Raw genomic sequence first — 54523 nt, 5'->3', positions numbered from 1 at the left:
GCGGCCGGGGTCTCGTCCCGGGTCCGCGCCGCGGGCAGGTCGCGCATCCGCCGCAGCGGCGAGAGCAGCAGCGGCAAGGGCACCAGCATGAAGCCCGCCGCACAGACCCACAGGGCGGTGCGCGGCCCGGACCAGTCGGCGACGAGTCCGCCGCCGAGGGCGCCGAGCGGCATGGTGCCCCAGACCAGGAAGCGCATGGTGGCGTTCATCCGCCCGAGCAGCTCGGGCGGGCAGACGCTCTGCCGGAAGCTGACCTGCGCGACGTTGTAGGCCACCGCACCGAACAGCACCACGCCCGAGGCGAGGCCGAACAACCACACCCCCGCGCCGTCCTGGGACAGCGGCCACAGCAGCGCGAACGGCGCGCTCACCAGGGTGGACAGCCAGATCAGCCGGGCCTGCCCGACCCAGCGGGCGAGTCGCCCCGCGCACAGCGCGCCCGCCAGCCCGCCGACGGCGGAGGCCGACAGCAGCGCGCCGATGGCGCCGGGCGGCAGGTCGAGCACCCGCACCCAGAACACCGTCTGCACGGCCATCAGTACGGCGGCGAACAGATTGGCGGTGGCGGTGGCGGTGGCAATCGCCCGCAGCAGCGGGTGTCCGAGGACGAAGCGCACGCCCTCGGCGACCTCGGCGCGCAGCGAGCGCCCGGGCTCGGGCTCGGGCCGCACCTCCTCGACCCGGATCCGGGCAAGCAGCAGGGCGGAGGCGAGGTAGCCGCAGGCGTCCGCCACGATGGCGAGCGGCGCGCCGAGCAGTTGGACCAGCCCTCCGCCGAGGCCCGGCCCGGCGATCTGCGCCGAGGACCGTACGGTTTCCAACGCCCCGTTGCCGCCGACCAGTTGCTCGCGGGGCAGGACGACGGGCAGGAAGGACTGGTGGGCCACGTCGAAGAAGACCGTGGCCACGCCGGTGACCAGCGCCACCAGGTAGAGCTGCGGCATGGTCAACACGCCGAGGGCCGCCGCCGGCGGGATCGAGCCGACAGCGATGCAGCGCACCACGTCCGCGCGGATCAGCACCGGGAGCTTGCGCATCCGGTCCAGCCAGGCGCCGGCCGGCAGGCCGACCAGCAGGAACGCCGCGGTCTCGGCGGCGGTCAGCAGGCCGACCTCGAACGGTGTGGCGTCGAGCGCCACCACCGCCACCAACGGCAGGGCGACCAGGGTGACCTGACTGCCCGTCTGGGCCACGGCGGCTCCGGTCAACAGCAGCCGGAAGTCACGGTGCCCGAGCAGGCGGGCTCGGCGTGGGCGAAGCGTCTCGTTCATTGATGCGACTCTCGGTCACCTCTTCGATACGCGGCAACCGCCGGAACCGTTTCCGGACGAACCGCGAATCGGCCGGATCCCGCCACTGTCGCGACCGGCCCTTGTGCCTCCCTTACGACCCCTTATGCCCCGGCGCCGATCCGCCGCGACGCCGCACCCACCCGTCGACCAAGGCAGCGCGGCCCGACGGGGGATCCGGGCCGCCTGCGAGCCCAGCGGTCCAGATCACCGTCCGATATCCGGACACCCTCTTTCCGGCCACCGGACCACCTCAGTCAACTTGGCCGGATTCCGTAGAACGCTTACCGTCCGCAACCTCTCCGTGATATAGGCGTGACCGGGCCGAACCATGGACCACAGGGCCGGCCGACCGCTCCTCCCCGTGCTCTCGCCTGCGCTCCGCCCGGCGCTCTAGCCGGCTCCACGGCGGGTCACCGCGAGCACCGCCATGTCGTCGTCGCGCGGCCCGCCGGTCCACCGCGCCACGTCCGCCACCAGCGCGTCCAGCGCCTCCCGGGGGCCCGCGAACGGGCCGAGCGGGGCCAGCCCGAGCACCGCGTCGTAGAACTCCCCGGCCGCGTTCCGCGCCTCGGTCACCCCGTCGGTCACCAGCAGCAGCGTGCACCCCGGCGGGAACGGCCGGGTCTCCGGCTCCGGCCGTTCCACCCCCAGCGCGCCCATCCCGAGCGGCAGCCCCGGGTCGGCCGCGTCCCACCGGCGCACCGGGGGATCACCGCCCAGCAGGTACGGCCCGGGGTGTCCGCAGTCCAGCGTGCGCGCGGTCCCCTCCCCCGGCGGGAACTCCACCAGCAGCGCCGTGATGAACCCCTCCAGCCGCAGTTCCTCGCTCAGCCGGGCGCTCTCCCTGGTCAACGAGCGCTCCAGCGCGTCCGCGAGCGCGGCGAGGTCCGGCGCGCGGTGCGCTTCCTCTCGGAACGCGCCCAGCAGCACCGACACCGCGCCCACCGCGTGCAGCCCCTTGCCCCGCACATCGCCGATCAGCACCCGCACCCCGTACGGAGTGACCTGCAGCGCGTACGCGTCCCCGCCGATCAGCGCCTCGTCCTGGGCGGCCCGGTAACAGGCCGCGACCTCCAGCTCCCCCACCCGCCCCGGCGGCTCCGGCAGCACCGCCCGCTGCGCCGCCTCCGCCACCGACCGCACCCGCGCCAGCCGCCGCCCGTGCCGCGCCACCACCCGGTTCACCCCGACCCCGAGCAGCGCCGCGAACGCCGTGTTCACCACCTCCAGGTAGCCGTCCTGGGTCCCGATCGAGCCGCCCAGCGCCGACAGCACCACGATGCCCGCCACGTTCGCCACCCCGACCGCCACCGTGTGCCGCAGCGCCAGCAGCGCCCCGGACAGCACGGCGGCGGCCGCCAGCAGTGGATCTCCCCAGTAGTCGGCCTGATCCAGCGAGTTCCACACCAGCCCGCCGACGATCAGCAACCACGGCGCGACCCGCACGTACGGCGGCCACTGCACGGACCTCTGGGCCATCGGCGACCTGGCTTCCGTCTCGCCCTGCACTCGGAAGGGGTGCTTTCCGATCGTAGGCACGGGTGTGCCGGGGCGCAGGTCCGGCGGCGGGAGGGGTCCGCGCCGTGAGGGGCTGGCGGAACTCGCGCGACGGGCCGCCGCCGGCGGCCGACACCCCCTACCCGCCCCACGCGAACCGCTCCGCCCCCTCCCCCGCCAGCAGCCCGCGCGGCACCCGCCGCCCGTACGCCACCAGCAGCAGGTGCTCCGCCCGGCCCTCCACCACCGACCGCCCCTGCCCGTAGGACCACTCCACATCCGTCGCCCGTAGCCGCACTCCGTCCAGCCGGGCGCCGAAGAAGCGCACGCTACGCACCGAGACAGCGCCCAGCAGGGCGGCGGCACGGGGCAGCGGGAGCCGCGGCGCCAGCCCGAGGGCCACGGTGATGTCGAGGCCGTGGACCGCGTCGTGGGCGAGGGCCGCGATCCGGCCGCCGACCGGGGGCCGCCAGGGGTGGTCGGCGTGGTCGGCCATGGCGGCGGACAGTTCACGGTCGGTGAGGGTGGCGGCGTCGCGGCGGGCGACGCGGTCGGCCATCCGGTGGATGCTGCCGCCGGAGCGGGCGAGCTCCCAGACCGTCCGGGCCGTCGAGTGCCGGAAGCCGGTGCTCTGGTGGGCGGCCACCTCGCGCACCCGCCAACCCTCGCACAGCGACGGCGATTCCCACTGCTCCGCCGTGAAGCCGGCGAACACCTCGGCGAGTTCCCGACGCTCCGCCGCGATCTGCTCGCGGATCCACTCCACACCCTGTTCCTGCCGCACGCTCTCCATGTCCCCAGCCTGCGGCCGGGACCGTCCGCACGTCCAAGACCAGGCGGTTCTGCCACCTATGATCAACAGTTATGGAACTCCGGCAGCTCCAGTACTTCGTCACCGTCGCCCAGCACGGCAGCTTCACCCGGGCGGCCGCGCTGCTGCACCTGAGCCAGCCCGGAGTGAGCGCCCAGATCCGGCAGCTGGAACGGGAGTTGGGTCACCCGTTGCTCGATCGATCGAGCCGCACCGTCCGACTGACCCGGGTCGGCGAGGCGGTGCTGCCGCACGCCCAGGCCGCCCTCGCCGCCGCCGCGGCGGCCCGGCAGACCGCGCAGGAGTTCGGCGGGCTGCGGCGCGGGCACGTCCGGCTCGGCATGGTCGCCGGGGCGGCGCTCACCCCACCGCCCGCCCTGGGCACCTTCCCCGGGCTCGCCACCACGCTCGCCGCCTTCCGCCAGGAGCACCCCGGCATCGACTTCTCGCTCGCCGAGGACACCACCGCACGGATGCTGGCCGCCCTGCGCGAAGGACGGCTGGACCTCGCCGTGATCGGCCTGCCCACCGCCGAAAGGGGGCGCGAGGGCGACGACGGCTGGACGGCGCTCGCCGGGCTCGCCCTGCACACCGTGCTGGAGGTCCCGCTGGTCGCGGTCTGCCCCGAGGACCATCCGCTGACGGCCGCCCCCGACGGTCCGCTGCCCGTCGCCGCGCTCGCCGGGCACGATCTGGTGGGCACGCCGCGTGGCACCGGTCTGCGGACGGCCCTGGAGCGCGCCCTCGCCGACGCGGGCGTGAGCGCGACCGTGGCCGTGGAGGCCGCCGCCCCACCCCAGTTGGCCGAACTCGCCGCACACGGCCTGGGCGTGGCGGTGCTGCCGGACCCGGGGCCTGCCCCCGGTCTGCGGATCCGGCGGCTGGCCGACCCCGTCCCGCGCGTACGGATCACCCTGGCCTGGCCCACCGGGCGGCGGCCGGCACCGCCGACCGCCGCCCTGCTGGACCACCTGCGCGCCACCTACCCGGGCCCCTGACCGGCGCCTACGCGGCGGCCGCCGCGCCGTCGCCGATGTGCAGCACCGCGGCCGCCCCGTCGAAGCCGGCCCGGTCGAAGAAGTAGCCCTGCTGCGGGGTCGTGTCCGTCCGGGCACGGGCTTCACCGGGCGTCGGCGTCGCCACCAACTCCCAGGCGGTGTCCGGCCGCTGCAGCAGGGCCTCGTACGTCCCCGGGGCCGGCTCACCGAGCCCCAGCGCCTCGCTTCGCCCGAGGCTCCCGGCCACGAAGACGTACCGCGCGCCCAGCAGCGGGCCGACGATCCGGCCCGCGCCGTTCCAGCGGCAGTCCAGCTCGCCACCGGCCCAGGTGCTCGGAGCCTGCTGGAGGTGCAGGTTGTGGGCGAACACCAGGGTCGGGCCGCGCTCGGCCTCGACGGCCCGGATGTCCAGCAGGTTCTGCGCCATCAGGGCGTCCCGCAGTCCGAGCAGCCCGGACACCCGCTCGCTCAACCCGAGGCCCTGGACCGCCGCCTGCGCGTGGTAGCGCAGCAGTCCGAGCCCGGCCCGCAGGTGCGTCCCGGCCCGGAACCACTCGGCACGCGAGCTCGATTCGATCAATTCTGGTGCCCGTAGATACAGTTGGGTCATCAGGTCGTCGGCGATGCGGCGCAGCGTCGTGGCCTCGGGCGTGGCGCCGGGCGAGCTCGCCGCGTCCAGCACCGCCTGCTCGCTGCTCCAGCACTCGTCCCCGCCCGTCAACGCGGCGATGTCGAGGTCGAGTCGGAGGTAGTCCCGGACGTGTTCGAGGTAGCCGCGCGGGCTGGGGGCCATGGTGTTCTCGGTCGGGATGTCGAAGCCGTGGAAGGCCAGGCGCTCCCCGGCCTCCCGATCGCGGTTGAACTCGCGCATCCAGGCGATGAGTTGGCGGTTGCCGGGCTGAGCGCCGAAGCCGTGGGTGAAACCTTCGGCCAGCACCGTTTCGAGGGTGCCAGCGCCGCCCCGGACGTAGTCGTCCGCGGCGAGCGCGGCCACCCGGTCCGTCTCCAGTGCGATCGAACGGTAGCCCCGCTCGACCAGTTGGGCGAAGAGTTGGTTGCGGACCCGGCCGAAGGCCGGCTCCTGGTGCGTCGGCTCGCCGAGCGCCAGGAGTTCGCAGGAGGGGGTGAGGAAGTCTCGGATGTCCTGACTCATGGACCTCAAGCGTATCCTTGAAAGCTCGGTTGAGACTTTCAGCAGCAGACTCGCTCAACCACCGGGACAAGTCTCAAAGGGAGTCCAACGCCATGCGCCCCGCCGACCTCGCGCGCGAGCACGGCCTCTCGACCCAGGCCGTACGCAACTACGAGCGCGACGGTTTCCTCCCGCCCGCCGACCGCACCCCCAGCGGCTACCGGATCTACACCGAACGGCACGCCGCCGCCCTGCGTGCCTACCTCGCCCTGGTCTCCGGGTACGGTCACGCCACCGGCGGCCGGATCATGACCGCCGTCCACGCCGACCGCCTCGACCAGGCACTGACCGCCATCGACCGCGGCCACGCCCAGCTGCTGCGCGACCGGGAGACCCTCGCCGCCGTCCGCGAGGCCGTCGACCACCTCACAGCCGGACCGGCCACCCCCGCCGAACCCACCGAGCGCCTCCTCCGCATCCCCGGCCCGCTCAGCATCGGCGACCTCGCCCACCGCCTCGGCCTCACCCCCGCCACCCTGCGCACCTGGGAGGCCGCCGGCATCCTCACCCCGCCCCGCGACCGCGCCACCGGCCACCGCCGCTACCGCCCCGACGACGTCCGCGACGCCGAACTCGCCCACCTGCTGCGCCGCGGCGGCTACCCCCTGGCCCACATCGCCACCGTGGTCCGACAGATCCGCACGGCGGGCGGTACGGACACCCTGGCCGAGGCCCTCGACGCCTGGCACCACCGCCTCACCACCCGGGGCCGCACGATGCTCACCGCGGCCACCCGGCTCGACGCCTACCTCGCCCTCGGGACCGGTGGGTGATCAGTACGGGTTCGGGGCCGTCCGCGACCAGCCCGATCACCTCGGCCTCACCGTCCCCGAGGACGATCCGCCGGCTCCCGCCCCGGCAGCCGCCCGCCCGGGCGGGGTCCGGGTGAGCGTCTCCGACGCCGAGGAGTCGGGCACCCACCCTCCGGGTCGCCCTCTCCCTGGCACCCGGCTGGGTGGAGGAACAGCGGGCCCTGCTCAAGCTGATCCGGGACGCCTTCGCGTCCGAGGTGGTCGAGGTCGGCTCCGGCGTCCACGCCTGGCGCGGGCAGCGGCTCGCCATGCACTGACGATCCGTCAGTTCGCTTTCACGACGACGGTTCCCATCCGGCCGAGCGAGCGGTCAGGGAGGACGGCGAGGAAGAGCAGGGTCGCACCGCCGAGCATGAACAGCGCGAGGTGGTGCAACCCACCCGTGGTGGCGCCGTGCGGGAAGAATGCCGCGTTCGCCGCCGAGGCGGCCATCGCGCCGAGGTACATGAAGGTGCGCAGCAGCCCGGCCGCGGAGGCGATGGCGGCCGGGTCGGCCTGGTGGTACAGAGCGGTCTGGTTGCCGAGCCCGATCAGCCCCTGCGGGACTCCCGCCAGCAGGCCGACGGCGATGAGCACGGTGACCGCACTGGTCGAGCCCAGCAGCAACAGGGCGGCGCTGGCGGCCATTTGGAAGACCGATCCGACCACCAGCTTGCCGCGTACGGCCGCACTGCGGCCGGTGATGACGGAGACCGCGAGGCCGGTGAGCGAGAGCGGCAGCAGGACCAGCCCGGCGGAGGCCGCACCCAGGCCGCGCCCCTCCTCCAGCCACTGGGTGTAGCCGTAGAGGAAGGCGTAGGTGCCCGTGTTGCCGAGGACCTGGCGCGAATAGGTGGCGATCAACGGACGGTTGCGGGCGAGCGCCCGCAGGTCGATGAAGGGGTCGCCGGTCCGCGTCTCGCGCACGGCGAAGCCGACGGCGGCCAGGACGGTGAGCACCGGCAGGTACCAGAGCGCGGTGCCGGGCTTCATCACGAACAGCATCAGCGTCAGCAGGAGGACGGCGAACAGTGCGATCCCGGCGTGGTCGAGCCGGTCCTCCCGGTTCCGGCGCGGCGGGGTGGCGGGCAGGCGGGAGAGCCCGAGGGCCAGGCAGGTCAGCGACAGCGGGACGTTGACGGCGAAGACCGTCCGCCAGCCGCCGAGCCCGATCAGCAGGCCGCCGAGGGTCGGTCCGACCACGGCGACGGTCTGGCCGGCGACGGCGAGCGCGGTCAGCACGCCGGTGGGGCTGCTCTGCCCGGTCCGCTCGGCTTCGCTGCGCGTGAGGTGTATCGCGGCGGGGTACGCGGCGGAGGTGCCGAGGCCGAGCAGCACCCGGGCGACGACCAGCAGCCCGAGCGAGGGCGCCAGCGCACCGAGCAGTCCGGCGAGGCCGACCAGAGCCGTTCCGGCCAGGTAGAGCCGGCGCGGTCCGTAGTCGTCCACCAACCGCCCGATCACCGGCTGGCCGACGGCGGTGGCGAGGTAGAGCGCGGTGACCAGCCAGGCGGTCTCGGCGGGCGGCGCGCCGAAGGCGGTGCCGACGGGGACCAGGGCCACCGCGATCATCGAGGAGTTGATCGGGTTGAGCACCGAGCCGAGCACCATCGGGGCGAGCAGTCGGCGGTTGAACTCGCCGCTGTGGGTGGGCTGTTCATCGGGGCGCCCGGACCGTTGACCGCTCGGCGACTGGCGGCGGACGCGGAGTCGGGCCAGCAGGGTCGACGGGCCGCTCATCGCCGGTTCAGCCGATCGATCAACGGCAGCGCCGCCAGCACGGTGGCGCGCTCGGCCTCGGTGAACTCCTCCTTCAGGGCGCGGGCCAGCCACTCCTCGCGCGCCCGGCGGCTGTCCGCGATCCACGCGAGCCCCGCCTCGGTGAGGCTGACCAGCTGGCGGCGCCCGTCCTCGGGGTCGGGCCGGCGCCCGACCAGGCCGTGTTCCTCCAACGCGGCGAGGGTGGCGGCCATGGACTGCGGGCGGACCCGCTCCGCGGCGGCCAGCACGCTGGCGGAGGCCGGGCCGTCGCCGATCAACCGACTGAGGACGGCGGTCTGGGAGGGGGTGAGATCGCTGGCGCCCTGGATCTTCTCCTGGAGGGTCCGGCGCAGGCGGCTGAAGACGGCGCGCAGCTCCCGGGCCGCAAGTGCGGCGGAGTCAGCCGGGCCGGCGGGATCGGCCGGCTCTGCTGGGGCTTCGAGGGCGGCTGGGGCGGTTCGCTTCTCGGTCACGACTCCACGGTAATTTCATCAGTCTGGACTGTCCAGTCTAGCTGTACATTTTTCGCCGGCGCCCGGCTCCCGTGCGCTCAACGACCGTCGCGGCCCGCGACAATGGCCTCGTGATCGACAAGCAGCTCCGCGCCGTCCTCGCCGAGGACCCGGTGATCCTTCGGGACGGGATGGTCGAGCGGCGGCACCGCGCTCGACCCGGAGATCGTCAACGGGCCGAGCTGGACCGGTCGACGGACGGACGGGCCGCCTTCCCGCGGTACCCGCGCGGCGAGGGCCCCGAAGTCCCGTTCCCCGGCGGCGGCCACGTCCACGACCACCTCGGCGGCCTCCCGTCCTTCCCGAGCGGCAAGGCCTTAGTCGACGCACCCTGGCGGTACCTCTTCGCCCACTCGGACGCCCGGGACGAGGGCGATCCGTACGTCCTCGACTTCGGTTACGACGACGGCTTCGGCTTCCTCAGCCCGGACGGTTCGGAAGGCCGCTTCTTCTGGGACATCGGGTAACCGCCCCCAACCCCCTTCTCACTCAAAGGAGTCACCATGCCCACCACCCCCCTCACCGTCGCCGTCCTCGGACCGGGCGGCGTCGGCGGCCTGATCGGCGGCCTGCTGGCGCGCGACGGCCACCGGGTCGTCTGCCTGGCCGGCGAGGAGACCGCCGCCGTCCTCAACCGGGACGGACTGCGCGTCGACAGCGGCGCGTTCGGCGAGTTCACCGCCCGGGTCGAGGCCGCGACCGAGCTGCGCGAGCCGGTCGACGCCGTCTTCGTGACGGTGAAGGAGACGGCGCTGGCCGCCGCGCTCGACCGGCTCCTGCCGCAGGCCGTCGGCGGCGCGATCGTCGTCCCGCTGCTCAACGGCCTCGACCACATGGCGCTGCTGCGCGAGCGCTTCCCCGCCGCGCGGGTCGTGGCCGGCACGATCCGGGTCGAGGCCACCCGTACGGCACCCGGCCGGATCGAGCACACCAGCCCGTTCGCCACTGTCGAACTCGCCGCCCCGGTCGAGGAGTTCGCCGAGCAACTGCGGCACGCCGGTCTGGACGTCACCCTGCGCGAGGACGAGACGGCGATGCTCTGGAGCAAGCTCTCCTTCCTCGCCCCCTTCGCCCTGCTGACCACCCGGCACGCCGACGGGATCGGCGTCGTGCGCACCGAGCACCGGGCCGAACTCCTCGCCGTGCTGGACGAGATCACCGCCGTCACCAAGGCGGTCGGCGCACCGGCCGACCCGCGGGCGCTGCTCGCCGCCTTCGACCGCATCCCCGCGACGATGAAGTCCTCGATGCAGCGCGACGTGGAGGCCGGCCGCCCGACCGAGCTGGACGCGATCGGCGGCGCCGTGCTGCGGGCCGCCGAGGCGCACGGCGTCGACACCCCGACCATCGCCCGGCTGGTTCGCGAACTGTCCTGACGAAGTCGCCCGGCAGACCCGGCGATTCCGGTTGCGGGACGGCTGACTCCACGAGTAGAACTCCTCAGGTGACGTCAGCCGACCACCGCAGCGCTCCCGCGTGGAGCCACATCGAGGACTTCCTCCGCGCCCACGAGGCCGACCGGATCCCGCATCCGGGCGGCACCCTGCTGGAGCACCTGGCCCGGGTGGCGGCCCGGTTGGCGGAGTGGGGCACCGACTCCGCCGTCCAGGCCGCCGGGCTCTGCCACGCCGCGTACGGGACCGACGGGTTCGACGGCGCCCTGCTCGGGCTGGACGAGCGGGACACCCTAGTCGAACTCGTCGGCCACCGCGCCGAGGCGCTCGTCTACCTGTACGCGAGCTGCGGCCGAGCCGCCGTCTACCCGCGTCTGGGGCGGGACGAACGGCCGCTGTTCCACGACCGGTTCAGCGGGGACGACCACATCCCGCCGGAGGAGGACCTGCGCGCCTTCCTGGCCATCACGGTCGCCAACGAGCTCGACGTACTCGCCCACAACGCCGAACTGGCCGACCGTTACGGACCGAGCCTGTACCAACTCTTCGCTGGTGTACGGGACTTGCTGCCGACCGCCGCCTGGCAGGCCTGCGCGGCGCAGCTCGGACCGTAGGTCGACCCGTAGACCGGCGGGCAAACCAGCGAACCGACGGATCATCACCATCCTTCATCGCCTCAGACATCGCCGACCGTTCACCCGCCCCTTCCGGAACCGCCCCACGGCGGCCGGGCGTTCTTGAGAACGGGAGGGATACAGACATGACACTGAAGCCGTACCGCCTCGCCGTCGCCGCAGTCGCACTGCTCGCGGCGGCCCCCTTGTTCACCGCGTGCAACAACGCCGACCAGGCACTCGACTGCGGAAAGCGGGCGATCAGCCTCACCGGCGATGTCCAGGACCTCACCGACTCGGCCCTCAACGTCGGCCAGATCACCGACGACAGTCGGCGCAAGCACACCGTCACGGCCCTCAAGAAGATCGCCGACGATGCCCAGAGGATCCGGCACGACGGCGGCGGCAAGGTCGACGCGGCCGCCGACAAGCTGTCCAAGGCCGCCAGCGATGCCGAAGACGCCGTCTCCAAGGGCAGGCAGCCCGACTTCGGGCCGATCGGCGACGCCGCCGGCGACCTGACCAAGGCCTGCGCCGGCGCCTGACCACGGCCTCCGTCGCGCAGCCGGCCCAGCCCGCGCGCCGGAGCCCGACCACCACGCCCAACGAGCCCGGGAACGCCGGCCGTCCGACGCTCCCGGCCTGTCGCCGCCGCCCGGGCGGCGCCAGGCGGTAGGAATGGGCACCGGACCGAACCGCACCCCGGAGGCACCGGTGAACCACCCGATCCTCGACCAGATAGAGCAGCTGCGCGCCGATCTGGCCCCCGGCGACACCACCCCCGCGTTGGTCGCGGCGCTCACCGAGGGCACCGCCCCACTCACGGCGGTGGGCGAACTCGCCGCCCAGCAGCACCGGATCATCGCCTCCGACCGGCGCAGCCTGCTACTGCTCGCCACCCGTTGCGCCGACCGGCCGCTCGGGGCGTGGTTCGCCACCCTGGCGGAGGGCGAGAGCACCGCGCTGCGGACCCTGCCCGCCCTGGCCGCCGCCTGCGGCCTCGACCGGCAGGCGGTGGCGGCCCGTCCGCCGCTGCCCGGCTGCCAGGCCTACCCCGGCTACCTCGCCTGGCTCGCCCTGAACAGCCTCCCGGCCGCCGCGGCCGCCGCCCTGGTGGCCAATTTCGCGGCCTGGGGCGGCTACTGCGCCACCGTCGCCCACGCCCTTCGCCACCGCTACGGGTTCTCGGACGACGCCTGCGCGTTCTTCGACTTCTTCGCCCAGCCCGCGGCCGAACTGGAGCAGCAGGCCGCCGACGCCCTCGGGCCCGACCCGCTGGACGGGCGGGCCCTGGCCACCGCCCGGGAGTACGGTCTGCTGCTCCAGGCCTACGAGCACCTGTTCTGGGACACCCTCAGCCGGTAGGGCCCGTAGAAGACAGCCGTCGGCTCACGCCTGCCAGTGCGGCTTGCCGCTGACCATCCGGCAGGAGATCACCCGCCCGCCGGCGTCGTGGGTGCTCTTGCCCAGGTCGTCGTTGCGGCAGAACTGCCCGGCCGCGTAGCAGTTGCCCGCGTTGGAGCGGAGCTCGCACTGTGCACCGCCCGCCGCCGCGGTGTGCTGCGGCTCCGGGTCGGTCGGCGGCTGCGCGGTGGTCACCTTCGGCTGCGGCGCCTTGGGCGGAGCCGACTGTGGATGGGTGGGCGGGGCCGCGGGCGGGGCGACGGTCGAGGTGGGCGCAGGGTCGGGTGCGGCCGGGGTGGTGGCCGCCGGCGGCGCCGGAGCCGCGGCCGCGGCCGAGGTCGGCGTGGCCGCGACGCTCGGCGCGGACGAGGCCTTGGCCCCGCCGTCGGCCGCCGAAGGGTCGCAACCGGTCAGCGTCAGACCGACGGTGAGGACGAGTCCGGCGAATCCGGCCAGGCCGGCCGCCCGGCGACGGCCGGGTATCCGTGAAGGCATGGGAGGAGAACGCTCCGTTCCGTTTGGATGAGGCGTGCGATTCAAGCAGACCCCGGACACGCCGCACGCACGGTTTCCCCACTCGTTGGCAGATCGAGACATTCCGACTACCGAGCGCAATCACCCCCGAGCGCGACCAGGCCCAGGGCGTGACCTCGGGCGGCTCCGCCGGCTGCACCTCGGGCGGTGAGACCTACTTCCAGCCGGTCAACCCGATCCTCAGCACCTACGGCCTGACCGTGGCCGCCGGCTGACGAGAGAGCCCACCGGTCGTCAGCGCAGCCCCGCCGTCCGGCGCTCGAACACCTCGGGGCGGGCGGTCTCCAGCGCCGTGGAGACCGCGCCGAGGAGCACCGCCTCCTCCCCCAGGAGGCTCGGTGTGAGCGTCGGACGCATCGGGGCGAGCTTGTGCAGGGCCTGCTCCAGCGGCTCCAGGAGGAGGTCCGCACTGCTGCCGATGCCGCCGCCGAGCACCACCAGGTCCGGGTCCAGGATCGCGGACAGCACGGCGACGGCGTAGGCGAGCCGCTCCGCCTCCCGCTCCACCGCGCGGACCGCCGCGCCCTCGCCCGCCCGGGCCCGCTCGAAGACCTGCTTGGCGGTCAGCCGCTTCCCGCCCTGACCGGTCAGCCCGAAGTCCCGGGCGGCGCGCACCACGGCGTCGGCCGCGGCCTCCTGCTCGATGGTCGCGGCCGGCTCGCCCGGGCGGGCGGGCAGCGGCACCAAACCGATCTCGCCCAGCGCGCCGTGCGCGCCGAGCAGCAGTTCGCCGTCCTTGACCACGCCGACCCCGAGCCCGGTGCCGACAAGCAGGTAGGCGAACATCCGGCTGCCGCGCCCGGCGCCGAGGGTGTATTCGCCGAGCGCGGCGAGGTTGGCGTCGTTGGCCACCGTGACGGCCGTGCCCAGGCCCTCCCCGATCCGGTCGAACAGCCCCGGCCGGCCCCAGCCGGGCAGGCTGGAGGCGTAACGGACGTCGCGCCGCTCCTCGTCCCACACGCCCGGGGTGCCGATCACCGCGTGCACGATGTCCGAGGCGGACAGCCCCGCCTCGGTGGTCGCCTCCCACGCGGCGGCGACCACCGCGTCCGCGACGGCGTCGGCGCTCCGACCGCGGTTGGCCACGTCCCGCCGGGCGACGACGGTACCGGCGAGGTCCGCGACGGCCACCCGCAGCCGGGCCCGGCCGACGTCCACCCCGAGCACGTGACCGGCCGTCGGGTCGACCTCGTACAGCACGGCGGTGCGGCCCCGCTCGGGGGCCAGCAGCCCGGCCTCGCGGACCAGCCCGGCCTCCTCCAGCTCGGCCAGCGCGGCCGAGACGGTGGGCTTGGACAGCCCGGTGTCCCGGGCGAGTTGGGCGCGCGAGGAGCCGCCGCCGGTGCGCAGCAGCTCCAGCAGCAGCCACTCGTTGTTGCTGCGCTGCCGCTGCCGGTTCCACGGCACCCCGGGTGCCCCGGCCGCCGGGCGACTGGTCGGCTGGTGGGGGCTCATCCGGTTCCTCCGGTCTGCTGCTGACGGTCCGGTGCGGGCGGCCAGGCGCCGAGGGTCCGGTGCGGGCGGCCTGGTGCTGGCAGCCCGGCGCAACCGGCGTCGGTCGGGCGGGCCTGGCACGACCCGCAGCGTCCGGGTGCCGGACGCCGCCGCCCAAGTATGACCGGTGATCATCCGGCGACCACCGCGCGGACCCGCCCTCGCGCCGACGCGGCGTCAGGCAATGTCAGGCGCCGTGGGCCGCCAACCAGCCGCCCGTCATCGCCTGCACCGCCGAGCCGTCCGCGTCCGCCAGCTTGGCGCCCACGAAGGCCCGGGCCGCCTCGGAGGTCTGCACCCGGAACGGCGGCCGCTCCGCGGTGAGCGCGGCGACGATCGGCGCGGCCGCCTCCTCGGGGGTCTGGGCGCCGCCGAAGGCCTTCAGCGTCCGGTCGACGTACGCCCGCAGGGCCGGGCCGTACGGGCCGGCGGCGGCGATCAGCGCGGGCACGTCGAGGTCCTGGTTGCCGATGAACTCGCTGGCCACCGCGCCCGGTTCGACGACGGTGACGGCGACGCCGACGGTGGCCGCGACGGGCGCCAGCGACTCCATGAAGCCCTCGACGGCGAACTTGGCCGCGCAGTAGGCCTCGTTGAAGGGCTGTCCGACCACGCCGCCGACGCTGGTCACGGTGACCACCCGGCCGCCGCTGGCCCGCAGGTGCGGCATCGCGGCCCGGGTCACCTCGACCACGCCGAAGTAGTTGACCTCCATGGCGGCGCGCACCGGCGCGAGCCCGTCCTGCTCCACGGTGCCGACGAAGCCCGCGCCCGCGTTGTTGACCACCGCGTCCAGCCGCCCGTGCCGGTCGAGGACGGTCGCCAGGCAGTCGGCGACGGAGGCCGGGTCGGTGACGTCCAGCCGCTCGACCTCGACCCGCCCGGCGACGCCCGCCTCCTCCGCCGCGCGGAGCAGGTTCCCGGCCCGTCCGGTGTCGCGCATGGTGGCGACCACCCGGCACCCGGCGCGGGCGGCGGCCACGGCGGCGGCGAGGCCGATCCCGGAGGAGGTGCCGGTGATCAGGACGATCCGGGTGCTTTCCATGCGGTCTCTCCTTCTGGCTTCCGGGCAGTGCCCGGATTCGGGTCAACTGTGTGCGTGTGCACGCACTCTACAAGTGCGTGTGCGTGCACGCAACTGGTCCGCCCCGGCTGCAACACCGTCTCCGACCAAAATCAAGGTTTCACCCCGTTGTGGGCGTGCCGCGCCACGGCACGTGATCATGGGCCTACGCGCTTCCGGCACGGCAAGCGAGCAGAGGGATCCCGCCCGCGAGGCCGGACCCCTCCGGCAGCGCCAGCGTCGTCGGCGGCGACTGGTACGAGACGGCCCGGCTGCCCTTCGGCCACACCCTGCTCGGCGCGGTCGCCGCACCGGCGGCCGTCGACCGGCGCCCCTCACAGCTTCGCCAGCGCCTGTTCCACGTCCACCCACAGGTCCTCCGGGTGTTCGATGCCCACCGAGACGCGTACCGTCCCCGCTCCGATGCCCGCCGCCGCCAACTCGTCGTCGGAGAGCTGCCGATGCGAGGTGCTGGCCGGGTGCAGCACCAGGGTGTGGACACCGCCGAGGGAGGGCGCCAGGGAGGCCAGCCGCACCGACTCGGTGAAGGTGCGGGCCGCCTCCCGGCCGCCGGACAGGTCGAAGGCGAGGACGCCGCCGTGGCCGGCCGGGAGGAGGCGGCGGGCGAGGTCGTGATCGGGGTGGGTGGGCAGGCCCGGGTAGTGGACGGCGGAGACCGCCGGGTGGGCGGCCAGCCGGGTGGCCAGGTCGAGGGCGGTGTCGCAGTGACGGCGGACCCGCAGGGCGAGGGTCTGCAGGCCGCGCAGGGTCAGCCAGGCGGCGAACGGGTCGACGCTGGCACCGAGTTCGGTCGCGAACTGCCAGACCTTCCGGTGCAGTTCGGCGTCGGCGAAGACGGCGATCCCGACCAGGACGTCCGAGTGCCCACCCAGGTACTTGGTGGCCGAGTGGATCACCACGTCCGCGCCGTGCTCGATCGGCCGGCACAGCAGCGGGGTCGCGAAGGTGTTGTCCACCACACTCACCACCCCCGTCCGCTTGGCGACTCCGATCAGCCCCGGCAGGTCCGTGACCCGGGTGGTCGGGTTGGAGACCGTCTCCAGATGCAGCAGCCGGGTGTCGGGCCGCAGGGCGGCCTCGACCTCGCCCGGGTCGTCGCCCGCCACGTGGGTCACCTCGACGCCCCACCGCTGGGCGAGGTCGGCCAGCATCGCGAAGGTGCCGCCGTACAGGCTCCGCTGGGCGACCACGTGGTCACCGGAGCGCAGCAGGGCGAGCAGCACGGTGTTGATCGCGCCCATGCCGGAGGCGGTGGCGACGGCGGCGGCGCCGCCTTCGAGGTCGGCGACGGCCGTCTCCAGCGAGCGGACGGTCGGGTTGCCGAAGCGGTTGTAGAAGAACGCCTCGCCCGGTCCGGCGAAGGCCCGCACGAGCTCGTCGCTGGTGTCGAAGGCGAACAGGTGGCTCTGGTGCAGCGGGATGCCCATCGGGCGGCTGCCGACGGACTCGGCGAGCGGCGGGTGGACGATCCGGCTCTCGGGGCGCAGCGCGTCGGGGTTCAGGTGGAAGTCGCTCATGCCGCCATCCTGGGCCGCTCCGGCCCGGCCGGGACAGGGCCAATCACGGCCGAGTGGCCCGGCCCGGGCGCCGGAACGGTCGCCCGGACCGGGCCACTTGCGCTCAGCGGGTCACCGGCGGCGGCGGAAGATCCGCTTCACCAGGTGGATGACGCCCCAGATCAGCAGGATGACGAACAGGATGATCAAGATGATCACGACCAGCACGAACTTGCCGAGCTTGGCGAAGAATCCCGACTTCTTCTTCTCCTGCTTGGCCGCGAGGTGGGCGGCGGAGGCGGGCGCGGCCGCCTCGGACCGGACGCCCTGGACGGCGCCCGCGGAAACCGGTCCTCCCGCGACGGACGCGGCGCCCGCCGCGACGGTTCGGGGTGCGGCCACCGCCGTCGCGCTCGACGCCGCGGCGCTCAGGCCCACGGCCGCCAGCAGTGCCACCAGGGCACCGGCTATCGAACGTGCGATCCGGTGTGTCATCGTGCTCCTCGTACGGTCCGGAGCAGCGGGATGAGTCACAGCCGACCAGCTCTCACGGTCTGACCAGTGATTTTCTCATCTACGCTTAGTATGCTCCCCTGAAGTTCTACAGCGGTGTAAAAGTTTAGCGACGGGCCTGCCCGGATCGGCTCCGACCCCGGGCCACGCGAATTCCACCGCTTCGACGGGGGTTCCGTGGCAACTGTGGAGGATGACGCCGTGTCGGGTCGCAGGGGTTCCCCCGAAGCCGAGAATTCACCGCACCGCCCCGGCGGACGTCGGGCCGCAGGCCGAAAAACCGTACCGGACAAGGACATATCGGGCGACCGGCCCGCGAGCCGGGCCAAGCGCAAGCCGAAACGCAGCACCAAGCAGAAGGTGCTCTGGGTGACCGCCGGCTTCACCTCTCTCCTCCTGATCGGCGGCGGCGCCCTCTACTACCGCCTGAACAGCAACATCACCACCTTCGACGGCGACGCCCTCAGCAAGGACCGCCCGGAGGCCGCCGCCCCGGACTCCCAGGGCCGTACCCCGGTGAACGTCCTGATGATCGGCTCGGACAGCCGCGGCAACGGCAACAACGACCTGGGCGGCGGCGGGGACGCCGGAGCCCGCTCGGACACCGCGATCCTGCTGCACGTCTACGCCGACCACAAGCACGCCGTCGGCATCTCGATCCCCCGCGACTCCCTGGTCGACATCCCGCCGTGCAAGCTCCCCAACGGCAAGTGGACCAAGGAGCAGACCAATGTGATGTTCAACAGCGCCTTCTCGGTGGGCGACACCGAGCAGGGCAACCCCGCCTGCACCCAGAACGCCGTCGAGAAGCTCACCAACCTGCGCGTCGACCACACCATCGTGGTGGACTTCAACGGCTTCGCCACCATGACCAAGGCGGTCGGCGGCGTCGACGTCTGCCTGCCGAACGACATCCACGAGGGCGACCTCAACCCCAACCTCGGCCACAAGGGCAAGCTGATCTTCGCCAAGGGCAAGCAGAAGGTCGAGGGCCAGTCCGCGCTGGACTTCGTCCGGGTCCGCCACGGCATCGGCGACGGCTCCGACATCGGCCGCACCAAGCGCCAGCAGGCCTTCCTCTCCTCCCTCATCAAGCAGGTCAAGTCGCAGGGCATGGACCCGACCACCCTGCTGCCGCTGGCCGACGCGGCGACCAAGTCACTGACCGTCGACCCCGACCTCGGCTCGGCCGCCAAGCTGATGTCCTTCGCCATGTCACTCAAGGACGTGGACCTGCACGACATCAAGTTCATCACCGCGCCGTGGCGCTACGAGGGCCCGCGGGTCGCCCTGGTCCACCCCGACGTCGACCAGCTCTGGGCGGCGCTCAAGGCCGACCGCACCATCGACGGCCAGGACGCCAGCGCCCAGCGCCCGGACGCCCCCGACACCGCCGCCCCCAGCACCCCGGCCGCCGAGGCGACCCCGACCGCCACCGCGAACCCCAAGAACGCCGACATCAAGGTCGCCGTGCTCAACGGCACCGGGGAGTCCGGCCTCGGCGGCAAGGCGGCCGAGACCGTCAAGGGCGCCGGCTACACCGTGACCACCGTCGGCAACGCCGCCGGAAAGGCCCGCAGCACCACCGTGGTCGAGTACGGCACCGGCGAGCGCACCGCCGCCGAGGCGGTCGCCAAGCTCTTCCCGGGCGCGACCGTCCAGCCCGGCGGCAAGGGCCTGAACGTGGTGCTCGGCCACGACTTCGCCGCCGCCAACCCGGCCGCCGCCCCTGCGCCCGGCGCGAACCCCAGCGCCCCGGCCCCGCTGCCCAGCAGCGTCAGCGGCACCGCCCGCTCGGCGGACGACGACCCCTGCGCCAACATCTCCTACGGCTGAGCCGCGACGGCCGGAAGCCAACGACGGCGGGGCGCCCGCGGACCTCAAGTCCGCTGGCGCCCCGCCCGTTTCAGCCGGGGGTCGCCCCGCCCGTCGCACTCGGGGAGGACTCAGCGCCTGGTCCCGCAGGACGGGCAGAACGCGGCGCCCTCCGGCACGTCCTTGTGACACTGCGCGCACTGGACGGGCTGCGCCAGCTTGAACCCGCAGCCCGGACAGAACGCCGTACCGTGCGTCTCGGTCTGGCACTGCGGGCAGACCAACTGCCGCGGCGTCCGCACGTCGAACTCCGACCCGGACTGCTGCCCGGCCTGGTACGCCCGGTCCGACACCATGTCGTTGAGGCCGCGCCGCTGCGCCGCCAACGCCTCGGCCGCGGTGTCCGGGGCGCAGTTGAAGCACAGGCCCTGAGCCGGGTCGAAGCAGCGGCCGCAGACGTAGTGGGTGCACCGGCCGCAACGGTTGAAGTGCGTCTGGGCGTTGTCGATCGCGCGTTGGAAGGCGGCGTCGCGCGAGGTGCCCCAGGTCTGACCGGCCAGGCCGTCGGCGGCGTTGCTGATGGTGTTGGCGTTGCCGCCGATGAGGTTCCAGGCCGCGCTGACGCCCTTGCCTATCCAGCCCGCCACCTGGCCGGTGGTGAACCGTTCGAACGGCGAGCGCCAGGTGTCGGAGCAGCGGTAGCAGTAGAACTCGAACTGGAAGCCCGCGCCCGTCCCGTACTGCTCGCACAGGTCGCGGTAGTTGCTGCTGAAGTAGATCTCGGAACTCACGTCGTCCCCGGTTGCTGAAAGTGGCCTGTTCGGCGGTCGATGCCAGGGACGACAGGGATCCTCGAACGGTTCCGCCAAGAACTCCCCACCGAAACCTCACAACCCGGAGACCGGCAGCAGCAGCATCCGCTCGGGCTCGAACAGCCGCCAACCGGCCGGCTGCCCGCTGCGGCTGACCCGCAGTCGGCACCACCGCCGCCCGGTCGGGTCCCGCCACCAGCCGCTGATCCGGCCGGGCGCCCAGGCGCCGTCGCCGAGGTCGACCTCAACCGGCTGGTACACCCACCGGACCTCGGCGTCGGCCGGTTCGACGGCCGGTGCGGGGCTTCGCCGACTCTCCACCACGGTTCCGCCTCCCGACCCGGTCCGCCCCGGCCGCGGCCGCGACCGGGGCGGCGGCCCATCGCCGGAACTCTACAGCCGCGTAGAGCACCGCGGGTGGAGTTCCGGCGAAGCCCGTACGTCGCCTCAGCGGGCGGCCCGTCGCGACCGCCGGCGCCGCCACAACGCGATCGGGACGACACCCGCGAAGGCGAGCGCGGCCGGCGCCGGAGGCGCCTCCACCGGGGCGGCCGCGGCCCCGGAGGGCACCTTGGCGAAGGTGTCCGGGACGGGCAGGGTGGACCAGTTGGAGATCGGCCACGCCACCACGAAGGCCCGGCCGACGACGTTGCCCACCGGCACGAAACCGTCCCCGGTCTCGTTGTGGTGCGGACGGGAGTCCCGCGAGTTGTCGCGGTGGTCACCCATCACCCAGAGCTTGCCCTTGGGCACGGTGACGGTGCCGACCGGGTCGTTGTCGCAGGGCGTCGCACCGGGGAACAGGTACGGCTCGTCCAGCGCGACGCCGTTCACCTTCACCGGGCTGCCCGCGTTGCACTCGACGGTGTCCCCGCCGACCGCGATGACCCGCTTGATCAGGTCCTTCTCGTCCGCCGAGGGCATCAGGCCGACGGTGCTCAGCGCCTGCTGAACGGTGCCCATGAAGCCGTCGTCCCGCGTCGACGTGCCCTCCAGCCAGCCGCCCGGATCGCGGAAGACCACCACCTCTCCGCGCTCCGGCTCGGCACCGAACCACGGGGTGAGCTTGTCGACCAGCACCCGGTCCCCGATGTGCAGGGTGTTCTCCATCGAACCGGAGGGGATGGAGAAGGCCTGCACGAAGAAGGTCTTGATGCCGAGCGAGAGCAGCAGGGCGATCACCAGCAGGATGGGCAGCTCCTGCCAGAACGGGCGCTTCTTGCGCGCGGGCTTCGCGCCCTGTTCCGCGTCGTCCGTCCCGGCCTCCGCCGCCTCGCCGGCCCCGGCCTGCCCGGCCCCATTCTCCGGCTCCGCCCGTTCCTTCGTCCCACCGCTCTCGCCGGACTCCGTGCTCTGCTGCACACTCATTTCCTCGGCCCCTCCCGACGGCCTGGCGGGAGCCCGAAGCGGGAACCCCCTGTCAGGGAACGAACCTACCGAACTGAGGTTCCCGGGCGCGCCCTGACATGGATGCGCTCACCCTGCGGACCGAACAGGCTGAGGAACTCCACCGGCTGCGAACCGGCGTTGCCGAAGGCGTGCGGGGTGCGGGTGTCGAACTCGGCAGCCTCACCGGCCGTCAGGACCAGGTCGTGCGGGCCGAGCACCAGCCGCAGCCGCCCGGACAGCACGTACAGCCACTCGTAGCCCTCGTGGACCTTCAACTCCAGCCCGGGCCCGGTGTTCCGCCCCGGCGGCACGATGTGCTTGTACGCGTGCAGACCGCCGAGGTGGCGGGTGAGCGGGACGATCGTCTGGCCGTTCCTGGTCACCGGGCGCGGATGGATCCGGGGGTCGCCGGTGACCGGGGCGCCGACCAGTTCGTCCAGCGGCACCCGGTACTCCCGGGCCAGCGGCAGCAGAAGCTCCAGGGTCGGCTTGCGCTGCCCGGACTCCAGCCGGGACAGCGTGCTGAGCGAAATGCCGGTCGCGGCGGCCAGCTTGGCGAGCGTGGTGCCGCGCTCCCGGCGCAGGGCCCGTAGCCGGGGGCCCACCGTGGTCAGGACGTTCTCGAACTCTTCGTCGGCCATGCCTGCCATTCGCCGGGACGGCAAGGGTGTTTGTCAATCCGGCACACCGTGGCACGCCCTCGCGGCTTCCGGACGCCCTGCCTGTGCGTAGCGCAGCAGGGCCCGGTGACGATCCGCCGATCGCCATCGGGCCCTGCGCTCCGGATCAGCGGTACTCGCGCAGCCGGGGCCGCACCCCCAGCGCGGTGAGGCCCAGCGCCACCGCCAGCGCGCCGCCGGCCAGGGCCGCCGTGGTGCCGTCGAGGTCGCTGTCGGTCTCGGCGACCGCCGTCTCCATCGCCCGCCGGTTGATCGCGATGGTGTCCCCCATGGCCGTGCTCAACTGCTCGAACTCGTAGTTGGACTGGCCCTTGGCGAGCCCGGTGTTGAGCGTGATCGCGTCCTTGAGCTTGCCCTCGTCGCGCAGGTCACGGATCTTGTGGTCGGTCAGCTGGTACTCCTGGTAGGCGCCCAGCACCCGCTCCGCGGCGTCCCGCTCGCCGGCGAAGGTGAGGTTGTTCAGCTCGCTGCCCAGGTACCCGCCGAAGGGGACCTTCCCGTGGTTCGACCGGTACCGGGTCGCGGCCTCCTGCAGCCGGTCGTTGTAGTTCGCCAGGGTCGCGCCGTCCAGGTGCACGATCGCCTGGCTCTGGTCGAGGTAGGCCTGCTCGTACGTCGTCGCGCGGGTCGGGTCGGTGAGGTACCGGCTCTCGTCGGCGTTCATGTCGTACGCGACGGCGCGGGCCCGGCTGAGCGCTATCACCGAGTCGTAGGCGTCGCTCTTCGCGGTCACCAGGTGGTCGTCGGCGCGGCCCACCAGGTACAGTCCGGCGACCATGACGATGCCGGTCAGCAGGGTGACGGCGGCCAGCGCCGGATTGAACACCCGGTGGTAGCGCACGAACAGGGCGCGCTGCAGCCCGACCAGTGCGGCGAGGGCGAGCAGGCCGACCGCGAACACCCACCACCAGCCGGAGCCCAGGGCGTCGCGCTGCTCGCCGTACACCCGGTCGACGGTGGCCTGGTTGGCGGCGGTGACCTGGTCCGCGGCGGGCAGCAGCTGCTGGCGCAGCAGGTCGGTGGCCTGCCGGTAGGCGTCCAGGGCGGCGGCCGAGGGCTGGCCGGCCGGGGCCTTGGCCTGCTCCTCCAGCAGCTGGGCGCGGGCCACCAGGACCTCGTAGCTGCCGAGCTTGCCCAGTACCAGCTGGACGGCGCGCTGCCCGGCCGGGTCGGCGGAGGCGGCCTGGGCGGCCTGCTGGAGGTCGTCGTCGGCCTGGTCGCGGCGCTGCTCGTAGGTGTCCAGGGTCTGCTTGCGCAGCGTCGCGTAGTCCGGGTCCGCGCCGACCAGCAGCAGGTTCGCGGCCTGGGCGTCCATGTCGCTGAGCGCGAAGTAGAGGTCGGCGGCTCGGGTGGCCTGCGGGGCGGCCCGGTGGCCGATGGTGTCGGTGCCGTCACGGACGCCGCCGAGCACGGTGGTGGCGGTGGCGCCGAGGCCGATCAGGGTGGCCAGGCTCAGCGCGGTGAGGCCTCGGACCAGGCGCGGGGTGGTCCAGTAGGACCGGCTGCCGACCGTCCGGAGGCCCTGGCCGAGTCGGGCCAGGGTGCCGGACAGGCCGCTCGGTCCGGCCGGTTCGGGGCTGTCACCCCCTTCGTCGGCCGTCCCCCCCGAGGTGGTCTCCCGGTGCGCTGTCGAGGTGGTCATGACGGTACGTCCCTTTCCCCCGTTGCACGGTCTGCCAGGGGGTTTCCCACTGAAACCGAACGCAGAACCGCTTCTCTCCGCCGGGCGAGGCTAGTGCCGCGCCGCCTACGATGAGACGCCTCCTGACGCCTCCTTGACACCGCCGGGCGCCGATCTTGACGCTTCCTTGGCGCCGTCGCGGCGCCCGGCGGGGTCGGTCCTGCGAGAGGTGCCGGTGGAGCGGTCAGCCCTGGCCGGCCCTGCGACCGTGGTTCGCCTTCTTCTTCCGACGGGACCTCTTCTTGCGTGCGCGCTTGGACATCGTGTTCCTCGTGTTCCTCGTGTCTCTCGTGGCTCTCGGCTCGGTCCTCGGTTCGCGGTGGTTCAGGCGGCCTGGCCGACCAGCTGGTCGGCGAGCCGGGCCAGCCGCTTCACCGAGCGCTCCTCCTGGGCGGCCGGGGCGGTCTGCGCGAGAGCGCCACCGTCGTAGTACGCGCCGTTGACCAGCTCGACGTCCGGCAGGCAGAGCCGCACCACGGCCGCCGCGCCGTCCGCCGCCGGCGCGCCGGTACGCCCGTACAGCGGCAGCAGCGCGGTGGCGCACTGGCCCGGGTTGAGGGAGACGGCGGTGATGCCGGAGCCCACCGGGGCCATGTCGGCGGTTGCCATGGTGAGCGCGAGCTGCGACTGGGCGTACGCGGCGACCCGCGAGTACTTCTTCACCCGGTGCGGGTCCGACCAGTTCATCGAGGCGGTGCGGTGCAGCGAGGAGGAGACGTTGACGATCCGGGCGTCGCCGGCCGCCGAGAGCGGGGCGCGCAGCAGCTTCGCCAGCAGGTGCGCGGCCAGGAAGTTGACCTGCAGCGAGACCTCGTTGCCGTCGTCGGTGAGGGTGCAGCGCTCGGGCGCCATCACGGCGGCGTTGTTCACCAGCAGGTCCAGCGCCGGGTAGTGCTTGACCACCGTACCGGCCAGCACCGCGACCTCCGACAGCTTGGTGAAGTCCGCGGCCAGCTCGACGAGTTGGTCCCGCCGAGCGCCCGCGTCAACCAGCCGGGCGACAGCCGACCCGGCCTCGGCGGCGGTCCGGGCGTGCACCAGCACGGTGGCGCCCAGCCCGGCGAGCAGCCGGGCGCTCTCCCAGCCGATACCGGAGGAGGCGCCGGTGACCAGGGCGGTCCGGGCGGACAGGACGGAGGAGGTGGACAGGGCGGATTCGGACATGACCGTTCCAGGGTGTGTGGCATCGCCGGCCCTGTTCGGGGCCGGTGGTGCGGGTTCAAGGGATCTGCCGGGATGCGGAATTCACGCGGGGTACACGGATCCGCGGTGTTCGCGGATCGGCGGCCGCCCGGCCCCGCCCGGGCCAAGACGGCGGTAGGGCGGGGCGCGGCGCGGGCTGTGCCTACGGCGGGGAGGCGCGGAATCAGCGCACGGCGATGACGGCCACGGCGGCGCGAACCGGCGGCCGCTTATGCGGCGGACGGTCGTGATGGCGTACCGGGCGGTTCATGCAGCTCATCAAACCCACTCCGGCCCGCCGGGGCAAGCGCCGCGCCGACGCCCTGACGGAACCCTGACGCACCCGGAACACCCGTGAGTCCAACCGGCGAACGCCGCGCGACGACCGGGGGCGGGGCCGACTTCGACCCGCACTACCGCGCTCCACGGCTCCCGCCGCCCCGATGCGGCCTCAACGGGCCGACCGGGGCAGCACGTTCGTCCAGGTGAAGCGGCTACGGACCGCCTCGGACACCACTACGCTACGTGTCATGAGTTCTTCGGAGACGGCCCCCGAGCGGGGCACTGCGGTGGTGATCGGCGGCGGTCTGGCCGGGGTGGTGGCGGCCTGGGCGCTGCGGGGCAGCGCCGAGCGGATCGTCGTGGTGGAGCGGGACCGCTACCCGGACGAGCCGACGTTCCGGGCCGGGGTGCCGCAGGGGCGGCACGCCCACCTGGTGCTGGAGGCGGGGCACCGGGCGATGGAGGAGATGATGCCCGGCATCAAACAGGAGCTGTCGGCCGCGGGCGCGCACCGGGTCGCCGTCTCGGGCGATCTGAAGTGGCTCAGCTCGGCCGGGTGGATGGCCGACTACCCCGCCGAGTTGGGCTTCCTCTCCTGCACCCGGCCGGTGCTGGACAAGCTGATCCTGGACCGGGTCCGCACCGAGCCCTCGATCGAGTTCCTGGAGGGCACCGACGTGGTCGGGCTGTTGGGCTCGGCAGGGGCGGTGACCGGGGTGAAGGTCCGTCAGCGCGGCTCGGAGCGCGACGCGGGGCAGAGCTCTGGTCTCGGTGAAGTCCGGGACATCCCGGCCGAGTTGGTGGTCGACGCGTCCGGCCGCTCGACCTCGGTGCCGAAGTGGCTCGCCGAACTGGGCTGCCGCCCGGTGCCCGAGGAGCGGGTGGACGCCGGTGTGGCTTACTCCTCCCGGCTGTTCCACCGCCCGCCCGGGGTCGACCTCGGCTACCAGGCGATCTACCTGCAGACCAAGGCGCCGGACAAGGCGCGGATGGGCGTGCTGCTGCCGGTCGAGGGCGACCGCTGGATCGTCAGCCTGGCCGGGATGCGCGGCGCCGAACCCGAGCCCGGCGAGGAGGGCTTCACCAAGCACCTGGCCCAACTCCGCGACCCGGGCCTGCGCGACGCGCTGCGGGACGCCGAACCGGCGGGCGAGGTGCGCGGCTTCCTGCCCGGCCCGGGCGTACGGCGCCACTACGAGCGCGGCGGCCCGGAGGGCCTGGTGGTGGTCGGCGACGCCGCGAGCACCTTCAACCCGGTGTACGGCCAGGGGGTCACGGTCTCGCTGTTCTGCGCGCAGGCACTGCGCCGCACCGCACTGCGGCACGGCGGCATCGGCCACGCCACCGCGCGCGACGCGCAGCGGGAGATCGCGGCGGTGTCCAAGAACGCCTGGATGATGTCCTGCGCCGAGGACGTCCGCTTCGCCGCCACCACCGGCGGGCCCTCCGGCGCCCTGATCAGGATCCAGCACCGCTTCCTGGACCGGGTGCTGGCCGGCGCGACCCGCAACCCGGAGGTCACCGCGGCCTTCCACGAGGTGCTCTCCCTGGTGGCACCGCCCTCGCTGTTCTTCCGCCCGTCGGTGCTGGCCGCCGTGCTGCGGAGCTGACGGCCGCGAGGCCGACGGTCACGGAGCCGCTGCCGCTCACGGGGCGAGGTGCGCGGCGACGTACGGCAGCGCGACCTGCTCCAGGGCGCGCTGCCCGAAGGCCGGGTGGACGTTGACCTCGAAGACCACCCCGCCGCTCTCGGCGGCGAGGTCGACGCCCGACAGCTCCAGGCCGAGCGAGTCGGCTGCGGCGATCGCCACCTCTCCAAGACCGTCCGGAAGTTCACCGATATCAAGCGTGGTCGAGACGGCGCCGCGGCACTCGTTGCAGGGCGCGTCCGGGTCCGTCTGGACGTGCTCGGCCACCCGGACCACCCGACCGTGCAGCACCACCACGCGGTACTGGTGGCGGCGGCCGTCCGGCAGGAAGTTCCGGGCATCGGCGGCGATCAGCCAGTCCATCCCGGCCGCGGCATAGTACTGTGCGGCGGCGGCGAGTTGGGCCCGGGTGGTGACGTGGAAGACGTCCTCGCCGCCCATTCCGACGCAGGGCCGGGCCCACACGTCACCACCGAGCCGCTCGAACGCCTCGGCGGCGGCCTCCGGGCTCGACCGGGAGAGCACGACGCTGGGCATCTGCGGCACCCCGTCCCGGGCGAAGCGGGCGACGGTGCGGTCCTTCTCGGTGGCCGCCCGCCACGCCTCGGAGTCGATGCCGAGCGAGCGGGCGCCGTATGCGCGCAGCCGCCGCTGGCAGTCGGCGAAGGCGCGGCGCCGGTGCGGCGGGATCTCGTAGACGACCACCGCCTCGGCGGTGACGGTCCGTCCGTCCGCCGTGAGCCGGAGCCCGCCCGGGCCGTCGGCTTCGATCCGGCCGTTGCCACCGTCCATGAAGTGCCGGGCGTCGAGGTGGACGGGCGCGCGGCCGGTCAGCGTCCGCACGGCGGTGGCCAGGATGTCGCGGCTTCCTTCGGTCGAGCTGTGGTCGGTCAGGAGAACGAGTTCGGATCGGCCCATGCGGCCATGGAAGAGGCCCCGGCCCAGCCCGGCAAGACGGCCTCGCGCGCCACGGTGGCCGAAACCGCAGCGAAGGAACGGGCGGATGGCCCGGGTACGGCCGGTGAATCCGCAGTCCGGGCGGCCCGTTCGCTTAGCCGGACGGAATGCGGCCGGTTAATTCGGATGCGGCCGTTCCGACGAACAGCTAGCCTGGCCGCATGTCTACGCCCCGAATTTCCTAGCTGACGGACCCGCCTCCACGCCACCCGTGTGTCCGTTAGCTGTTTCGGAGCGTTATCCCATGATCACCACCCGTGGTGTCGACGTGCGCGTCGGCGCCCGTCTGCTGCTGTCCGACGTCACCCTGCACATCGCCCCCGGCGACCGGATCGGCCTGGTCGGCCGCAACGGCGCCGGCAAGAGCACCCTGCTCGCCACCCTCGCCGGCCAGTTGTCGCCCGCCGCCGGGACGGTCACCCGCACCGGGCCGGTCGGCTACCTCCCGCAGGACTCCCGCGCCGCCGACCCGGCCGTCACCGTCACCGACCGCATCCTGTCCGCCCGCGGCCTGGACACCGCCGTCCGCGCGCTACGCGAGGCCGAGGAGGCGATGGCGCTGGCCTGCTCCCCGGCGGAGGAACGCCGGGCGATGGACGCCTACACCCGGGCCGAGGCCCGGTTCCAGTCGCGGGGCGGCTACGCGGCCGAGGCCGAGGCCGCCCGGGTCGCGGCCGGGCTCGGGCTGCCCGCCCGGGTGGTGGAAGCCCCCGTCGGCACGCTCTCCGGCGGCCAGCGGCGCCGGGTCGAGCTGGCCCGCATCCTGTTCGCCGAGCACGGCACCCTGCTGCTGGACGAGCCCACCAACCACCTGGACGCCGACTCGACCGCCTGGCTGCGCGGCTTCCTCGCCACCCACCAGGGCGGGCTGGTTCTGATCAGCCACGACCTCGGGCTGGTGGAGGAGACCGTCAACCGGGTCTTCCACCTGGACCCGGGCCGCGCCACCATCGACATCCACAACACCGGCTGGCGGGCCTACCTCACCCAGCGCGCGGCCGATGAGCGCCGCCGCGCCCGGGAGCGGGCCAACGCCGAACGCAAGGCCGCCGCCCTGCACGCCCAGGCCGACCGGATGCGCGCCAATGTCGCCACCGCGACCACCGCCCGCAGCATGGCCCGTCGCGCCGACCGGATGCTCGCCGATCTGGAACCCGCCCGGCAGGCCGAGCGCACCGCCCGCATCCGGCTGCCCGAGCCCGCGCCCTGCGGCCGGATGCCGCTCGGCGCGATCAGCCTGGCCAAGGCGTACGGCGGCCGGCCGGTGCTGACCGGCCTGGACCTCGCCGTCGACCGCGGCAGCCGGCTGGTCGTGCTCGGCCTCAACGGCGCGGGCAAGACCACCCTGCTGCGGATCCTGGCCGGCCACGAGACCCCGGACTCCGGCCGCGTCGTCCCCGGGACGGGCCTGCGGCTCGGCTACTTCGCCCAGGAGCACGACACCCTGGACCCGGCGCTCAGCGTCCGCGACAACCTCGCCGAGGCCGCGCCCGACCTGACCGACGGCGAACTGCGGCACGTGCTCGGCGCGTTCCTCTTCCGCGGCGACGACGCCGACAAGCCGGCCGGCGTCCTGTCCGGCGGTGAGAAGACCCGCCTCGCCCTGGCCGCCCTGGTCCACTCCGGCGCCAACGTGCTGCTCCTGGACGAGCCGACCAACAACCTCGACCCCGCCTCCCGGGCGGAGGTCCTGGCGGCGGTCGGCACCTACCCGGGCGCGATCGTGATGGTCACGCACGACCCGGGCGCCATCGAGGCCCTGCGGCCCGACCGCGTCCTGCTGCTGCCGGACGGGGACGAGGACCTGTGGCACGACTCCTACCTGGAACTGGTCACGCAGGCCTGACGCCCGTTCCCCGAGTCCCGTCTCGGCCCGCCGGCTTCCCCGGCGGGCCGAGCGTCAACGAAAGCCGTTCTACGGTTTGCGAACCGCTCTACGGCACCCGGGCGAGCACCTCGCCGCCGCCGGTCCGGATGTCCAGGGCGGCCGTCGCCGCCCCCAACCGCCCAGCAGGCCGATCAGTGCTGGTTGTCGTTGTCCTCGTACAGCGCGCGCGGGTCGATCGACCAGATGCCGCGCCCGAAGGTGGCGGCGTAGAGGCGGCCGTCCGGGCCGGTCTTCAGCTGCTGCACCGAGGTGGTGGGCAGGTTGCGGCCGAGCACCGAGAAGTCGGTCTCGCCCGGCGCGCGGTAGAAGGCGGCCAGGTCGGTGCCCAGCGCCAGCCCACCGTCCGGCAGGATCTTGACCGAAGTCGCCGGGACGTCGGGCAGGTTGGCCGAGACGTCGGTCCAGGTGGCGCCGCCGTCGCGGGTCTCGAAGAGGTGGCCGTTGCCCGCGCCGGGGCCCTCGGTCCAGGTCCGCGAGAAGCCGTTGAAGGCGACGAACACGTGCTGGGCGTCGTTCTCGTCCACGGCGAACGAGGAGATGTAGCGGTTCGGCAGGGCGCCGTCGACCGGCAGGTTCAGCTGGTGCCAGCCGGTGCCGTCAGTCTTGCCGACCGCGATGCCGCGGCTGAAGCCCTGGTTGTTGCACGGGCCGCACCAGCCCGCGTACACCGTGCCGTCGACCGTCGCGACCGCCGTGGCGACGTGGCCGGCGCCCAGGTCGTACGCGCTGGTCCACTCGCTGCCGCTGCGGATCGCGTAGCCCTTGTGCTGGACCCAGACGTGCCGGCCGCCCGCGATCCAGGTGTTGGCGTCCTTCGGGTCGCTGGTGATCGGCGCGATGAAGCGGGCCGCGCTGGTGTCCTTGTCCGGCGGGGCGACCTCGAAGGAGGTGGCCTTGCTCGGGTCCTTCGTCCAGCTGCCGTCGTTCACCGCGCAGTTCTGGGTGACCCACATGTCGAGGTAGACGTACTCCTCGGCGATGTTGCAGCCGTTGTTCGGGTCGACCAGGGTGTCGCCGCCGTCGCCACCGAAGTTGGAACCCATCACCTTGTCGTGGGCGCGCAGGATCGACTCGCCGTTGTCCTGAAGGCCGCCGCTGACGATGACGCCCTTGCCGGAGCGGTCCGCCGGGTCCTTGCCGACGCCGACCGAGTAGTACTGCAGGGTGTCCATGGTGCCGTCGTTGAGCGGCGTCCAGTCCTTGCCGTGGCCCCAGGCGTCCAACTGCCCGTTGCCCGGGCGCCTGTAGATGCCGCCGTCGTTGCCGACGTAGACGTTGACCTTGCCCTGGTAACTGCCGAAGGCGACGGCGTGCTGGTCGGAGTGGGGGGTCGGCGAGCAGTCACCGGTCTGCTTGGCCGGGTCGATGCTCCAGCACGGGAAGCCGTTGTTCCAGTACGGCCCCACGGTGGCCCACTTGGCGCCGCCGTCGGTGGTCTCGAAGACCTCCTCCAGGCCCGCGTAGACGTGGTCCGGGTTGGCCGGGTCCACCTGGAGGGACTGGTTGTACCAGGACTGGATGCCCGGCTGGTAGCCCGGGTCCTGGAGGGCGGAGCCCGACCCCTTGAGCTTGTCCTTGTCCGCGATCAGAGTCCACGGACCGGACGGCGAACCGGACTTGGAGACGTAGATGCCCTTCAGGCCGGTGTCCGGGTTGTGCGCCGCGACGTCCGGCGACTGGTCGATCGCGTAGTACCGCGAGCCGTCCGCCGACCGCGCGAAGGTCACGTTGCCGACGTTCGCCGCGTCCGTCGGCAGATCACCGAGCGACGAGACCCGCTGCCAACTGCCGTCCGCCGCCTTGCTGTAGAAACCGTTGTAGGTGTCGCCGCCACGCCAGCCGACCGCCAGGACCACCTTGGACGGGTCCTTGGGATCGATCGCGATGTCATTGGCGATGTTCTTGTACGGCGCGCTCGGGTCACCGGCCTTCGAACCACCGGGCAGGTAGTCGGGGTTGGGTGCGAACTCCAGCGTCCACGGCCCCGACAGGTCCGTGGTCGAGTGGCTCCACACACCCCGGCTGGTCGCCGCCCACACCCTCCCGCCGCCGAAACGCAGCGCGTGGATGATCGTCGACTCCAGCTCGGCCCCGCCGACCCGGTTCCCGGGCTGGAACTTGCCGCGCTTCGGGTCGGACAGCAGGTACACGCCGGTGCCGACGTACGAGGTGGCGCCGGTGTTCGACTCGCCGGTGGCGTACCAGAGCCGCCCGCCCTCGTCCAGGTTCAACGTGCCCGTCGACAGCGTCGGCAGCTTGTCCGCGATCGGCTCCCAGTTCCCGCCGCCCGTCCGGGAGCGGAACACCCCGCCGTTGGCACCACCGGCGTAGACGTAACCGTCGCTGTCCGCCGCGATGCCGGTGATCCGGCCGGTCACCAGCCCGGCGCCACCGCTGGAGTTGGAGTTGACGTCGCGGTAGCGCGGGTCGTCCGAGTTGTACGGCTTGGAGGTGACGTGATCCCAGTGCCCGTCCGTGTGCGGCATGGACTGCAGCTGTGACCAGGCCGCACCGTACGCGCCCGGCGCGACCACGCCGGGGGCGGTGCGGGCCTCGGTGTACTGGGCGACGCCCTCGGCGGAGTTCTCCGCCTCGTCGCCGCCGTCCCCGGCCGCCGTCTCGGCCTTGGGGCTGAAGGTCGAGAGGGCGTTCTTGCCCCGGACCTTCTGGGCGTGCTGCTTTCCGATGTCCGCCTGGTGCCGCACCTGCCAGGGCTGCGGTGTCGGCGGCGCGGACGGCGCGGCGAGCGCCTGGGTGGTGGTCAGTCCGACGGCGGTGAGCGTGACGGCGCTCAGCAGCAGCCGTCGTCGTTGCCTGATGGGCACGAGTGCGGTCCTCCCCTGTGGCCGGCCGCGCGGTCGCGCGGCCCCGGCGAAACAGGGGGTAAGCCTGGCCGGTCAGCTCGGCCTGGGGAAGATCCAGACGGTAAGAAACGGTTAAGAGCCCTACCGATTCCAACAGTTGGCATTCACCGAATTCCTTGGGGCCGACCGCCCCTGATGACCGCTCACTTCCTACGGATCCGCCGCCGGAACACCCGCACCGAGGCGACCGGATCGAAGACCCCCGGCCGGTCGCGGGTCATCGGATAGCAGGCGAGCCCGATCAGCACCGCGCTCAGGTGCCCGACGCTGGTGTAATCCCGGCTCTGGTACGCACCCACGCCGTAGACGATGAGCACCCCGGCCAGGTAGAGGCACCGCCAGGGCCACCCGATCAGATAGGTGAGCACCCCGATCACCCCGGCGAGCGCGTAGCTGACGCCGTAGTCGAGCGTGTAGACGGCCTTCGGTGCGGCGAGGCCGCGGTGGATCGCCCACCCGAGGACGCCCTCGCTGAGGTACGTCGCCCCGACGTGCGCCAGCATCGCCACCGAGATCCAGCGCAGCGTGCCGAGCCAGCGTTCGGCGGGCACGTGGAAGACGTTGTAGAGCGCGAAGTAGCTCAGCCAACCGCCGCCCGCGATCCACAGCGCACTGGTCGCCAGCACCCGGACCGGCGAGACCCGAAGGTGGTGCAGGTTGGTCGAGCGCCGCTCCAGGATGCGGTCGGCGGTCGCGGTGTCGACATGGCGGATCACCTGGGTGGTGATCAGCAGGATCGCCAGCCAGATGTAGGTACCGGGAGCGCGCCGTACATAGGCGCACGCCGCATGGGCCGCGCGAGCCCACCAGCGCCGCCGGTGCGTCTGGGGCACCTCGGTGGTGCTGCCGGACATCGGCGCCTCCTCGACAGTCCCTCCCCACCCTCGCCCGTCCGCACCACCGCCCGCCGCTGCGGCGACCCGTTCGGGTGATCCGGCCCAGGCCCGCACCGGCCCACACCGGCCCTCCCCGTTCCGCCGGCCTGCCATCGGCACGGCCGCCACCCCCGACTCACGTAGGCTGGGCCTCCGGCCTCCCGGGGGTGGCTGCCGGTACCTGAGGAACGAGACAGCAAGGGCGCCAGGCACGATGAGGGACCGCCTCGGATCGACGAGACCGACCGACACCGCCACCGCCCGACGCCCGGCACTCAGAGCCGCCCTCCGCCTGCGGCTCACCACGGTCTACGTCATGCTGCTGACCGTCACCGCCGCCTGGCTGGCCAACCAGAGCCACGCCGAGCGGGCCCGGTTCGTCCGGCACAACAGCAGCAACGTCCACCACATGGAGGTGGGCAAGTGGTGGACGCTGTTCACCAGCGGCCTGGTGGTCGACGGGGTCCCGGCCTGGGCGGGCATCGCCGCCGTCGCCGTCGTCCTGGGCCTCGCCGAGTGGCGCTGGGGCCCGGCCCGCGCGGGCGCCGTCTTCGCCTTCGGGCACCTGGGTGCCACCCTGGTCACCGAGGGCGCCATGTGGGTCATGGTGACCGCCCGGATCCCCGGCGCGCTCTCCCGGGCCCGGGACGTCGGGATCAGCTACGGACTGGTCGCCACCGCCGCCTGTCTGCTCGCCCTCGGCCCGCGCCCGCTGCGCCGCTACGGCCTGTCGGCCCTCGCCTTGACGCTGGCCACCGCCTGGGCGCTGAACCAGCAACTGGCCGACGCCGGGCACCTGGTCGCCCTCGGGCTCGGCGTGCTCGCCTCCCGCACGGCCTGGGTTCGCGCCCGCGCCTTCCGAACGCCGAACAGCGGACCCGGCGGAGACCCCGACCGCGAACCGGCCCACAACAGCGGCCACAAACCCTGACCTCCCCGCCGCCCCGACCACGACGGGCCGGTCTCCCACCTGCGGGAGTCCGGCCCGCCTCCGTCTCCCGACGCCCCTCCCCGCACCGCCCTCAGAACCACCCGGCCGGTCCCGACGACCCCGAGCCACGGCTGCCCCAAAAAATCCACCCCACCTCCCGAGCCACCCCTCGGCGCCCTCCCCGGCCACCAGCGCACCTCAACCACCACCCCCGCCAACCTAGTTGCCCAGATCAGCAACCGACGGGAAGCGGCACGGCAAGCAGCCACCCCGGCCCACGCTCCGTATTCTCTTGCGCTACTCTGCAAACCTATGCCAGAGTGCGGGCATCGGATCGAATACGCCGAATTCCCTCACACGTCGCTAAATCAGGAGCCCGCGCCGCGCGGGTGGGTCAAGGGTGCAAGCATGTCGAAGGTCTTGAGCAAGCTGCCGGCCGGTGAACGGATCGGCATCGCATTCTCCGGCGGGTTGGACACCTCCGTCGCCGTCGCGTGGATGCGCGAGCACGGCGCCGTCCCGTACGCCTACACGGCCGACATCGGCCAGTACGACGAGCCGAACCTCGCCGACGTCCCGGCCCGTGGCCGCGCGTACGGCGCCGAGCAGGCCCGGCTGGTCGACTGCCGGGCCCCGCTGGTCGAGGAGGGCCTGGCCGCCCTCGCCTGCGGCGCCTTCCACATCCGCTCCGCCGGGCAGACCTACTTCAACACCACGCCGCTCGGCCGCGCCGTGACCGGCACCCTGCTGGTGCGCGCCATGCAGGAGGACGGGGTGTCCATCTGGGGCGACGGCTCCACCTACAAGGGCAACGACATCGAGCGGTTCTACCGCTACGGTCTGCTCGCCAACCCCAACCTGCGGATCTACAAGCCGTGGCTGGACCAGGCGTTCGTCACCGAGCTCGGCGGCCGCAAGGAGATGTCCGAGTGGCTCGCCGAGCGTGACCTGCCGTACCGGGACTCCGCCGAGAAGGCCTACTCGACCGACGCCAACATCTGGGGCGCCACCCACGAGGCCAAGCGCCTGGAGTACCTGGACGCCTCGATGGAGATCGTCGCCCCGATCATGGGCGTCGCCTTCTGGGACCCGGCCGTGGAGATCCAGACCGAGGACGTCACCGTCGACTTCGAGTTCGGCCGTCCGGTCCGGATCAACGGCCGTGAGTTCGGCACCGCCGTCGAGCTGGTGCACGAGGCCAACCTCATCGGCGGGCGGCACGGCCTGGGCATGTCGGACCAGATCGAGAACCGCATCATCGAGGCCAAGAGCCGCGGCATCTACGAGGCCCCGGGCATGGCGCTGCTGCACACCGCCTACGAGCGCCTCCTGAACGCGATCCACAACGAGGACACCCTCGCCACCTACCACACTCAGGGCCGTCGGCTCGGCCGACTGCTGTACGAGGGCCGCTGGTTCGACCCGCAGGCGCTGATGCTGCGCGACAGCCTGCAGAAGTGGGTCGGCCAGGCCGTCACCGGCAGCGTGACCCTGCGGCTGCGGCGCGGCCAGGACTACTCGGTGATCGACACCCAGGGCCCGAACTTCAGCTACCACCCCGAGAAGCTGTCGATGGAGCGCAGCGTCGACGCCGCCTTCGTCCCGGACGACCGGATCGGCCAGCTGACCATGCGCAACCTCGACATCGCCGACTCCCGCAGCAAGCTGGAGCAGTACGCGGGCCACGGCCAGCTGGCCCCGTGGAGCGGCCTGATCGGCGAGCTCGCCCCGGGCGGCGCGGCGCCGATCGCCGCCGGCACCGGCGACGAGGCGGCGTCCACCGCACTCGACCACGCGGCGATCGAGTCCGGCACCGACTGATCCTGCCGACGGTGTCAGCCGGGTGACCCAGCCGACGGACGCGCCCTGCGCAGGGCCGCCGCACCACACCGGTGCGGCGGCCCTGCTCCGTCCGCCGCGCCTCACCCGAACGGCCGAACCGGCCGTGCGCGCCGCCGCCGGCGGTAGCTGAATGGCGACGGCGCCCGGCGACGGGAAGGCAGGTCCTGGGATGGGTGAGGCGATCGGCCCGATGCTGGCCTCGGCGGTGGCGGTCGCGCTCAGCCCGCTGCCGTTGATCGCCGTGCTCCTGATCCTCGCCTCGCCGCGCGGCCGGACCAACGGGCTCGCCTTCACCGCCGGGTGGGTGCTCGGTCTGGCGGCGGTCGAGACCGTGGTCCTGACGGTGGGCGGCGCGCTGAACCCGGACGCCGGCAGGCCGACCTGGTCGTCCTGGCTGAAGCTGGCCCTCGGCGCCCTGCTCCTCCTCCTCGCCGCGAAGCAGTGGCGCGACCGTCCGAGACCGGGGCACGTGACCGCGCCGCCGACCTGGCTCCTGGGGATCGACCGGCTCACCGCCGCCCGGTCCGCCGGCCTCGCCGTGGCCCTGGTGGTGGCCCACCCGAAGACCCTGATCCCCGCCGTCGGCGGCGCCGCCTCGATCGCCGCCAGTCCGAGCGGCACCGGGGCGAAGGCGGTAGCCGCCGCCCTGATGGTGCTGCTGGGCTCGCTAGGCACCCTGCTGCCGCTCACCGTCCACCGGCGCGGCAACGACCGCTCGATCCGCGCCCTCGGCGAGTGGCGCGCCTGGACGGCCGCGCACAACGCGGCGATCATGACCGCCGTTCCGGTGGTGCTCGGCGCCGCCTACCTGGGCGACGCCCTCTCCGGGCTCACCTGAACACGACCCCGCGCCAGCAGCCGGACCCCGGATCCGACACCTCGCCGTCCGCGCCCTCGTCGCCCGAACCCTCGTCGCCCGAACCCTGGTCGCCGACAGCGCCCCGGCGCCGTCACCGGATCCGCACCACTCCCCGCCCCCGCACCGTCCGCACACCCAGCCGCCCACCGCCGGCGCCCGCGTCGCCGCCGGCACTCGCCCCCGCCGCCACCGCGTCCCGTAAGGTCAGCAGGATCTCCCCGTCGTACCTTTCCGCCAGCCGCCGCGCCAGCTCGGCCGCGCCGCTCGGCCGGACCTCCGGGGCCAGCTCCGGCAGTCGCCCTGGGCCGCTGAGGTCCTCGGCCTCGGCGGCCCAGCGCGCCGCGGCGCCCCGCTCGCCCTCGGCGGCGTAGTGCACGGCCAGGCAGTGGACGGCCAGCTGGTCACCGTACTGGACGGCGATCCGCCACCAGAAGACCCCGTCCGCCGTGCGGCCCATGCCGTAGAGCAGGCAGCCGAGCGTGCGCAGGGCCGTCTTCTCGGCGAGTTCGAGGTCCAGGGCCAGCTCCGCCGGCTCCACCGCTCCCGCCACACCCGCGCACAGGTGCCGAAGATCGCGCCGTAGGTCCCGACGCAGTTCGGACCGCCCTCCGGCCCAGGGGTGCTCCCTCGAAGCCGGGACGTGCGGTGGCCGGGCGGCTGCGGGCGGGCGGGCCGGGCGCTCGCGCACGGTCGGGGCGGGGCGTCGGGCGGCTGCCAGCCGCTCGGCCAGCCGACGGGTGAAGGCCGCCGGGTCGTGGTCGCGGAACTCCCGCTCCAGCTCGGCGGCGTGCGCGCGCAGCAGCTCGATGATCCTCATGTCGCCTGCCCGTCGTCCGGGTGCTCCAGCAGGTACTCCAGGTGACGCCGCCCGAGGCTGTAGTAGGTGCGAGCGGTGGTGTGCGCGATGCCGAGCGCCCGGCCGATGTCGTGGTAGGACAGGCCCGCCTGGCGCAGCCGGACCACGTCGGACTGGACCGGCGCGGCCCGCGCGAGCTCCTCCATGGCCCAGTCCAGGGCGTCCAGTTCGGCGAGCTCCTCCAGCTCGTCCTGGCTGGTGTCGGGGCGGCGCTGGGCGATCACCCGCTGCCGTTTGCGCTCGGTGCGGCGGCGCTCGCGCATGACGTCGACCACCGCATCCTTGACGATCTTGAAGGCGAAGGCCTGCGGGTCCTCACTGGCCAGCGCCCTGCGCCAGTTCCGGTAGAGCGTGGTACCGGCGTTCTGCACGGCGTCCTGGGCGTCCTCGCGGTGGCGCAGTCGCTGCTGGGCGTAGCGGAGGTACCCGGAGTTCTCGCGGGTGAAGAAGGCCTCGAAGTCGGTCGGCAGGTCGTCGAGCGGGTCCGCCCGCAGGCTCCGCTCCTCGCCCGGCCCGGGAGTGTTCACACGCGCCCCCTCTTCCTCGGTCAGCTGGCCGGCCCACCCGGTGGCACGCCGACGGCCCCTTGGGGGCTCGTGGTGTAACCGTCCGGGAGGCCCAGGTTGTTGACCGGATCGGGCGGACAATTGGCGACCGTTTCCGTTCACTTCCGAACAGTGCCGCTGACCTGCCCTTTCGAGCGCCCGAGCGACCGCGCGACGGTCGCGACGTGACCCAGATCACATACCGCCGAAGCCCGGCTTGACAAGCCCCCCGGCGGCCCCGCACCAAGCCCGCGTCACAGCTCCGCGACACCAGCGCCGAGACCAGCACCGACACTGGCGCCGGCGCTGACGCCGACACCCGCACCGATACGGCAGCCCTACGGCGCGGGCTCCACCACCGCCGAGTCCAGCGCGCCGGTCACCCGCTCCAGCAGCTCATGCAGCGCGGCCAGGTCCTCGACCGGCAGCCCGGTCGCCGCGAGCAGCCGACGCGGCACCTGCCCGGCCCGCTCGCGCAGCGCGGATCCCTCGGGCGTGAGACTGACGGTCACCGAGCGCTCGTCCTCCGGGCTGCGCTCGCGGCGCACCAGTCCGGCCGCCTCCAGCCGCTTGAGCAGCGGGGAGAGCGTGCCGGAGTCGAGCCGCAGGCGCTCACCGATCCGCTTGACGGGCAGCTGGCCGTCCTCCCAGAGCACCAGCATCACCAGGTACTGCGGATAGGTGAGCCCGAGGTCCCGGAGCAGGACCCGGTAGACGCCGCCGAAGGCGCGCGAGGCGGCATTGAGCGAGTAGCAGATCTGCTGGTCGAGGCGGAGCAGTTCCTCGTCCGCCATGCCCGGGAGCGTGGTCATGGACCCATGGTACCGATCACAATCGCGCCATTAAGTTGTGCGCAATTGAATCGCGTGCTCTACTTATCGAGCGGACAGCGGGCCGCCAGGCAGCCGCCCGAGCGGAACGATCCGCGCACGGCGATCCACGACCCGCACCCCGCGAGACGAGCAGCAACACGAAGGGACACCACCATGGACGCGCTCTACACCGCCGCCGCCACCGCCAACGGTCGCGAGGGCCGCGCCGTCAGCTCGGACGGCCAGCTCGACCTCGCTCTCGCGATGCCGCCCGCGCTCGGCGGCAGCGGCCAGGGCACCAACCCCGAGCAGCTGTTCGCGGCCGGCTACGCCGCCTGCTTCGCCAGCGCCCTGGGTCTGGTCGGCCGCCAGGCCCGAGTGGACACCAGCGAGGCCTCGGTGACCGCCGAGGTGTCGATCGGCAAGGACGGCGCGGGCTTCGGCCTCTCCGTGGTGCTGCGCGTCGAGCTGCCCGACACGCTCGCGGGCGAGACCGGCCTGCTGCTGGTCAAGCAGGCCCACGAGGTCTGCCCCTACTCCCGCGCCACCCGGGGCAACATCCCGGTCGAACTCGTCGTCGAGTAAGTCCGGCAGGGCGAGCAGGCCTCGCTGGACGAGCGCGCCGCGCACGACGCGCAGGCCGTGGAGCCGGGTCCACCGAGCAAGCCCGACGCCCACCCGGCGGACAGCGCCGAGGCCCGCCGCACACCCGGTGCGGCGGGCCTCGGTGCGCACCCCCCGGGTCAGCCGCCGCCCGGCCCGTCCGCCGAACGCAGCGTCTCCAGTCGGTGCCGGTACTCCTCCGCGTCGATCTCACCCCGCGCGAACCGCTCCGCGAGCACCTGCTCCGGGGTCGGGCCGTGTGCCCAACCGGGCGGTCCGCCCTGACCCGGGCCGGCGGCGCTCGCGGCCGCGGGGCCGGGCGGAACCCGCTGCCGCGAGCGGGAGAGGTACCGGAGCAGGGCGACGGCCAGGAGCACCAGCAGCGCCAGGACCAACAGCGAGCCGATCGCCATCACGGCGATGCCCCAACCGCCGAATCCGTGGCCGGGCCCGTACCCGTGAAGATGCCAGTGCCTCATCGAGACCTCCTCCTCCGGCCCCACCGGGCCCGCCGAGGCGACCGACGCCCCACCGTCCGAGGTGCCGGACCGCCGAAGGTGCCGTCACGCCCGGGAGCGGCTCCGCGGAAGGAGCGGAGGTGTCCGAGGTGATCAGCGCCTTACCACCATCGTGCGCCCGCGACCGGTCAAAGCGCTGTCAAGAAAGCCTGGGAAAACGTGCCTGCGCTCACGCCCCCGACCACCGGGGTAGCGTTGCCACCCATGAGCCACCACCTGCCCGGCGACCACCGCTCCCCCGAGCAGCTCGTCGCCGCCGGGATGCTCCGCCGCCACACCGACGGCTCCCCCCACCCGGCGCTCGGCCGCTCCCCGATCGTCTACGTGTCCACCGTGCTCTGGACCGAACTCACCGCCCTCGCCATCGCCCCCTCCGCCGCCGAGGCCACCGCCACCGCCCTGTTGCGCGCCATCGCCGACCGGGCCGAGGACGCGGCACTCGCCCCGGGCAACGAGCGGGCCCCGCGCGACGACCTGTACGTGACCGACCCCGCGCACATCGGCCCGCACCGCCGGGCTGTCTGGTTCCAGCGCTCCGGCCCGGGCGGCCCGATCACCGCGACGTTCGCACCGTGAGCCCCCGAACCGTGAGACCCTGAACCGCGACGTTCACAAACCGCGAGGTCACGGACCGCGAGGTCACGAACCGCGAGGTCCGAAGCCATGGAATCCCACGCGGCCGGTTCAGCGCTCGACCTTCAGGCTGTGGCAGACCCAGCTGAGCCGGTCCGGCCCGTCGGCCGACGGCCGGTCGTGGTAAGTCCCGTCCGACACCGACAGGTTGACGATCAGGTAGGCGTGCCAGCCGGCTCCCACCCCGTGCAGGTCCGCGTAGACCAACTCCTCCTCGACGTACCAGTCCACCGAGTGCGCACCGAGCACCACCCGCAGGCCGAAGGCCGCCCCCGGCCCGATCCCGACGCTGCCGCCGTGCCAGTACCGGAACCCGCCGCGGACGTGGTTGGAGATCTCCAACAGGTCCGGGTTGTCCGGGTGGTACTCGAACATGTCGACCTCGTTGCCACCGTCCCGCCAGGTCCAGATCGCCGGCCAGGCGCCCAGCTCGACGGGCAGGGTGACCTGCGCGGACAGCACGTCCCCGGTGCGGACCTGGAAGCCCTCCGGACTGCCCTCGGTGGTCAGCAGATTGCAGGTCCACAGCCCGCCGCTGGGCCGCCGGACGGCGGCGAACACCCCGCCGGGGCAGTACTGGCGGCTCAGGTAGTCGAGTTTGTGGTCGCTCCGGTTGGTCGGCCCCATCCGGGGGTACGCGCTGCTGCGCCCGGCGATCCACTGCCTGGTCGAAGTGAAGTCCGCGTCAAACACGACCGCCACGGTCGCCTCCCCAATGCTCCGGTGCCCCGGCAGTCCGAATCGCCGGGCACACAGGGTGAGTTACCCGATACGCTCCGCAGTATGCGAACCGAACCGGACCGGCGAGGTCCGAGGCAGGAGCCTCCGAGGTCCGAGGCGACATCCGGGCGCGCGGCCCGGATCAGCCGACCGACGCGGTGGCACCCCCGGCCCGGAGCCGGTCGGTCACCGAGACCACCCCGTCCACCGAGCGGCACAGGTTCAGCACGACCGGCACCAGGTGGGCCTCCGGCACGGTGCCGCTGAGCACCACCCGACCCTGATCCACCTCCACCCCGATCTCCGCCGGGCTCACCCCGTCGATCCGGCCGAGCACCTCCTCGACGATCTCCCGCCGGATCACCCGGTCCTCGCGCAGGAACACCCGCAGCAGGTCGCCCCGGCTCACCATCCCGAGGACCCGCCCCTCCTCGTCCAGCACCGGCAGCCGCTTCAGCCCGTGCCGGCTCATCAGCCGGGCCGCCGCGACCACGCTGGTGTCGGGCGTGGTGCAGACCGGCTGCGCCGTCATCAGGTCCGCCGCCGTGATCTCGCCACCCGGCCCCGCCTGCGCAGACTCGGGCGCGGGCAGCAGACTGCCCGGGTCCTCCTGCGCGGCCAGGGTGCGCAACAGGTCGGCCTCCGAGACCACGCCGAGCGGCCGCCCCTGCGGGTCCACCACCGGCACCCCGGTGATGTCGTAGTCGATCAGCAGCGCGACGATCTCCCGGAAACCGGTCTCGGGCGCGACCCGGACCACGGGGCTGGTCATCACGGATTCGACGGTGGCATGCCGCACGCCGGTTCACCTCGTCCAACGGTGCTGGTCGGACCGGGCACGGATCGTCCCGGCCGATACCCGCAGCATGACCCCGAACGGCCTGGATCGCCAGGGGCCAAGGGGCTGAACGGGTGGGACCAAGGACCCTGAGCTGCGAACACGGAGCCGACGGGCGGGAGCGCGCGGTCCCGGGGCGCGCCGGGGCCACGGACGGCGCGACCTCCCGGCGGGGCCGGAGGCCGAGCGGCCCGCCCCGGACCGCACCCTGGCCGTCGAGCACCCCGCCCGGGCGGCCGTCCGAGTCGAAGCGCTCCTCGACAACGGCGGCCGGGTCAGCCCGCCGCACCGACCCGGCCGGCCAGCGCCTGGCCGTAGTCCGGAAGTTCGACGCTCGACACCTGCTTGCCCAGCTCCAGCATCTTGTCCAGCGCCCACCGCCGGTTCAGCACGGCGTTGCGCAGCCGTAGTCCGGTCGCGGTACGCGGCGCCAGGAACGGGCCGGTCCGGTCCCCGCCCTTCTGGCAGCCCTGGGCGTAGTCGCGCAGCAGCCGCTCGTACCGGGCGAAGGCGGCACGGTGGTCGCCCCGGGCCAGGGCCAGCTCGCCCGCCAGGACGTACGCGGCCACCACCGCCGTCCCGGTGCCCATGCCGCCGATGGTGGCGCCGCAGGCGGCGTCGCCGAGCAGGGCGATCCGTCCGGCGGACCAGGTCGGAACGTCGGCGCGGCTGATCGAGTCGAAGTACAGCTCGGGCGCGGCGTCCAGGCTCGCCAGCAGCTGCGGCACCCGCCAGCGCAGACCCGCGAAGGCGTCCCGGATCAACGCCTTCTGCTGGTCCGGTTCGTGGCGGTCGTAGCGCAGCTCGGACGAGGCGAACAGGCAGAAGGCCCCGGCCAGGGCGGGGTCGCGGTGGTCGGCGCCGACGGACATCAGCCGACCGGGCACGTTGAGGCCGACCCCGCCGGCCGGCAGGCAGTCGTCGTTCGGCAGCTGCCAGGTTGCCGCGTAGTAGCCGAGGTGGCGGACGAACCGCTGCTCGGGGCCGAAAGCGAGCCGCCGGATGTTGGAGTGCAGCCCGTCGGCGCCGATCACCAGGTCGAACTCGCGGGGCGGGCCGTGCCGGAAGGCGACCCGGACGCCGTTCACGGTCTCCTCCAGGGCCGTGATGGAGTCGCCGAAGACGTACTCGGCGCGGGCGCTGCTGTGCCGGTGGAGCAGCTGAGCCAGCTCGCCGCGCGGGACCTCCAGCTCGCCGCCGGCGAACTCGGCTGGAAGGTGCAGCAGTTGACGTCCGTTCTGGTCCACGAAGGTGATCGGGCTGCCGCCGGTGTCGAGCGCGCGCAGTTCCTCCAGGACTCCCATCCGTTCCAGCACGGTCAGGTGGGTGCGGCCCCGGAAGTCGACGTTCTGGCCGCCGCCGCGCGGCGCCGGGGCGAGTTCGACCACCGTCACCTCGAAGCCGTACCGGCTCAACCAGTGGGCGAGCGCCGGACCGGCGATGCTCGCGCCCGAGATCAGCACTTTGGTGCGACGGGAGCCGCGCGGGGAACCGCCCCAGGCGCCGTGCGCAAAGCCGCTCATGGAAACCACTCCGTCCGAGGTTCGAGAGTCGAAGGTCGAGTCGAATAACTGTGTCTCGCGGACACTGTTCACTGCTGTGTACGGTAGACACAGTTGGCGCGGGCAGGCAACCCCCAGGACGGGAGCGGACGATGGGCGAGGCGGCGAACGACACGGTGCGGCTGCTCTGGGGCCCGCAGGCCAAGCCGACCCGGGGCCCGAAACCAGCCCTCAGCCTGGCGCGGATCGCGGCGGCCGGCGTCGAGGTGGCAGACGCGGAGGGGCTCGGCGCGGTGTCCATGCAGAAGGTGGCCGCGCTGCTCGACTTCACCAAGATGTCGCTCTACCGCTACGTCCCCGGCAAGGCCGAACTCATCGCCCTGATGGTCGAGTCGGCCGTCGACGAGCCGCCCACGCCCGCCGAGGGCACCCACTGGCGGGAGCAACTCACCGCCTGGGCGCACCACTTGGCGGCATCCTTCACTCGGCACCCGTGGCTGCTGGACGCCACCGTCGGCCCCCGGGTGCCGGGGCCGAAGGAACTCGCCTGGCTGGAGCGGGTGGTGGCCGCCCTCGACGGTCACGGGCTGACCGGCGCCGAACGGATGGACGCCGCCGTCCTGCTCGCCGGGCATGTGCGCGGCATCGCCGAACAGGCCCGCACGGTCGGCCCGAACGGCTCCCCCGAGGCCGAACTCCTCGCCGCCCTCGGCACCGTGGTGCACCAGCACGCGGACCGCTACCCCGCCCTGGCTGCCGCCATGGCCGAGCCGGACGGGCACGACCAGGCCTTGGACTTCGGCTTGGCGCGCATCCTGGACGGCCTGGCCGCCCTGATCAGCCGCCGCACGGAGCGGCCGCGGCCTCGATAGTCTCTCGATCAACGCCCCCGGGGCGGCTAGCATCCCGCCCCATGGCGATGTTCGTGCACCTGACCGCCACGGCGAACGCGCCGCGCATCCGCCGCGCCGGCATCCGGGCCGACAGCCGGGGCCAGGGCGGTGTGCGCGGGGTGTACTGCTTCCCGGCGCTGCCCTCGTACCCCCACACCCACCAGTGGCTGCGCGAGCTGGCCCGGTTCGGCCCGAAGGGGTCGCTGGTCGCCGTACACGCCCGGCTGGCCGACCACCCGGACCCGGGCGTGCGCGAGGAGCTGGTCTGGGCCGTCTGCGGCTGGTCCACCCCGGGTGTCGCCGAGCTGTTGGACGGCCTCGCCGAGGACCCGCACCCAGAGGTCCGCGAGGCCGTCGCGGCGGTCCGGGAGCCCTGAGGCCCCGCGGACCGCCGCGACCCGGCGCTGTCGGAGACCGTCAGGAAACGCGCTTCAGCTGCCAGGAGTTGTTGTTGAAGCTCGGCACGGAGGAGTACTGGCAGCCGGAGCTGTAGAAGCTGCTGACGATCGTCCAGCCGGCCGGCGGCCAGGTGGACGCGCAGGCGTTGACCACGGTGCCGACCGGGTAGCCGGTGAGCTGCATGATCTTCTTGGTGTTCGGGTTGAACCCGGAGCCGCAGCCGGCGCTGTTCCACCACTGGACGTCCACGGAGCCGCCCGGGGTCAGCGAGGAGGAGCAGATGGTGCTGGTGTCGCCGGGCGCCGCCTGGGCGGTGCCCATGGTCAGGGTGAGGGCGGCGGCGGTACAGCCGAGGGTGAGGACGGCGGCACGAAGTCGGGTCACGGGAGCGGCTCCTCTCGGGTGACGCGGCCTGTCCGCGCCAGGGCCCATTCCTACCGGCACGAATGACCCTCCGAACAGTGCGTTTCCGGCCCCACCGGCGGCGCGTTCTCGCCCTTGCCCGGCCCGCCCGGGCCGGTGCCGGGCCCGCCACCCGCGGCGCCCCCGCCGACATGCCCGTTCGGCCGAACCGGGTGATCATGGGACGAACCGCGTCTTCGGCGATTCGGCGCGCCGGTGCCCGCCGGCCGCGCCGGGAAGGTGGACCGCGATGTTCCAGCTCCTGTGGATCCTGCTCATCGGCTTCGTGCTGGCATGCTCGCCAAGCTGATCCTGCGCGGGCCGCAGTCGATCCCGTGGTGGCTGACCATGCTGCTCGGCGCCGCCGGGGCCTGGCTCGGCAACGCCGTCTCCGGCTGGATCGGCGTCCGCCACACCTCGGGCATCGACTGGATCCGCCACATCCTCCAACTCGGCTTCGCCGTCGCCCTGGTGGCCTTCGTCGCGCCCGCCTGGTCCAAGTCCCGCCCGCCCCGCTGACCCGGCGGCCGCCGGACGGACGGGGAGTGAACCGGCTCAGCCCACGTGGACCGCGGGCCGCCGGGCGCGGTCCGGCTCGGCCTCGCGGAGCACCTCGCGGGTGACCGGCGCGATCTCGCCCTGCCCGAACAGGAGGAACCGCAGGAACTGGGCGAAGGGGTTTCCTTCGGTCCACTCGAAGTAGATGTGCGGCTGCTGCCCGGTGAGGTCGCGCACCTGCAGCAGCAGCGCGGCCAGCGCGTTGGGCACGCTGGAGCTCTGCAGCGACAGCACCCGGTAGCGTTCGTGCAGCACCTCGCCGCGCACGGTCAGTACGGCCTCGAAGTCGGACGGGTCGAGCACGGTGACCTCGACGAAGACCAGGTCGTCCTCGGCGGGGATGTCGTTGTCCTTGCGGATCTGACGGAGCTTGTCGCGGTACTCGGCGAGGTCCCGATTGTTCGGCTCGTTGGCGATCAGCCGCAGCGGGCGGTGCATGTAGTCCCGGACGAACCGCTCCGCCACCTCGTCCAGCACCACGTCGGTGACGCGCAGCTCGAAGGCCCGCTTGAGCCGGGAGGCGAAGGAGACCAGCATGATGCCCGCGATGAAGCAGCCGCCGATTTTGACGCCGTCCGGCCGCTCGGCGATGTTCGCAGCCGTGGTGTAGAGGAACACCGCGGCGATCACGGCGAAGCCGATCGTCCAGCCGCGCTGCCCGGCCTTGTGGGTGGCGATGGTGACGGCGATGGCGGCCGAGCTGATCAGCACCAGCACACCGGTCGCGTACGCGCCGCCCTGGGCGTCCACATTGGCGTCGAAGATCCAGGTGACCAGGAAGGCGATCAGGGTGAGCACGATGACGGTCGGCCGCACGGCGCGCGCCCAGTGCGGCGCCATGCCGTAGCGGGGCAGGTAGCGCGGCATCAGGTTGAGCAGCCCGGCCATCGCGGAGGCGCCGGCGAACCAGAGGATGGCGATGGTGGACAGGTCGTAGACGCTGCCGAAGCTGCTGCCGAGGTTCTGGTGGGCGAGGTAGGCGAGCGCCCGCCCGTTGGCCTCGCCACCTTTCTTGAAGGCCTCGGCCGGGATGAGCAGCGTGGTGATGAAGCTGGTGGTGATCAGGAAGACGCTCATGATCGCGGCGGCGGTGGTGAGCAGCTTGCGGGCACCCCGGATCCGGCCGGTGGGCTTCTCCTCGGTGTCGTCCGGGTCGCCCTCAATGTGCGGCATCACCGCGACGCCGGTCTCGAAGCCGGACAGGCCCAGGGCCAGCTTCGGGAAGACGGTCAGCGCGACGCCGATCATCGCGAAGGCGTTACCGTGCTGGACGGTGAGCGCGTCCGTCCAGTCGCTGAGCACGTGCGGGGCCTTGAGCACGTGCCAGAGCCCGTTTGCCACCACCACGACGTTGAGCGCGAGGTAGATCCCGACCAGGAAGACGGCCAGACCGATCGCCTCGCTGAAGCCCTTGAGGAAGACCCCGCCGAGCAGGGCGACCAGGATCAGCGTGATCATCACCTGCCTGCCGCTGAGCGTGCTGGTCAGGTGCGGGTTCTCCACCAGGTGCGCGGTGGCGTCGGCGGCCGACAGGGTAATGGTGATCATGAAGTCGGTGGCCGCGAACCCGAGCAGGGTCAGCACGAAGAGCTTGCCCTGCCAGAACGACAGCAGTCGCTCCAGCATCGCGATGGAGCCCTCGCCGTGCGGGCTCTCCTGGGCCACCCGCCGGTAGACCGGCAGCGCGCCCAGCAGGGTGACGACCACCAGCACGATGGTCGCCAGCGGTGAGACCACGCCGGCCGCGAGGGCGGCGATGCCGGGCTGGTAGCCGAGCGTGGAGAAGTAGTCGAGGCCGGTCAGGCACATCACCCGCCACCAGCGCTGGCCCTTCTCGTGCGGCGCCTGGGCGTGCGGGCCGGGGTGCTGCTTGGCCATGTCCGACAGGCCTTCCAGCATCCACGCCCGGAACCTCGCGCCCCGCGTCGGAGGAGCCATTCCCGGTTCGGCCGAACCCGACGAGACCACGTTCACCCCTGTCCATGACTTCAGCCGGCCGCGCGCGGCTCCGGACCCCCTGGTGGCCGCCGGACGGCGGGCCTGGTCAGGCTAGGTGACCTGGCCTCGACGGCCCGGGAACCGCGCGCGCCAACACGCCACGGTGCGCCCGTACGGCCCTCCGGGGTCGCGGCCGCTGTCCGGCCGTGGTCGCGGCCCCGGCGCGGCGGTCGGCATGAACTGCCCGGAACGGGCGAGGATGTCCGCGCGCGTTGACGCACGGGGTTGACGCGACCCCGCGAGGTTGACGCACAGTGGGCGCGCAGTGGGCGCGCAGTGACGGACGAGGAGGAGGCCACGGTGGCGGAACCGAGCCGGCGGGGGATTCTGGGCCTGGGACTGATGGCGGCCGCCGTCACCTCCTGCGGGAACCGCCACCCGGACACGGTCCCGAACCCCACTCCCGACCCCCAGGGCACCCCGCGCACGGCCGAGCCCACCACCGCCCGGCACGTCGGCCTGAAGAGTGAGCAGTCCCAGCCCGGCAACCCCGACTGGGAGATCACCGACCCCGGCCCGGCCGACGCCATCGAGGGCTTCGCCGACCGGGTGAGCGTGCTGCCCGGGGAGTCCTTCGGCCTGCACGTCTCCACCGCCGCCTCCGCCTTCACCGTCTCCGCGTACCGGATGGGCTGGTACGACGGCGCCCGCGCCCGCCTGGTCTGGCGCCGCGAGCACGTACCCGGCGCCAAGCAGGCCGCGCCGCACGTCGACCAGGCCACCCGCACCGTGCTGACCGACTGGCAGCGCACCCTCGCCGTGGACACCGCCGACTGGCCCGAGGGCGCCTACCTGCTGCGGCTGGCCGTCGAGGGCGGCCCCGGCCGGCGCTACGTCCCGCTCACCGTCCGCTCGGCGAGCACCGCCGGAAAGACCGTGGTCATGAGTGCCCCGGCGACGTGGCAGGCCTACAACGAGTGGGGCGGCTACAGCCTCTACAACGGCCCGACCGGAACCCTCGCCACCCGCTCGCTGCGGGTCGTCTTCGACCGGCCGTACGACTACGACCACGGCGCCGGGCTGTTCCTGGTCTACGAGGCGCCGCTGATCGCCCTCGCCGAGCGGCTCGGGCTGCCGCTCGCGTACACCACCGGGATCGACGTGGCCCGCGACCCGGGGCTGCTGCGCGGCGCCTGCGCCGTCCTCTCGCTCGGCCACGACGAGTACTGGTCCCCCGAGCAGCGCGCCAACGTGGTCGCGGCCCGCGACGCCGGGACCAACCTGGCGATCCTGGGCGCCAACTGCTGCTACCGCCGGGTCCGCTTCGAGCCCACCGGGCTCGGCCCGGACCGCACGGTGGTCTGCTACAAGGACGCCTGGGCGAAGGACCCGGGCCACCAGGCCGGCGCCCCGGCGACCACCGACTTCCGGGCCGGCCCGGGCGCCGACCCGGAGAGCTCGATGCTCGGCGTGATCTACGACGGCTATCCGGTGGACGCTCCGTACGTGGTGACCTCGCCCGGGCACTGGGTCTTCGAGGGGACGGGCGTCGCGGCCGGGGCGTCCTTCCCGCACCTGGTCGGCGTCGAGTACGACCGGGTGGACACCGGCTTCCCCACCCCGCGCCCGATCGAGGTCATCGCCCACTCCCCCGTGGTCTGCGAGGGCCGCCGCTCCCACTCCGACACCGCGTACTACACCGTGCCGAGCGGCGCCGGGGTCTTCGCCACCGGGACGATGCGCTGGGTGGAGGCGCTGGACGCACACGGCCCCGGCGGCGGCAAGGCCGACCACGGCATCGACTCGCATGCCGGGGACGTGGTCCGCAAGGCCACCGAGAACGTCCTGCGCGCCTTCGCCGCCGGACCGGCCGGTCGCACCCACCCCGCCCAGGACAACCTCGCCGCCGTCTACGGCACGGCGTAGCGGGCCCGGCGGGCCAGCCGGTGGGTCCGGCTCAGCCCGCCGTGATCGGCGGGACGAAGGTCTCCGGCGGGCCGAAGTCCGAGTAGACGCCCTTGACCACGGTCAGCTTGCCGTTCACCGTCATCGACTGCTCGCCCCGCACCGGGCGGCCGAGCCGGTCGATCCACAGCTGGTAGTCGAGCCCGTCCACGCCGTCGGACGCCATCCGCTCGGCGTTCGACGGGTCCGCGCCGCACACCTGCTCCACCGACAGGTGCGCGGCCGGGTGGAACTCCGGGACGACGAATCGTCAAAGGAATGCTCCGGGTCGGCCGTTCGGGACGAGCCGGAAGCCTGTCACAGCGGCCAATCGCAGTCGAACTGGTTTCCGCGCCCCGGTGGGGCGGCCCCGGCCGGACGCCCCCGGGCGGGAGGAGGCCGCCGGCCCGGCTACACTCACACGGTCTCACAGCAGCGCAGGTCGTCCAGGACAACCGACCGGTATGGCACGGGTGCCCGCCGGCGAGGGCACGAGGGAAACAGAACATGGTCGAGGCCTCCCCCAAGGTCGTTGTCGTCGTCCCCACGTACAACGAGCGGGAGAACCTTCCGGTCCTCGCCGGGCTCCTCGCGGAACTCCCGCTGGAGAACCTGCACCTGCTGGTGGTCGACGACAACTCCCCCGACGGCACCGGCGAGATCGCCGAGAAGCTCGCCGCCGACTCCGGCGGTACCGTCGGCGTGCTGCACCGCACCGAGAAGAACGGCCTCGGCCGCGCCTACCTGGCCGGCATGGCCCGCGCCCTGGACGAGGGCGCCGACGTCGTGGTCCAGATGGACGCCGACCTCTCCCACCCCGCCTCCGCGATACCCGCGATGGTGCGGGCTCTGCTCACCGACGACACCGCCGTGGTGCTCGGCTCCCGCTACGTGCCCGGCGGCTCGACCGCCGCCGAGTGGCCCTGGCACCGCAAGGCGCTCTCCGCCTGGGCCAACTTCTACGTCAACGCGATCCTCGGCCTGGGCGTGCGGGACGCCACCGCCGGCTTCAAGGCCTGGCGGGCCACAGCTCTGCGGGCCATCGACCTGCCGACCGTACGGAGCAACGGCTACTCGTTCCAGGTCGAGATGAACTACCGGGTCATCCAGCGCGGGCTGACCATCCGCGAGGTGCCGATCCGCTTCGAGGAGCGGATCGAGGGCGCCTCGAAGATGAGCATCGGGGTGCAGGTCGAGTCCGCGCTCGCGCCCTGGAAGCTGCGCTTCAACCGCGAGAACGAACCCGGCGGGCTCGACTGACGCCAACGGGCCGAACGGACGACCGGCGCCTCCGACGCGGTCATCCGGGTAGTAGGACGGCCGGGTGGCGGTGTGAGCGGCGGCCGCGGGGAAAGAAGGCCGTCATGGCCCTTCTCCCGGAGTCCTTCACGACCCTGGTCCGCCGTGGCGCCCGAGAGCCCTTCGTCGTCCAGACCGTACGGGCCACCGTGGCCGCCACCCTCGCCTTCGCGGTGGCCACCCGGCTCAGCAGTGAGCCCGCGCCGCTGACGGCGCCGCTGACCGCGCTGCTGGTGGTGCAGGTCACCGTCTACTCGACGCTCAAGACAAGCATCCGCCGGGTCAACTCGGTGGTGGTCGGGGTACTGATCGCGATCGGCTTCAGCGCCGTGGTCGGGCTCTCCTGGTGGAGCCTCGGGCTGATCATCCTGGCCTCCCTGGTCATCGGCCGGTTCGTCCGGGTGGAGGAGTTCGTCCAGGAGGTCGCGATCAGCGCGATGCTGATCCTGGGCGTCACCAAGCTGGCCTCGCAGGCCTGGGACCGGGTGCTGGAGACGCTGATCGGCGCGGCCGTCGGCCTGCTGTTCAACCTGCTCTTCGCTCCGCCGGTCTGGGTGGACACCGCCGGGGAGTCGATCGAGGACCTCGCCCGGCGGGCCCGGAAGCTGCTGCTGGACATCGCCGAGGAGCTGGGCCGCCCCATCCCGGTGGCCCGGGCCGCCGAGCGGCTGCACGAGGCCCGCCGGCTCGACCAGGCGATCGTCGAGGTGGACGCGGCGCTGCGCCAGGCCGAGGACAGTCTGCGGTTCAACCCCCGGATCAGCGAGGGGCTGCTCTCCCGGCTGGTGCTGCGCACCGGGCTGGACACGCTGGAGATCTGCGTGGTGGTGATCCGGGTGCTGGCCCGCTCGCTGACCGACCTGGCCAAGCGGCGCGGGCCCGGCGAGCGGCTCTTCCCGCCGGAGGTCGCGGTCGGGCTGGAGGAGCTGCTGGCGCACGTCGGCGGGGCGATGGTCAGCTTCGCGGTGCTGGTCACCACCCAGGTGAGCCGCAGCGCCGAGGAGGCCGAGGAGCGGCTGACCGCCGAACTGGCGGCGGCCTGGGCCTGCCGGGAGAACGTCGCCCAGGTGCTGCTGCGCAGGGTCCAGGAGCACCCGGAGGCCTGGCAGCTGCACGGCTCGATGCTGGCCGAGGTGGACCGGATCCTGGACGAACTGGACCTGGAGCACCGCAGTCGGCGGCTGATGGAGGAGCTCGACCGGGCCTCGGTGGCGAACCGCGAGCGGTTCTCCCGGTTCGCCGGGCTGCGCCGTTACGTCCGGGGCGAGCGGGGGCCCGGCCGTCGGACGTCCGCCAAGGCGGAGCGCCCGGCGGCGGAGGCCGGGCGCTGATCCTGCCGCGGGCCCGGGAGACCAGGACGTCAGGGCATCAGCCAGGGCTGCTGCGGCAGCGGGTGCCCGGTCTCCAGGTAGGTCTTGAGGTTGGAGAGCACCGCCGACCAGCCCTGTTCGGCGTCCGCCTGCTCGGCCTCGTCGGCGAGGTTCTCGTGGGTGACGGTGAGCCGGGTGAGGTCCTGCCAGGCCCGGATGTCGAAGCTGACCCTGGAGGGCCCGGCCGGGCGTTGCTCCTCCGGCCCGGCCCAGCTGGTGACCAGCCGGTGCGGGCGCTCGGCGGCCTCGACGATGCCGATCACGTCGGCGATCCCGGAGTCGTCGCCGCGCTGGTGCTCCCAGGGCGCACCGGGCAGCCAGGTGGAGACGTTGCGGTGGCCCCAGTAGAGGCCCGACTCGTCGGCATTGGTGAGCGCGTGCCAGACCCGTTCGGGCGTGGCGCGCAGGTAGACGATGCCGCGGTGGCTGAAGGCGGTCACGGCCTCAGCCCCTGGCCGCGTCGAGCAGCGGCTGGATCTCGATCTTCCGCATCCGCAGCATGGTCGCCATCACGCGGTCGGCCTTCGCCCGGTCCGGGTCGGCGATCAGGTCGAGCAGGACGCGCGGCGTGATCTGCCAGGAGAGGCCGTAGCGGTCCTTGAGCCAGCCGCACGGGCCCTCCTGGCCGCCGTCGGCGGTGAGTTTGGCCCAGAGTTCGTCGATCTCCTGCTGGTCCTCGCACTCCACCTGGAGCGAGATCGCCTCGGTGAAGCTGAACTCGGGGCCGCCGTTGAGCGCCGTGTACTCCCGGCCGGCGAGTTCGAACTCGACGGTCATCACCGAGCCGGCCGGGCCGGGGCCGGCCTCGCCGTAGCGGGTGACCTTGGTGATGCCGGAGTTGGGGAACAGCGAGGTGTAGAGGACGGCGGCCTCTTCGGCCTGGTCGTCGAACCAGAGGAAGGTGGTGATTTTCTGCATGCGCCCGACGGTAGCGGCGGGCCCTGTCGCGGCGGCCGAGCCACGGCCGGGGGTCACCGGATCGGCGCCCCCGGCCGGGCCGGCCCTCGGTCAGTGCACCCAGCCCGCGTAGCGCTGCACGAAGCGCTGGCCGGTGTGGGCGGTGACGACGACGTCGTAGCGGCCCTGCTTGTCCAGCGGCCAGGACAGGTTGACCTGCTTACCGGGCTTGACCCAGACGGTCTGCGCGGTGCCCGCGAAGTCGTTGGGGACGGCGGTGAAGGCCACGTCGGTCATCCCGTCGTTGGCGACCTGGAGGGTGAGCTTCAGGCTGCCGTGCAGGTCCGCGGTGACGATCGGCACACCGATGTCGTTCTGCCCGTCCTGCCCGTCCCGGACCACCGTGCCGGCGAAGCGGCGCACGAAGCCGTCCGGGCCGTGCACGGTGAAGTCGTAACGGCCGTTGGTGGCGGCCGCGTCCCAGACGTACGTCGCGCTGGCGCCGGGGGCGACGGTGTACGGGGTGCCCGCGAAGGGGAGCAAGATGTTCGGGTAGACGGTGTACGGGAAGGCCACCGAGCCGTCGTTGCTCATCACGCAGCTGACTTTGCCCGTCCCGCGGTCCACCGACACGTCGGCCCACGGCTGGTACGGCAGCGGGCGGTGCGGGCGCTCTCCGCGCTCCTGGACGGGCATCGACTGG

55 protein-coding genes (2 of these 55 cut by a window edge) are annotated in these 54523 nt (G+C 73.2%); 21 read left to right on the top strand and 34 right to left on the bottom strand.

The features are described 5' to 3' along the window. From ACZ3UD_RS10755 to ACZ3UD_RS10745, 3 genes are all read right to left on the bottom strand, one after another. On the bottom strand, nucleotides 1–1271 hold the 5' portion of the coding sequence (locus tag ACZ3UD_RS10755; protein ID WP_465585056.1) for an MFS transporter. It extends 34 nt beyond the left edge of the window; 1271 of the gene's 1305 nt are visible here — the first part of the coding sequence; its start codon is at nucleotides 1269–1271; its stop codon lies off the left edge, out of view. Between the two features lie 411 nt (nucleotides 1272–1682). Beyond that, a complete protein-coding gene (locus tag ACZ3UD_RS10750; RefSeq protein ID WP_465585053.1) occupies nucleotides 1683–2771 on the bottom strand; it encodes a PP2C family protein-serine/threonine phosphatase in 1089 nt (362 codons plus the stop codon). 157 nt (nucleotides 2772–2928) lie between these two features. Then, nucleotides 2929–3582 (bottom strand): maleylpyruvate isomerase family mycothiol-dependent enzyme, encoded by a 654-nt coding sequence (locus ACZ3UD_RS10745; protein WP_465585051.1) that lies wholly within the window; start codon nucleotides 3580–3582, stop codon nucleotides 2929–2931. A 71-nt stretch (nucleotides 3583–3653) separates the two neighbouring features. Here ACZ3UD_RS10745 and ACZ3UD_RS10740 point away from each other — a divergent pair, with 71 nt between their 5' ends. Then, on the top strand, nucleotides 3654–4598 hold the full coding sequence (locus ACZ3UD_RS10740) for a LysR family transcriptional regulator (protein WP_465585048.1): 945 nt from the start codon (nucleotides 3654–3656) through the stop codon (nucleotides 4596–4598). Between the two features lie 7 nt (nucleotides 4599–4605). Here ACZ3UD_RS10740 and ACZ3UD_RS10735 read toward each other — a convergent pair whose 3' ends face one another. After that, nucleotides 4606–5751 carry an erythromycin esterase family protein gene (locus ACZ3UD_RS10735; protein ID WP_465585045.1) on the bottom strand — a complete coding sequence of 382 codons (1146 nt, stop codon included), beginning with the start codon at nucleotides 5749–5751 and terminating at the stop codon, nucleotides 4606–4608. Nucleotides 5752–5843: 92 nt separating this feature from the next. Here ACZ3UD_RS10735 and ACZ3UD_RS10730 point away from each other — a divergent pair, with 92 nt between their 5' ends. Beyond that, on the top strand, nucleotides 5844–6563 hold the full coding sequence (locus ACZ3UD_RS10730; protein ID WP_465585043.1) for a TioE family transcriptional regulator: 720 nt from the start codon (nucleotides 5844–5846) through the stop codon (nucleotides 6561–6563). 303 nt (nucleotides 6564–6866) lie between these two features. Here the strand turns inward: ACZ3UD_RS10730 and ACZ3UD_RS10725 are convergent, their stop codons facing one another. Then, entirely contained in the window at nucleotides 6867–8321 is a 1455-nt protein-coding gene (locus ACZ3UD_RS10725; protein ID WP_465585040.1) for an MFS transporter, read from the bottom strand. Further along, complete coding sequence (locus tag ACZ3UD_RS10720) at nucleotides 8318–8815, bottom strand: MarR family winged helix-turn-helix transcriptional regulator (protein WP_465585037.1); 498 nt, start codon at nucleotides 8813–8815, stop codon at nucleotides 8318–8320. The genes ACZ3UD_RS10725 and ACZ3UD_RS10720 overlap by 4 nt, the downstream gene beginning before the upstream one ends. Nucleotides 8816–8925: 110 nt before the next feature. On the opposite strand from ACZ3UD_RS10720, the gene ACZ3UD_RS10715 reads away from it, so the two are divergent. The 5 genes from ACZ3UD_RS10715 to ACZ3UD_RS10695 all read left to right on the top strand — a co-directional run bounded on the left by ACZ3UD_RS10715 (nucleotide 8926) and on the right by ACZ3UD_RS10695 (nucleotide 12227). Next, complete coding sequence (locus tag ACZ3UD_RS10715; protein ID WP_465585035.1) at nucleotides 8926–9321, top strand: hypothetical protein; 396 nt, start codon at nucleotides 8926–8928, stop codon at nucleotides 9319–9321. 36 nt (nucleotides 9322–9357) lie between these two features. Further along, complete coding sequence (locus ACZ3UD_RS10710) at nucleotides 9358–10230, top strand: ketopantoate reductase family protein (protein ID WP_465585033.1); 873 nt, start codon at nucleotides 9358–9360, stop codon at nucleotides 10228–10230. Nucleotides 10231–10298: 68 nt separating this feature from the next. Beyond that, on the top strand, nucleotides 10299–10862 hold the full coding sequence (locus ACZ3UD_RS10705) for a DUF6817 domain-containing protein (RefSeq protein ID WP_465585030.1): 564 nt from the start codon (nucleotides 10299–10301) through the stop codon (nucleotides 10860–10862). A 146-nt stretch (nucleotides 10863–11008) separates the two neighbouring features. After that, complete coding sequence (locus ACZ3UD_RS10700; protein WP_465585028.1) at nucleotides 11009–11407, top strand: hypothetical protein; 399 nt, start codon at nucleotides 11009–11011, stop codon at nucleotides 11405–11407. Nucleotides 11408–11540: 133 nt separating this feature from the next. Continuing rightward, nucleotides 11541–12227: a thiaminase II/PqqC family protein gene (locus ACZ3UD_RS10695; RefSeq protein WP_465585026.1), complete on the top strand. Its 687-nt coding sequence runs from the start codon at nucleotides 11541–11543 to the stop codon at nucleotides 12225–12227. Between the two features lie 24 nt (nucleotides 12228–12251). On the opposite strand, the gene ACZ3UD_RS10690 is transcribed toward ACZ3UD_RS10695, so the two are convergent. From ACZ3UD_RS10690 to ACZ3UD_RS10670, 5 genes are all read right to left on the bottom strand, one after another. Further along, on the bottom strand, nucleotides 12252–12761 hold the full coding sequence (locus tag ACZ3UD_RS10690; protein ID WP_465585023.1) for a hypothetical protein: 510 nt from the start codon (nucleotides 12759–12761) through the stop codon (nucleotides 12252–12254). A 273-nt stretch (nucleotides 12762–13034) separates the two neighbouring features. Beyond that, nucleotides 13035–14255 carry an ROK family protein gene (locus ACZ3UD_RS10685; protein WP_465585020.1) on the bottom strand — a complete coding sequence of 407 codons (1221 nt, stop codon included), beginning with the start codon at nucleotides 14253–14255 and terminating at the stop codon, nucleotides 13035–13037. 226 nt (nucleotides 14256–14481) lie between these two features. Then, complete coding sequence (locus ACZ3UD_RS10680) at nucleotides 14482–15339, bottom strand: SDR family NAD(P)-dependent oxidoreductase (RefSeq protein ID WP_465585017.1); 858 nt, start codon at nucleotides 15337–15339, stop codon at nucleotides 14482–14484. Between the two features lie 353 nt (nucleotides 15340–15692). Further along, on the bottom strand, nucleotides 15693–16895 hold the full coding sequence (locus ACZ3UD_RS10675) for a trans-sulfuration enzyme family protein (RefSeq protein ID WP_465585014.1): 1203 nt from the start codon (nucleotides 16893–16895) through the stop codon (nucleotides 15693–15695). A 111-nt stretch (nucleotides 16896–17006) separates the two neighbouring features. Continuing rightward, the gene (locus ACZ3UD_RS10670) at nucleotides 17007–17369 is read right to left on the bottom strand and encodes a hypothetical protein (protein WP_465585012.1); all 363 of its coding nucleotides are present in this window, start codon (nucleotides 17367–17369) and stop codon (nucleotides 17007–17009) included. Between the two features lie 378 nt (nucleotides 17370–17747). Here ACZ3UD_RS10670 and ACZ3UD_RS10665 point away from each other — a divergent pair, with 378 nt between their 5' ends. Beyond that, nucleotides 17748–19223, top strand: coding sequence for an LCP family protein (locus ACZ3UD_RS10665; protein WP_465585009.1), 1476 nt, complete (start codon nucleotides 17748–17750; stop codon nucleotides 19221–19223). A 110-nt stretch (nucleotides 19224–19333) separates the two neighbouring features. Here ACZ3UD_RS10665 and ACZ3UD_RS10660 read toward each other — a convergent pair whose 3' ends face one another. The 7 genes from ACZ3UD_RS10660 to ACZ3UD_RS10630 form a co-directional block, all read right to left on the bottom strand. Further along, entirely contained in the window at nucleotides 19334–19993 is a 660-nt protein-coding gene (locus ACZ3UD_RS10660; protein WP_465585007.1) for a double zinc ribbon domain-containing protein, read from the bottom strand. Nucleotides 19994–20089: 96 nt separating this feature from the next. Next, nucleotides 20090–20338, bottom strand: a complete 249-nt coding sequence (locus ACZ3UD_RS10655) for a hypothetical protein (protein ID WP_465585005.1) — start codon at nucleotides 20336–20338, stop codon at nucleotides 20090–20092. 123 nt (nucleotides 20339–20461) lie between these two features. Then, a complete protein-coding gene (gene lepB, locus ACZ3UD_RS10650; protein WP_465585002.1) occupies nucleotides 20462–21382 on the bottom strand; it encodes a signal peptidase I in 921 nt (306 codons plus the stop codon). A gap of 65 nt (nucleotides 21383–21447) precedes the next feature. After that, nucleotides 21448–22044, bottom strand: coding sequence for a helix-turn-helix domain-containing protein (locus ACZ3UD_RS10645; RefSeq protein ID WP_465584999.1), 597 nt, complete (start codon nucleotides 22042–22044; stop codon nucleotides 21448–21450). Nucleotides 22045–22189: 145 nt separating this feature from the next. Continuing rightward, a complete protein-coding gene (locus ACZ3UD_RS10640) occupies nucleotides 22190–23725 on the bottom strand; it encodes a hypothetical protein (RefSeq protein ID WP_465584996.1) in 1536 nt (511 codons plus the stop codon). A gap of 223 nt (nucleotides 23726–23948) precedes the next feature. After that, a complete protein-coding gene (locus ACZ3UD_RS10635) occupies nucleotides 23949–24026 on the bottom strand; it encodes a 50S ribosomal protein bL37 (protein WP_465585098.1) in 78 nt (25 codons plus the stop codon). Nucleotides 24027–24088: 62 nt separating this feature from the next. Further along, entirely contained in the window at nucleotides 24089–24928 is an 840-nt protein-coding gene (locus ACZ3UD_RS10630; RefSeq protein WP_465584994.1) for an SDR family NAD(P)-dependent oxidoreductase, read from the bottom strand. 548 nt (nucleotides 24929–25476) lie between these two features. Here ACZ3UD_RS10630 and ACZ3UD_RS10625 point away from each other — a divergent pair. Beyond that, the gene (locus ACZ3UD_RS10625; protein ID WP_465584991.1) at nucleotides 25477–26838 is read left to right on the top strand and encodes an NAD(P)/FAD-dependent oxidoreductase; all 1362 of its coding nucleotides are present in this window, start codon (nucleotides 25477–25479) and stop codon (nucleotides 26836–26838) included. Nucleotides 26839–26874: 36 nt separating this feature from the next. On the opposite strand, the gene ACZ3UD_RS10620 is transcribed toward ACZ3UD_RS10625, so the two are convergent. Further along, the gene (locus tag ACZ3UD_RS10620; protein WP_465584988.1) at nucleotides 26875–27795 is read right to left on the bottom strand and encodes an ATP-grasp domain-containing protein; all 921 of its coding nucleotides are present in this window, start codon (nucleotides 27793–27795) and stop codon (nucleotides 26875–26877) included. Between the two features lie 283 nt (nucleotides 27796–28078). On the opposite strand from ACZ3UD_RS10620, the gene ACZ3UD_RS10615 reads away from it, so the two are divergent. Then, nucleotides 28079–29680 (top strand): ABC-F family ATP-binding cassette domain-containing protein, encoded by a 1602-nt coding sequence (locus ACZ3UD_RS10615; protein ID WP_465584986.1) that lies wholly within the window; start codon nucleotides 28079–28081, stop codon nucleotides 29678–29680. A gap of 173 nt (nucleotides 29681–29853) precedes the next feature. Here the strand turns inward: ACZ3UD_RS10615 and ACZ3UD_RS10610 are convergent, their stop codons facing one another. Next, complete coding sequence (locus ACZ3UD_RS10610; protein ID WP_465584983.1) at nucleotides 29854–32547, bottom strand: glycosyl hydrolase; 2694 nt, start codon at nucleotides 32545–32547, stop codon at nucleotides 29854–29856. A 182-nt stretch (nucleotides 32548–32729) separates the two neighbouring features. Further along, entirely contained in the window at nucleotides 32730–33440 is a 711-nt protein-coding gene (locus ACZ3UD_RS10605; RefSeq protein WP_465584980.1) for a rhomboid-like protein, read from the bottom strand. Between the two features lie 235 nt (nucleotides 33441–33675). On the opposite strand from ACZ3UD_RS10605, the gene ACZ3UD_RS10600 reads away from it, so the two are divergent. The 3 genes from ACZ3UD_RS10600 (at nucleotide 33676) to ACZ3UD_RS10590 (ending at nucleotide 37072) form a co-directional block, all read left to right on the top strand. Beyond that, on the top strand, nucleotides 33676–34392 hold the full coding sequence (locus tag ACZ3UD_RS10600) for a rhomboid-like protein (RefSeq protein WP_465584977.1): 717 nt from the start codon (nucleotides 33676–33678) through the stop codon (nucleotides 34390–34392). A gap of 408 nt (nucleotides 34393–34800) precedes the next feature. Then, complete coding sequence (gene argG, locus ACZ3UD_RS10595) at nucleotides 34801–36213, top strand: argininosuccinate synthase (RefSeq protein ID WP_465584974.1); 1413 nt, start codon at nucleotides 34801–34803, stop codon at nucleotides 36211–36213. A 190-nt stretch (nucleotides 36214–36403) separates the two neighbouring features. After that, on the top strand, nucleotides 36404–37072 hold the full coding sequence (locus tag ACZ3UD_RS10590; RefSeq protein ID WP_465584971.1) for a GAP family protein: 669 nt from the start codon (nucleotides 36404–36406) through the stop codon (nucleotides 37070–37072). Between the two features lie 112 nt (nucleotides 37073–37184). On the opposite strand, the gene ACZ3UD_RS10585 is transcribed toward ACZ3UD_RS10590, so the two are convergent. From ACZ3UD_RS10585 to ACZ3UD_RS10575, 3 genes are all read right to left on the bottom strand, one after another. Further along, nucleotides 37185–37910: a hypothetical protein gene (locus ACZ3UD_RS10585; protein WP_465584969.1), complete on the bottom strand. Its 726-nt coding sequence runs from the start codon at nucleotides 37908–37910 to the stop codon at nucleotides 37185–37187. Beyond that, nucleotides 37907–38476 (bottom strand): RNA polymerase sigma factor, encoded by a 570-nt coding sequence (locus ACZ3UD_RS10580; protein ID WP_465584966.1) that lies wholly within the window; start codon nucleotides 38474–38476, stop codon nucleotides 37907–37909. The genes ACZ3UD_RS10585 and ACZ3UD_RS10580 overlap by 4 nt, the downstream gene beginning before the upstream one ends. A gap of 356 nt (nucleotides 38477–38832) precedes the next feature. After that, nucleotides 38833–39306: a MarR family winged helix-turn-helix transcriptional regulator gene (locus tag ACZ3UD_RS10575; protein ID WP_465584963.1), complete on the bottom strand. Its 474-nt coding sequence runs from the start codon at nucleotides 39304–39306 to the stop codon at nucleotides 38833–38835. Between the two features lie 174 nt (nucleotides 39307–39480). Here ACZ3UD_RS10575 and ACZ3UD_RS10570 point away from each other — a divergent pair, with 174 nt between their 5' ends. Next, nucleotides 39481–39891: an organic hydroperoxide resistance protein gene (locus tag ACZ3UD_RS10570; RefSeq protein ID WP_465584960.1), complete on the top strand. Its 411-nt coding sequence runs from the start codon at nucleotides 39481–39483 to the stop codon at nucleotides 39889–39891. Nucleotides 39892–40049: 158 nt separating this feature from the next. Here ACZ3UD_RS10570 and ACZ3UD_RS10565 read toward each other — a convergent pair whose 3' ends face one another. Beyond that, a complete protein-coding gene (locus ACZ3UD_RS10565) occupies nucleotides 40050–40388 on the bottom strand; it encodes an SHOCT domain-containing protein (RefSeq protein ID WP_465584958.1) in 339 nt (112 codons plus the stop codon). A 243-nt stretch (nucleotides 40389–40631) separates the two neighbouring features. Here ACZ3UD_RS10565 and ACZ3UD_RS10560 point away from each other — a divergent pair, with 243 nt between their 5' ends. Continuing rightward, a complete protein-coding gene (locus ACZ3UD_RS10560; protein ID WP_465584955.1) occupies nucleotides 40632–41003 on the top strand; it encodes a hypothetical protein in 372 nt (123 codons plus the stop codon). A gap of 108 nt (nucleotides 41004–41111) precedes the next feature. Here the strand turns inward: ACZ3UD_RS10560 and ACZ3UD_RS10555 are convergent, their stop codons facing one another. The 3 genes from ACZ3UD_RS10555 to ACZ3UD_RS10545 all read right to left on the bottom strand — a co-directional run bounded on the left by ACZ3UD_RS10555 (nucleotide 41112) and on the right by ACZ3UD_RS10545 (nucleotide 44141). After that, nucleotides 41112–41762: a LamG domain-containing protein gene (locus ACZ3UD_RS10555; RefSeq protein WP_465584953.1), complete on the bottom strand. Its 651-nt coding sequence runs from the start codon at nucleotides 41760–41762 to the stop codon at nucleotides 41112–41114. Between the two features lie 160 nt (nucleotides 41763–41922). Beyond that, on the bottom strand, nucleotides 41923–42579 hold the full coding sequence (locus ACZ3UD_RS10550) for a CBS domain-containing protein (RefSeq protein WP_465584951.1): 657 nt from the start codon (nucleotides 42577–42579) through the stop codon (nucleotides 41923–41925). 314 nt (nucleotides 42580–42893) lie between these two features. Further along, entirely contained in the window at nucleotides 42894–44141 is a 1248-nt protein-coding gene (locus ACZ3UD_RS10545) for an FAD-dependent monooxygenase (protein WP_465584948.1), read from the bottom strand. Between the two features lie 131 nt (nucleotides 44142–44272). On the opposite strand from ACZ3UD_RS10545, the gene ACZ3UD_RS10540 reads away from it, so the two are divergent. Together ACZ3UD_RS10540 and ACZ3UD_RS10535 are read left to right on the top strand one after the other, a co-directional pair. Continuing rightward, nucleotides 44273–44992 (top strand): TetR/AcrR family transcriptional regulator, encoded by a 720-nt coding sequence (locus ACZ3UD_RS10540; protein WP_465584946.1) that lies wholly within the window; start codon nucleotides 44273–44275, stop codon nucleotides 44990–44992. 41 nt (nucleotides 44993–45033) lie between these two features. After that, the gene (locus ACZ3UD_RS10535; protein ID WP_465584943.1) at nucleotides 45034–45390 is read left to right on the top strand and encodes a HEAT repeat domain-containing protein; all 357 of its coding nucleotides are present in this window, start codon (nucleotides 45034–45036) and stop codon (nucleotides 45388–45390) included. A 40-nt stretch (nucleotides 45391–45430) separates the two neighbouring features. Here the strand turns inward: ACZ3UD_RS10535 and ACZ3UD_RS10530 are convergent, their stop codons facing one another. Then, nucleotides 45431–45796, bottom strand: a complete 366-nt coding sequence (locus ACZ3UD_RS10530) for a hypothetical protein (RefSeq protein WP_465584940.1) — start codon at nucleotides 45794–45796, stop codon at nucleotides 45431–45433. Nucleotides 45797–46108: 312 nt separating this feature from the next. Here ACZ3UD_RS10530 and ACZ3UD_RS10525 point away from each other — a divergent pair, with 312 nt between their 5' ends. Further along, a complete protein-coding gene (locus tag ACZ3UD_RS10525; RefSeq protein ID WP_465584937.1) occupies nucleotides 46109–46333 on the top strand; it encodes a GlsB/YeaQ/YmgE family stress response membrane protein in 225 nt (74 codons plus the stop codon). A gap of 36 nt (nucleotides 46334–46369) precedes the next feature. Here the strand turns inward: ACZ3UD_RS10525 and ACZ3UD_RS10520 are convergent, their stop codons facing one another. Next, nucleotides 46370–48310 (bottom strand): APC family permease, encoded by a 1941-nt coding sequence (locus ACZ3UD_RS10520; protein ID WP_465584935.1) that lies wholly within the window; start codon nucleotides 48308–48310, stop codon nucleotides 46370–46372. Nucleotides 48311–48670: 360 nt separating this feature from the next. Between ACZ3UD_RS10520 and ACZ3UD_RS10515 the strand changes: the two genes are divergently transcribed. Beyond that, nucleotides 48671–50236, top strand: coding sequence for a N,N-dimethylformamidase beta subunit family domain-containing protein (locus ACZ3UD_RS10515; RefSeq protein WP_465584932.1), 1566 nt, complete (start codon nucleotides 48671–48673; stop codon nucleotides 50234–50236). A gap of 31 nt (nucleotides 50237–50267) precedes the next feature. Here the strand turns inward: ACZ3UD_RS10515 and ACZ3UD_RS10510 are convergent, their stop codons facing one another. Beyond that, nucleotides 50268–50483 (bottom strand): hypothetical protein, encoded by a 216-nt coding sequence (locus tag ACZ3UD_RS10510; RefSeq protein ID WP_465584929.1) that lies wholly within the window; start codon nucleotides 50481–50483, stop codon nucleotides 50268–50270. Between the two features lie 278 nt (nucleotides 50484–50761). On the opposite strand from ACZ3UD_RS10510, the gene ACZ3UD_RS10505 reads away from it, so the two are divergent. Next, a complete protein-coding gene (locus ACZ3UD_RS10505) occupies nucleotides 50762–51514 on the top strand; it encodes a polyprenol monophosphomannose synthase (protein WP_465584926.1) in 753 nt (250 codons plus the stop codon). A gap of 104 nt (nucleotides 51515–51618) precedes the next feature. Further along, complete coding sequence (locus tag ACZ3UD_RS10500; RefSeq protein WP_465584924.1) at nucleotides 51619–52884, top strand: FUSC family protein; 1266 nt, start codon at nucleotides 51619–51621, stop codon at nucleotides 52882–52884. Between the two features lie 29 nt (nucleotides 52885–52913). Here the strand turns inward: ACZ3UD_RS10500 and ACZ3UD_RS10495 are convergent, their stop codons facing one another. From ACZ3UD_RS10495 to ACZ3UD_RS10485, 3 genes are all read right to left on the bottom strand, one after another. Further along, entirely contained in the window at nucleotides 52914–53363 is a 450-nt protein-coding gene (locus tag ACZ3UD_RS10495; RefSeq protein ID WP_465584922.1) for an SRPBCC family protein, read from the bottom strand. Nucleotides 53364–53367: 4 nt separating this feature from the next. Then, on the bottom strand, nucleotides 53368–53841 hold the full coding sequence (locus ACZ3UD_RS10490; protein WP_465584919.1) for a VOC family protein: 474 nt from the start codon (nucleotides 53839–53841) through the stop codon (nucleotides 53368–53370). Nucleotides 53842–53931: 90 nt separating this feature from the next. Beyond that, on the bottom strand, nucleotides 53932–54523 hold the end of the coding sequence (locus ACZ3UD_RS10485; protein WP_465584916.1) for a phosphocholine-specific phospholipase C. It continues 1400 nt past the right edge of the window; only the last 592 of its 1992 coding nucleotides appear in the window; the start codon falls outside the window, past its right edge — the gene reads right to left on this strand; its stop codon occupies nucleotides 53932–53934.

The organism is Kitasatospora sp. NPDC023118 (assembly GCF_055560875.1).
The sequence above is the reverse complement of the archived record's forward strand: the minus strand, read 5'-3'. Positions and strand labels throughout refer to the sequence as shown.

What these genes read in the sequence shown, in the direction of transcription:
- ACZ3UD_RS10750 (WP_465585053.1), bottom strand. Translation starts at nt 2,771, where the DNA reads ATGGCCCAGAGGTCCGTGCAGTGGCCGCCGTACGTGCGGGTCGCGCCG.
- ACZ3UD_RS10745 (WP_465585051.1), bottom strand. Translation starts at nt 3,582, where the DNA reads ATGGAGAGCGTGCGGCAGGAACAGGGTGTGGAGTGGATCCGCGAGCAG.
- ACZ3UD_RS10740 (WP_465585048.1), top strand. Translation starts at nt 3,654, where the DNA reads ATGGAACTCCGGCAGCTCCAGTACTTCGTCACCGTCGCCCAGCACGGC.
- ACZ3UD_RS10735 (WP_465585045.1), bottom strand. Translation starts at nt 5,751, where the DNA reads ATGAGTCAGGACATCCGAGACTTCCTCACCCCCTCCTGCGAACTCCTG.
- ACZ3UD_RS10730 (WP_465585043.1), top strand. Translation starts at nt 5,844, where the DNA reads ATGCGCCCCGCCGACCTCGCGCGCGAGCACGGCCTCTCGACCCAGGCC.
- ACZ3UD_RS10725 (WP_465585040.1), bottom strand. Translation starts at nt 8,321, where the DNA reads ATGAGCGGCCCGTCGACCCTGCTGGCCCGACTCCGCGTCCGCCGCCAG.
- ACZ3UD_RS10710 (WP_465585033.1), top strand. Translation starts at nt 9,358, where the DNA reads ATGCCCACCACCCCCCTCACCGTCGCCGTCCTCGGACCGGGCGGCGTC.
- ACZ3UD_RS10700 (WP_465585028.1), top strand. Translation starts at nt 11,009, where the DNA reads ATGACACTGAAGCCGTACCGCCTCGCCGTCGCCGCAGTCGCACTGCTC.
- ACZ3UD_RS10695 (WP_465585026.1), top strand. Translation starts at nt 11,541, where the DNA reads ATGGGCACCGGACCGAACCGCACCCCGGAGGCACCGGTGAACCACCCG.
- ACZ3UD_RS10690 (WP_465585023.1), bottom strand. Translation starts at nt 12,761, where the DNA reads ATGCCTTCACGGATACCCGGCCGTCGCCGGGCGGCCGGCCTGGCCGGA.
- ACZ3UD_RS10685 (WP_465585020.1), bottom strand. Translation starts at nt 14,255, where the DNA reads ATGAGCCCCCACCAGCCGACCAGTCGCCCGGCGGCCGGGGCACCCGGG.
- ACZ3UD_RS10680 (WP_465585017.1), bottom strand. Translation starts at nt 15,339, where the DNA reads ATGGAAAGCACCCGGATCGTCCTGATCACCGGCACCTCCTCCGGGATC.
- ACZ3UD_RS10675 (WP_465585014.1), bottom strand. Translation starts at nt 16,895, where the DNA reads ATGAGCGACTTCCACCTGAACCCCGACGCGCTGCGCCCCGAGAGCCGG.
- ACZ3UD_RS10670 (WP_465585012.1), bottom strand. Translation starts at nt 17,369, where the DNA reads ATGACACACCGGATCGCACGTTCGATAGCCGGTGCCCTGGTGGCACTG.
- lepB (WP_465585002.1), bottom strand. Translation starts at nt 21,382, where the DNA reads ATGAGTGTGCAGCAGAGCACGGAGTCCGGCGAGAGCGGTGGGACGAAG.
- ACZ3UD_RS10645 (WP_465584999.1), bottom strand. Translation starts at nt 22,044, where the DNA reads ATGGCCGACGAAGAGTTCGAGAACGTCCTGACCACGGTGGGCCCCCGG.
- ACZ3UD_RS10640 (WP_465584996.1), bottom strand. Translation starts at nt 23,725, where the DNA reads ATGACCACCTCGACAGCGCACCGGGAGACCACCTCGGGGGGGACGGCC.
- ACZ3UD_RS10635 (WP_465585098.1), bottom strand. Translation starts at nt 24,026, where the DNA reads ATGTCCAAGCGCGCACGCAAGAAGAGGTCCCGTCGGAAGAAGAAGGCG.
- ACZ3UD_RS10630 (WP_465584994.1), bottom strand. Translation starts at nt 24,928, where the DNA reads ATGTCCGAATCCGCCCTGTCCACCTCCTCCGTCCTGTCCGCCCGGACC.
- ACZ3UD_RS10625 (WP_465584991.1), top strand. Translation starts at nt 25,477, where the DNA reads ATGAGTTCTTCGGAGACGGCCCCCGAGCGGGGCACTGCGGTGGTGATC.
- ACZ3UD_RS10620 (WP_465584988.1), bottom strand. Translation starts at nt 27,795, where the DNA reads ATGGGCCGATCCGAACTCGTTCTCCTGACCGACCACAGCTCGACCGAA.
- ACZ3UD_RS10615 (WP_465584986.1), top strand. Translation starts at nt 28,079, where the DNA reads ATGATCACCACCCGTGGTGTCGACGTGCGCGTCGGCGCCCGTCTGCTG.
- ACZ3UD_RS10605 (WP_465584980.1), bottom strand. Translation starts at nt 33,440, where the DNA reads ATGTCCGGCAGCACCACCGAGGTGCCCCAGACGCACCGGCGGCGCTGG.
- ACZ3UD_RS10600 (WP_465584977.1), top strand. Translation starts at nt 33,676, where the DNA reads ATGAGGGACCGCCTCGGATCGACGAGACCGACCGACACCGCCACCGCC.
- argG (WP_465584974.1), top strand. Translation starts at nt 34,801, where the DNA reads ATGTCGAAGGTCTTGAGCAAGCTGCCGGCCGGTGAACGGATCGGCATC.
- ACZ3UD_RS10590 (WP_465584971.1), top strand. Translation starts at nt 36,404, where the DNA reads ATGGGTGAGGCGATCGGCCCGATGCTGGCCTCGGCGGTGGCGGTCGCG.
- ACZ3UD_RS10585 (WP_465584969.1), bottom strand. Translation starts at nt 37,910, where the DNA reads ATGAGGATCATCGAGCTGCTGCGCGCGCACGCCGCCGAGCTGGAGCGG.
- ACZ3UD_RS10575 (WP_465584963.1), bottom strand. Translation starts at nt 39,306, where the DNA reads ATGACCACGCTCCCGGGCATGGCGGACGAGGAACTGCTCCGCCTCGAC.
- ACZ3UD_RS10570 (WP_465584960.1), top strand. Translation starts at nt 39,481, where the DNA reads ATGGACGCGCTCTACACCGCCGCCGCCACCGCCAACGGTCGCGAGGGC.
- ACZ3UD_RS10565 (WP_465584958.1), bottom strand. Translation starts at nt 40,388, where the DNA reads ATGAGGCACTGGCATCTTCACGGGTACGGGCCCGGCCACGGATTCGGC.
- ACZ3UD_RS10560 (WP_465584955.1), top strand. Translation starts at nt 40,632, where the DNA reads ATGAGCCACCACCTGCCCGGCGACCACCGCTCCCCCGAGCAGCTCGTC.
- ACZ3UD_RS10545 (WP_465584948.1), bottom strand. Translation starts at nt 44,141, where the DNA reads ATGAGCGGCTTTGCGCACGGCGCCTGGGGCGGTTCCCCGCGCGGCTCC.
- ACZ3UD_RS10540 (WP_465584946.1), top strand. Translation starts at nt 44,273, where the DNA reads ATGGGCGAGGCGGCGAACGACACGGTGCGGCTGCTCTGGGGCCCGCAG.
- ACZ3UD_RS10535 (WP_465584943.1), top strand. Translation starts at nt 45,034, where the DNA reads ATGGCGATGTTCGTGCACCTGACCGCCACGGCGAACGCGCCGCGCATC.
- ACZ3UD_RS10525 (WP_465584937.1), top strand. Translation starts at nt 46,109, where the DNA reads ATGCTCGCCAAGCTGATCCTGCGCGGGCCGCAGTCGATCCCGTGGTGG.
- ACZ3UD_RS10520 (WP_465584935.1), bottom strand. Translation starts at nt 48,310, where the DNA reads ATGGCTCCTCCGACGCGGGGCGCGAGGTTCCGGGCGTGGATGCTGGAA.
- ACZ3UD_RS10505 (WP_465584926.1), top strand. Translation starts at nt 50,762, where the DNA reads ATGGTCGAGGCCTCCCCCAAGGTCGTTGTCGTCGTCCCCACGTACAAC.
- ACZ3UD_RS10500 (WP_465584924.1), top strand. Translation starts at nt 51,619, where the DNA reads ATGGCCCTTCTCCCGGAGTCCTTCACGACCCTGGTCCGCCGTGGCGCC.
- ACZ3UD_RS10490 (WP_465584919.1), bottom strand. Translation starts at nt 53,841, where the DNA reads ATGCAGAAAATCACCACCTTCCTCTGGTTCGACGACCAGGCCGAAGAG.